We start from the raw sequence: 56484 nt of genomic DNA on the forward strand, positions 1-56484 counted from the left end.
TCGGTGCCAAAGACGCGTGGGATGGCCCAGGTCCAGGCCGGAACAGGCATAGGAAGAGAGGCCGGGCCAGTCAGGAACTCATCGACTGTTGATTAGCCGAGGCAGGTGGACCCGTGCACGGCCGGAAAATGTGATCAAGGGCGCGATTTTCGCGGTGACCCGCGAGGGTGGCAATTGCTCTCGACGTGCGTCGCAGCCTTCATCGCGAGAATGCGGTGTTGCATTCAATGCGATTCATCCTGATTCCGGGCTCACAATCCGAGCTTGGTCACCGCGTTGTCTTCCAGGGGGTTGGCGGTGCGGATGTAGCCGTGAACGGTGCGCGGGTTGGTCCAGCGTCCCTGACGCATGATCTCGCGGTCGCTGGCGCCGCCGAGCGCGGCCTGTGTGGCGAAGCCGGCGCGCAGCGAATGTCCGGAGAACAGGTCGGGGTCCAGCCCGGCCCTGGCGGCATAACGCTTGACAAGTTCGGCGACCGCCCGCCCGGACATGGCGCGGTCGCCGATCGCGCCGTGCCGGTTGACGGTGGGGAAGAGAGGTAGATCCGCGTCGGTGAGCGTGGTGCCGGTGAAGCCGTGGCAACGGTGGATGTCGGCCGATCTCGCGGGAAGGTCGGCGAGCCAGGACCGGACACCGATAGTCCCCGCAGCGGCGTGTGTTTCGCGTAGGCGTAGCCAGTCGGCGAGGGCGCAGACCGGGCAGGTCGCGGGACGGCGGCCACGGGGGAGCGCCACGCGCTGTTCGGCCGCGCCGGTAGGGTCGGTCTTCGTCGCGGGCAGCCGGATCAACAGAATCGGTTCGCCGGTCGTGTGGTCGAGACCGACTTCGACGTCCCCGATGCGCAGACCGGCCAGTTCACTGCGGCGAAGGGCGCCGGCGAAACCGACGAGCAGCACGAGCGAATCCCGGCGCCGGGCGGGTTCGGCGGGCCAGCCCGGTTCGGGTAGTCCGCCCAGCAGTTGATCGAGAGTATGCAGCAGGACAGGGCGTTTGCGGCGGGGTTGCGCCCGCCGGGTGCGGCGGATGCCGCGCAGCGTCAGGCGCACCACATCGGATCGAGTCGGTGACGGCAGGCCGTTGGCCGCGTGCACCGCGGCGATCGCGGCAGACTTGCGTTCCAAAGTCGCGGGACTGAACGCCCATTCGCCGCCGGCGCGGCGGGCGTCGGCCGCCGCCGCGAGATAGACGGCCACGTCGAGCGCGTCGGCAGGCAATGCCTGACGCCCCTCGGTGGCACACCACGCCGACCACGCCACCCAGTCGGCTCGATAAGCGCGCAGCGTGTTCGCCGACTGCGACGCTTCGAGATACCGCCGCAGCGATCCGGCTTGATCGTCATCGAAACGGTCACGCACCAGCCGCAGTGCCGCCGCATCGACCAGCACGCTGCGCACCCCACGGCGCAACTCGGTGCGCACCGACTCCGGAACCGCGACCACACTGGATCGATCGTCCATGGTTCGGGCTCCCGCGTTCCTAACGATGACGGACTTGTTCGCGCCACGACTTTCGGCGCAGGAACGCCAGCCTACGGCACCGAAGCGGCGGCACTTGCGGAGTCTGTCGAGTGACAATTCGCCTGTGTTAGTGCCGTCCGATGCGCGTTGGCGCACGGAAACACCATGCGTCACAGTGACGTTATAGGTCCGTTCGATCAGGTGTTGTCACCGGCCGCGCCGACGCGGCCCAGCGATCCGGTCATGCCGTGAAGAGTCAGGGCGTGCGAACTTTCGGCTGCGGAATCGGCCGGGCTTGCGATCCGCGATCGGTATGCAGGATGCCGCCGGGCACCGGCTCGGTTCCCTCGTCGACGTCGGCCTGGCGCATCCATTTCGGCAGCGTCACCGGGTGGATCCCGAAATCGGCGGCGATCTGCTCCAGGGTCATCTCGGCGTTGCGAGCGACACGGCCGACGTCCTCACGAAGCTCGCGGGGGATACGGCTTTGGGCAGAGGGCATCCTTCGGCCCGTCCCGACAGGCAAGCCACTTCGGTTATCACCTATCCCGGCAGATCAGATGAGAACTGACATTTGAAGTCAGCAGAGGGGGTACCCAGTTTTTCGCTCTTTTCGTGGCGGTTTAGTTACGTCACTCCTAACGCTACGAAACGTAATTATCGCAACGGTAGCCGGACATGAAGCGTCGTCCTGACCACCGATAAGGTTCACTTATCGGAGGTCAGAACTGGAGGGCTGATTTCGGAGACGACTGGACCTGGAGTGGTCCCGTCTCGATGAAACTGGCCAAGTATCAGTGAATCTGACGACCGTAAATGTGTATCTGGCCAATGTCTCGAAATTCTCGGCCACTGTGGCATGATCACCCGCGATCTGGCGTCGACGAACGGCATGGACGGGGTGGTGGGCGTGACTGGCGGGGGTTCTGATGTGCGCGTCGAAGGTTGGGGGAGTTTCGAACCAGAGATCCGAACGACTGCGGGGGTTGTGCGCGGCAGGTGGGAGAACGCAGTCGCGATCTTCCGGGGCATCCCCTTCGCCGAGTCACCATTCGGCGCGCGTCGGTTCGCGGCTCCCGTTGCAGTACAGCGGTGGGATGGTGTCCGCGACGCGCTGGAGTTCGGTCCACCGGTTCCCCAAGCGAGCCATCGAGGTTCGGTGATGTCGTCGGTGTCCGGCAGCGCCGATGATGATTCCGCGGACTGTTTGACGCTCAACGTCTGGTCACCCGAGCTCGGTACCGCCCGGCTGCCGGTGATGGTGTGGATCCATGGGGGCCGATACCTCGAGGGCGCCGCCAGCAACCCGCACCAGGACGGTGCGACTGTCGCCGCGTGCGGTGTGGTGATGGTCAGCATGAACTATCGAGTGGGCGTGGAAGGTTTCGCCCACATCGCCGGAGCCCCGGACAACCGCGGCATTCTCGACCAGATCGCAGCCTTGCGGTGGGTACAGGACAATATCGCCGCGTTCGGCGGCGATCCCGACAACGTCACTGTGTTCGGCCAGTCCGCAGGAGCTGGTTCGGTCGCGGCGCTGCTCGCTATGCCCATGGCAGCGGGGCTGTTTCGTCGTGCGATATCGCAGAGCCTGCCGGGCACGTACTTCTCCCCACGGCTCGCCGGCGCGATCTCCGCGACGATCGCCGCGGAACTCGGTGTGCGCGCCACCGTCGATGAGCTCGCCGGCATCCCGCCGCGTGCGCTGATCGAGGCGACCGACGCGGTGATTCGGAAGATGCCCGAATTCGTCGAATCATGGGGACCCACGGCGCTGACGCCTACGCCGTTCTCACCGGTTGTCGATGGCGTCGTACTGCCTGCTGCGCCATGGCATGCGCTCGCCAACGGTGCCGCGCGGGGTATCGATCTGCTCATTGGACACACCCGTGACGAGTACTCGCTGTTCAACGCCCGGCGCGGCACAGAGATGACCGATGAGCAGGCGACCGCCGCACTCGAACGTCTCGCGCCCGTCTCGGACAGCAGCGGCGGATACCGCGCCGCCTACCCGGAGGCCGCCCCTGAACAGCTGTATGAGCTCGTCAACTCCGACTGGCTGCTTCGGATGCCGAGCCTGCATCTCGCCGACGCCCAACACGCCGGGCATGGACCCGTGTGGCTCTATGAACTGTGCTGGAGCTTCCGCCGGGATCAGGGTGCCTCGCACAGCCTGGACATGCTGCTTGTGTTCGGCACGCTCAGCGCCGATGAGGTGCGTGGCCACCCCTTGGCCCACCCGAACGCCGCGAATGAGGTCCTGGAGGTCTCCTATCAAATGCGCAGCGACTGGGTGCGTTTCGCGACCACCGGAAACCCTGGCTGGGCGTCCTACGATCCGGGAAGCCGATCCACTCGTGTCTACAGCGCCCAGCCGACTACCGAGCCTTATCCCGAGGAACGCTCACGCCTTATCTGGCATACACACCGGTTCGACTCCCTGGACCTATGCCAAAGCGTCGGAGCGGGAGGTGGTCGGTGACCAGTCAGGGGCATGGTCTGCACCTGGTGCCAAGCGGGGTAGCGGCGGAGCCAGTTCGAGGGTTCGAAGTCGGCTTCGTCGATCCAGAGGTTGGAGAGGTCCGTCGCTTCTGCCGGACGCCACGGCGGTGGCGTCCGAGCGGGTGGCGCCGATCCGGTCGATCCCGTCGTTTCAGGGGCAGCGCAACCGTCCAGCAGAGCTGCATCGAACCGCAGCCGTGGGTCACCCCGACGCTGTCATGCGTGAAGCCCTGTATCCAGCGGTGGACTACACCTGCTTGTCACGGGCCGAGGAACAATCGTTCGTACGGCAGGCGGGGCAGCGGTAGATGTCCGCCCGGCTCGGCGGCGCGTGGGCCATCCACTTCGGGTCGGACGCCGGTGCGGAGGTGTCACAGCAGGGCGGCGACCTTCTTCGCCGTCTCCTTGGCTGATCCGGGGTTCTGGCCGGTCACGAGGTTGCCGTCGACCACGGCGTAGGACAGGAACGGCAGCTTGCCTTTCTCGTAGCGGGCGCCGCGCTTTTTCATCTCGTCCTCGGCGTTGTAGGGCACGAGCTTGTCTACGCGGATGAGGACTTCCTCCTGCCAGGCAAACCCGGTCACCCTGCGACCGGCGACAAGGTGGGACCCGTCGGAGAGCTTGGTGTTGAGCAGGCCGCAGTAGCCGTGGCAGACCGAGGAGACGATGCCGCCGCGCTCGTAGATCTCCCGGGTGATGCGCTGCAGGCCCTCGCTGTCGGGGAAGTCGTACATCACCGCATGCCCGCCGGTGAAATAGATGGCGTCGTAGTCGGCCGAGTCGATCTGGTCGGGGCTGACGGTGTTCTCCAGCAGCGCCATCCGTGCCGGATCGGCACGCCAGGCTTTCGCGGTCTTGTCGTAGTTGGGGAACTTCAGTGACCGCGGTTCCAGGGGAGCGGGGCCGCCCGCCGGGCTGATGATGGTCTGCTCGAATCCGTGCTCTTCGAAGACCTGCCAGGCGTGGGTGAGCTCGGACAACCACAAACCGGTCGGGTGGGACGGGTCGTCGTAGTGGCCGACGTTGGTGACGACGTTCAAGATGCGTTTGCTCATGGTTGGTCATCCTCCTGAATGTTTACATTGCGTACATTAGCGAGGCTAGGGCGGGATGTGAGCACTGTCAACACCCGTGTCGGTGTGAGTGGGCACACTCTGGGCGGCGCCGGCCTACTGTGTGCGCGCGGAAAGGATCGCGGCGAACGCGGCGCGCACTCGATCGGCCACTTCGTGGCTCGACTCCGCCGGGAGCTTGCCGTCCAGGTGTAGGTATGCCATGCCATGGGCCAGCGCCCACCATGCCGAGGCCAGCGCCTGGGGGTCGCCGTCCGGGAAGACCTGCTTCATCGCGAGTTGTACGAGATCGTGGATTTCCGCTGCCGCCTGGACCCGCTCCTCGTTGCCCTCGTCGCAGGCGTTGCCGAACATCAGGCGAAACAACGCCGGTCGGCGCAGGGCGAACTCGACATAGGCGACCGCCAGCTCGCCGAGCCCCGCCGCCGATGTCGGGAGCTCGCGTCCGTCGCTCAGGTCCGCCTTCAGGTCACGTAAGCCCTGCACGGCCAGGGCGGACTCCAGGGCGTCGCGGTCGGCGAAGTGTCGATAGGGCGCGGTCGGCGACACGCCTGCCTCGCGAGCGATGGCACGCAGCGAGAACGGTTCGCCGACTTCGAGTAGGTGCATCGCCGCCGTCAGTAGCGACGCCCTGAGGTTGCCGTGATGGTAGCCACTCCTTTTCGCCGAAGTTGACATCGCTTACATCCCTTTCTAGGCTCATGTTAGCAATGTAAACTTACCGCATTCAGGAGCGGCGATGCCATCAACAGCCCCCATCCCTGCGAGGTCAGGCGGCGCGGAGCGGACTTCACCGGTCTTCGCGCCGTTCACCCTCCCGAACGGCTCCGTGGTCGCCAACCGGCTGGCCAAGGCCGCTATGGAGGAGAACATGGCCGCATCCGGTCAACTCCCCGACGAGTCCCTGTTCCGGCTCTATCGACGTTGGAGTCGAGGCGGGGTCGGACTGATCATCACCGGCAATGTCATGGTCCACGCCGAGGCGCTCACCGGGCCGGGCGGAGTCGTCCTGGACGCGGAGTCGCCGCTGGAACCGTTCCGTCGGTGGGCCGTCGCCGCGAAGAGCGGCGGCGCGCGGGTGTGGATGCAGATCAACCATCCCGGCCGGCAGGTGCGCGCGGACATGCCCGGCGTCGCCTGGGCGCCGTCGGCGATCCGTGTCGATGTCGGCAAGAACAGCAAGCGATTCGCCGACCCGGTCGAGATGACCCCGCGGCAGATCGAGGAAACCGTGCAGCGCTTCGCCGAGACGGCGCGTCGGGCCGAGGCGGCCGGGTTCGACGGTGTGGAAATCCATGCCGCCCACGGCTATCTGCTGTCGCAGTTTCTCTCGCCGCTGACCAACCGGCGCGCGGACCAGTGGGGCGGCAGCCTGGAGAATCGGGCCCGGCTGCTGCTCGATATCGTGCGTGCGGTGCGGGCCGCGGTCGCTTCCGGCTTCGCCGTCGCGGTCAAACTCAACTCCGCCGACTTCCAGCGCGGCGGCTTCGATGCTGACGACGCCGCGACCGTGCTCGCGATGCTGGCCCCGCTCGGCGTCGACCTCGTCGAGCTCTCCGGGGGCAGCTACGAGGCCCCTGCCATGACCGGCCAAGCCAGTGACCAGCGGACCCGAGCCCGCGAGGCCTACTTCCTCTCTCTCGCCGAAGAACTCGCGGCAACCAGCCCGCTGCCACTGATGCTGACCGGAGGTGTCCTCCGGCGACCGGTGGCCGAGGAGGTCCTGGCCGGCGGCATCGATCTCGTCGGCATGGGCAGCGCGCTGGCCGTCGACCCTGACCTGCCGAACCGGTGGCGCCGGGACGCTGACGCCAAGGTCGAACTCGCACCCGTCGAGATCAAGGACAAGGCTGTCGCGTCCGCCGCGAGCATGGCCCGAGTGCGACAACAGCTTCGCCGCCTCGGCGCCGGACGGCGCGCGCGTCCCGGGATCAACCCCAAGGTCGCTCTCCTCCACGAGACCGTGCTCCAGCGTCGCGCACTGCGCCGCTACCGCACCTGGCTGAACAACCGTGCCGCGTAAGGCCACCGGCCCCTTTCCCGGCAAATCGATCGCATCCCCATGCCTCCGGCAATATCCTGTTCCACGCGCCGATCCGCCCCGTGTTGATCTTGCGCCTCAGCTCGAACAGATCCACCAACGCGTCAGTGGCCACTGACGAACGTGAAATCGAGTGTCGGACAGCCGCTTACCACGATTCGATCAGCGGGGCGGCATGCTCCTGCCGCTGCCATTCTTCGGTGAGGCGACCGAGTCGGTCCGGCGCGGCGATGGCGCGAACGCCTGCGATCTTGTCGTCACGCATCTCCAGGATCACGACACCCACGACGCGGTCGTCGAGCCTGGCGAGCATGGCCGGGCAGCCGTTGACCACGGCGGCATGGATCGAGGGCGAGCCGCCGGCGAGTCTCCGCTTGGCCGGAGACGGTTTGAAGCCGGCCCGCACCACGCCGGCGATCCGCTGCGGGGTCGAGTACCGGATCAGCTTCTCGGCCAGCCCCAGCCCGGCGCCGTCGGAGATGCCGGTCGCGTCGTCGGTCAGCAGCGCCAGCAGCCGTTCGGTCCGGCCCGAGGAGGCGGCGTCGACGAACGCCTCGACGATTCGGCGCGCCGCGGCTCGGTCGACGTCGGTGCCGTTGCCCGCGGCGGCGATTCGGCGCCGGGCTCGGTGGGTGTGTTGCTGACTGCCGGCCTCGGTGATGCCGAGAATCTCGGCGATCTCGGCGTGGCTGTAGGCGAAGGCCTCGCGTAGCACGTAGACGGCCCGTTCGATCGGCGACAGACGCTCCATGAGCGTCAGCACCGCCAGGGTCACCGATTCGCGCTGCTCGACGGTGTCGGCCGGACCCAGCATCGGGTCACCGTCGAGGAGCGGTTCGGGCATCCAGGCGCCGACCGCGCGTTCGCGGCGCACCTTCGCCGAACGGAGCCGGTCGAGCGCCAGATTGGTGACGATCTTGGTCAGCCATGCCTCGGGCACATCGACGTACTCCTGGTCGGCGGCCTGCCACCGCAGGAACGCGTCCTGCACCGTGTCCTCGGCATCGGCGGCCGAGCCGAGCAGACGGTAGGCGAGGGAGGCCAGCCGACTGCGGCTGGCCTCGAAACGCGCCACGGTGGCAGTGTCCATGAGCACGACCCTATGCGGCGACCACGTGGGGCGAGTGCTCTGCGGTGGTGGCCGAGCGATAGTGGCGACTCGGCTTTCCGAAGGTCGGGTGGCTCACGCTCCAGGCGGCAGTCCGAAGGATCGCCGACTTGACGCGCGCGGCCGTCCCGCCGCACAGGGCCCACGACTTCGCACGTGCGTCACCGTCGACCAGCTGGAAGATCCCATCCTTGCGGCCGAGACTGATGTGGTTGCCGACATACGCCAGCGAGGTCGTCGAGACCTTGCGCCCGGTCCGGTCCCCGATGATCGCGGCGGTCGCCTGCATGCTGGTGAATCCCGCGGAAGCGCAGGACATCGGCAACGGCCGACCGTTGTCACCGATGACGAAGACGCTGTCACCGGCGACGTAGACGTCCGGGTGGGAGACCGACCGCATCTGACGGTCGACCGTGATCTGGCCGTTGGCCACCACCTCGAGGCCGCTGGCGGCGGCGATCGGGTGGACGGCGAAGCCTGCGGCCCACACGGTCGCGTCGGAGGCGAAAGCGGTGCCGTCGGCGGCGACCGCTGCCGCCTCCTCGACGCGCTCGATGGTGGTGTGCTGGTGGACCGTGATATCGAACCTGTCGAAGGCGCGCAGCAGGTGACGGCGAGCCTTCGTGCCCAGCCAGCCGCCCAGTTCGCCGCTGGTGGCCAGGCCGACCCGAAGGCCTGGGCGTGATTCGGCGATCTCGGTGGCGGTTTCGATCGCGGTCAGATTGCCGCCGATTACCAGCACCTTCCCGTCTCCGCCCAGCTCGTCCAGGCGTGCACGCAGGCGCAGCGCGGACGGCCGCGCGGCCACGGGGAAGGCGTGCTCGTGGACGCCCGGAACGCCGTGGTCGGCGGCAGCGCTGCCGAGCGCGTAGAGGAGGGTGTCGTATCCGAGCCGCTCGACGCCCTCGGCGTCGGCGACTGTGACACTCCGGTGCTCGACGTCGACGTCGGTTACCCGCGCCAGTCGCAGCTGGATGCCGGTACCCGCGAACATCTCCGCCAGCGGCCGGTGGCGGAGATCCTGCCCGGCGGCGAGCTGATGCAGGCGCAGCCGCTCGACGAAATCGGGTTCGGCGTTGACGACGGTGATCTCGAAGTCGTCGGAATGGAGTTGGCGCGCCAGGTATCCGGCGGAGAAGGCTCCGGCGTATCCGGCCCCGAGGACGACGATGCGGTGCTTCATGGTTCGCTCCTGTCTGGTTCGCGTGCTCCCTGAACGAGACAGCTCCCCAATCCCTGACAGCATCGACCAGTGACGTGAGTCACTCCCGAAACTCGCATGACCTCACGGCTGTCGGGCGGAGAAGGCGATCCGTTCGCCGAAGGAAGCTGCTGGTGCTGTCCGCGTCCCCGGCGGCCCCACCGGGGGCGGGCTGCGCCTGTCCGGCACTCCAGCCTCACCGATCACGGTTCCAGTCCGGCGGCAGTCAGGGTGAGGTGCCGGGCCAATGCGTCGGCTGCGGCGTCGGCGTCACGGGCCAGTGCCGCCTCTTCCAGACGGCGGTGTTCTTCGAGGCCGTCGCGGTCGGGGTTGCGGCGGGTCGACCAGCGGCGGGTCAGCTCGCTGGCGGTCCACAGCCGGTCGAAGGTCTCCAGTAGGACTGGGTTACCGCAGCCCTCGACCAGGGCGCGATGAAAGAGCCGGTGTGATTCGGACCATGCCTCGCTGTAGTGTTCGCCGTCTCCCAGTAGGTACACCGGAGTGCCGGCCAAGCGGTGGTGGGCGGCTCGCACGCGAGCCTCCCAGTCCAGGTCGCCGCGCTCGATGGACATACGCAAGAGGACTGGCTCGATAGTCCGGCGGGCCTCCGCGATCTCCTGCCATCGGCGGTCGGAGAAGGCGGGAACGGCGAAGCCGCGGTTGGGTAGCCGGTCGGCGAGGCCCTCGCCGACCACCCGCACCAGCGCCTCGCGGACGACGGCAAGGCTCACGTCCATCTTCTTCGCCAGATCCTGCGGCTTGAGGGCCTGACCGGGAGCGTATTCTCCGCGCATGATCGCGCCCCGTAGGTGCGCGTAGACCTGCTCGGAGAGCATCTTCTTTCTGGGTGAGTCCGGAGTGCGCGATGTCCGATGCATACTCAGATAATAGATCATCTAGAGAATAATCGATTATTTTTGTACTGTGGATGTCGGTAGATGAACGGAAAGAAGACACCGATGAGCGCCAACGACCCCTTCGCCCGCCTCCCCGAGGCGGCCTCCTTCACCGTCACCAGCACCACGGTCACCAACGGCGGCGCTTGGCCGCCCGCGCAGTTCTCCTCCGGCGTTCCCGGCGGGAAGGACGTCTCCCCGCAGCTGTCCTGGAGCGGCGCGCCGGAAGGCACGGCGAGCTACGCCGTCACCGTCTACGACCCCGACGCTCCGACCGGGTCGGGATTCTGGCACTGGGCGGTCGCCGACATCCCGGCCACCGTGACCGAGTTGCCCGAGGGCGCCGGCGACGACACGGGGGCGGCTCTGCCGACCGGCTCCTTCCAACTGCCCAACGACGCCCGCGCGGCCAGGTTCAGCGGCGTGGCCCCTCCGCCGGGGCACGGACCACACCGATATTTGGTCGTGGTGCATGCCCTCGACGTCGAATCCATCGGCGTGCCGGTCGATTCCACCCCGGCCCTGCTCGGCTTCGCCATGACCTCGCACATCCTCGGCAGGGCGGTTCTCATCGCCACTGCGGAAACGCCGCCTGCCGAAGGGAAACCGGCAGACGCCGAACGGGTCGAGGTCTCCCGGCTCATCCCCGCATCCCCCGATGCCGTCTTCGCGGTGCTGACCGACCCGAAAGGGCACGTGGACATCGACGCATCGGGAATGCTGATCGACGCCGAAGGGAAGCCGGTCGAGCGTCCCGGCGACCGATTCCTGGTCCACATGGATCGCGAGGCCCTCGGGGACGTCCCCCTGGGCAGGTACGAGGTCGAGGTCGTCATCACCAGGCTCGTTCCGGACGAGGAGATCGCCTGGACAGTCGAAACCGGTGGCCGCCGATTCGGCCACATCTACGGCTACCGGCTGGCACCGGCCGAGGGCGGCACCCTCGTCACGTCGTATTGCGACTGGTCACAGATCGATGAGAAGTGGAAGCAGCGGCTCAGCTTCCCGGTGGTTCCCCGGTCCTCCCTCAAAGCCACCCTCGGGATCCTCGAGCGCACCGTCCGCCGCCGAGCCGGCCTCTGACCACCGGGACCGCCAGACCCGGCCGGTGTGGGGCACCGTCCTCGACCGCGGCAGGGCAAACATCCGGCGCAGAACTGGAAGTCGTTGTCCGCGAAGGCATGCTCTCCGGCGTGCTCGATTTCGGCGCGCTGGGCGCTGGCGATCCGGCGACGGATCTGGCTGCTGCATGGCTGATTCTGCCGGTGGGCAAGTCCACGCCGTTCTTCGATGCCTACTCCGCTACTGCGGCCAGCCGGTGCCGAAACGTGACGTGAGCGCGTGAGCGCCTCCAATCCTTTCGGCCGCGCGGCGGATAGGGTCGCTGGTCAGCTCACGCTGGTCGTTGACCTCGTATTTACTGAGCCAGGACGGCCGCCGCACTGCCTGAAGTGCGTGATACGTCCTCGGTGGGGAAGCGAGGTTGCGCAGAATCGAACGCTACGATCTGGCCGTGTCGAAGGTGTGCAACTATCCGGGCTGTACGCGCCCGATTCCGAGCGGAGCAGGACCCGGTCGTCCCTCGGAGTACTGCGACCGGCCCGACCACACGCGCTGGCGTGCGTGGCGCGAGCGGCAACGGCAACAGCAGGAGGCCGAGACTGCGGCCACTGCTGTCACTGTGACGCAGCCGGGGCCGGTGACCGTTGCGCGATTGCGGGCCGATGAACTGCTCACCCAATTCCGGGGACTCGCCGAGCAGTTGAACACCACGCTGAACGCCGCGGTCGCGGAGTTGTCCACGCTGGCCGACCCGGCGGTCGCGGAAGCCCAGGTGCAGGCGGTTCAGGTGGACGCGGCGCGGCGGATCGCCGAGGCGGAAGGCGCGGCGGTAGTGGCCGAGCAGGCGCGGCGGGAGGCGCAGGAGGCGAGGGAGCTCGCCGAATCCGCCGCCGACGACGCGGCCGGCGCCGCCGAACACGCCGAAGGGCTGGTCGCCGAGGCGAATTCGGCCCGCGACGACGCGCTGCGTGAGGTCGAACGCGTCACCAAGCAGGCGGCCGATGACGTGTTCGCCGCACGCAGCGCAGCGGAAGCCGAAGTCCGCACCGTGCGCCGCGAGTCCGCCGAACAGATCGAACGCATCGAAAAGCAAGCCGCCGAACAAGTCGAGCGCGGCGAGCGTCGCGCGGAGACCGACATCGCACACGCCCGGCGTGAGGCGGAAGCCCTGGTCGCGGCCGCCCATTCCGAGCGCGATCTCGCCGTGCAGCGCGCGGCGGACGCCGAACGAGCGGCCGAACGAGCCGAGCGCGCCGCCGCGGAGCGCGCCGAAGCCGCCGACGAAGCGCGAGCCGAATGGCGCCGAGTACGCGCCGAACTCGACACCACCCGCGCCGAACTCGCCGAAACCCGTCGCGCCGCGGCCGCCGAACTGGCCGCCGTCCGCGCAGAGGCCGCCGCGACTGTCGACAAGGCGCGCGCGGAAGCCGCTCAGCGGCTCGAAGCGCTGGACGAAGCTCGCGTGCAGACCCTCGCGCGCGCCGAACGCGCAGAAGCCCAGCTCGACGAACTCCTCGCCGAAGCTCGCCGCAAATCACCCGCTACCGAGCCCGACCGGCGCGACGACGCCTGAGCGGGCGCAGGGCTTCCGTACTAGGCTCTCGGTGCATCTCGGTGCATCTCGGTGCATCTCGGTGCATCTCGGTGCATCTCGGTGTGCGACGTGTGCGACGTGGAGGAGGAGTCGAGCATGGCCGTCATCCATCGGACCACCATGGTTCCCACGAAGATGGAACTGCTGACCTCGTGGCTGCCCGGCCGCGCGTGGTACCGCGGTGAAAAACCAGCGGATCTGCACAAAGCCGGTGGTTTCCGGCTCGATGACCCGGACGGGGAAGTCGGGATCGAATTCGTGGTGATCACCGATCACTCCGGCGCGCAGCCGCACACCTATCACGTGCCGCTGACCTACCGGGGCGCACCGCTGCCGGACGCCGCCGAGGCGCTTGTGGGCATTTCCGAACACGGTGTCCTCGGCACCCGGTGGGTGTACGACGCCACCCGTGACCCGGTCGCGGTGGCCCAGATCGTCTCCGCGCTCATCGGGAACGCGCGGCCTCAGGCCCAAAGCGAGAGCGACACGCCGGACCCCTCGGTCACGGTACACGTCGCGGATACGCTCTCTCTCGCAGGAGGTTTCGGTCCAGCTCGGGATGGATTGTTCTACACCGACATCCCGGTGGGCGATCGGATCCTTCGTATCCATCGCCTTCTGCAAGTGCCGGTCTCGCCTGTGGAGTCGGCGGTTGCCGGTCGGGTCGACGCGTGGTGGCGGCTCGACGACACCATTGCCACCGGCGTATTCATCAGCCTGACTGCGTAATTCGAACGGAGCGGTGTGCCCGCGCGCACGACGAGGATCGGGATAGGGCAAACGAGCCGCTAACCGCGGCTCTGGTCATATCATGTAGCTATGCCCGAAAACGGAGTCGAAGGGCGTACGGAACCACTGGCCGGGGCAGCCCGGCAGACGGTACTGGTGGCCGGTGCCTGCTCGATGATCATGGGTGTGGCCCTAGCGGTGTGGCCGCACAAATCGCTGCCGACAGCGGAACTGCTGTCCGGCGGCTACCTATTGCTCAACAGCGCCCTACAACTGGTCGTGGCGCTCGGTGCCCGCTTCGTGACCCCGCTGCGGATGCTGGTGCTGGTCAGTGGGGCGCTGTCGGCCCTACTCGCGGTGCTCTGCTTCGCGGGCGGGAATTCGGCTCCGCTGCTGTCGTTCTGGATCGGATTGGCGTGGGCGATCCGCGGGATCTGTCACGCCACCGTGGCGGTCTGGGTCGATGATCTGCCCGGGCGCGGACGGCAGGAGTTGTTCGGGCTGATCACGCTGGCACTCGGTCTACTGGTCGGTTCGGTGTCGTTCGAGTCACCGGACACGCTCGGCTGGGTGGCCGGATCGTGCATGATCGCGATCGGGACGCTGGAGGCCTTGTTCTCCGTGGGCTCCCGCCGCGACACGGTCGCGCTGCCGGGGATGGTGCCGACCTTGCGCTTGGATGGCTGATCTCGAGGTGGCGAGCAGGATGCTATCCAGGTTGACTGGGCGCCATGGCATCCCAGCAATCCGAGCTCCGGTCGCCCGCGGAACTCATCGTGGTCACCCATGGCGCCGGTACCGCGATCACGCCGATCGCTCTGAGCGACAGTCACAGCGCGCAAGCTCGTCTGACGGAACTACTTCCGGCCGGGAGCGAACTGGTGCGCATCTTCGGACCGGCGAACCGCTTGGAGCGCAGGCTCGCCGGCACCTCACGCCTGGAGACCGGAGCGGAGTATCTCAACTACTTCTACGTCCGCGGTGTCACCGGCCGACTCGACGAACTGGCCGAGCGGTTGCGGACCGCGGACGACATCGCGGCGGCATATGTGAAACCGCCCGCCGAGCCGCCGATAGCGCCGGAAGGCGCGCGAGCGATCACCGGCCGTTCCGCCGCCGAGGCCCCGCCGGTCACGCCGGATTTCGCGGTGCGGCAAGGATATCTGGATGCCGCCCCGCAGGGGATCGACGCTCGGTGGGCGTGGACGGTGCCGGGGGGCCGCGGGACCGGTGTGCGAGTGGTGGATGTCGAGGGCGCGTGGCGGTTCACCCATGAGGACTTGCAGGTCAACCAGGGTGGGGTGATCGGAGGCACCCCGTCACCGGAGCAGGGTTGGCGCGACCACGGCACGGCGGTCGCCGGAGTGATCAGCGGTGACGTGAATGCCTACGGCATCACCGGGATCGTGCCCGAAGCGTACATCCGCGCGGTGTCGATCTTCGGGTCCGGATCGGCGTCCGCGATCCGCTCGGCGGCGGACGTGCTCAACCCCGGCGATGTGATGCTGCTCGAACTACATCGGCCTGGCCCGCGTTTCGCCTACGCCAACCGGCCGGATCAGCGCGGCTATATCGCGATCGAATGGTGGCCCGACGACTTCGCGGCGATCAACTACGCGGTCGGTAAAGGCGTTGTCGTGGTGGAGGCGGGAGGCAATGGCGGCGAAGACCTCGACGCCGCGATCTACGACTCCCGCCCCGCGGAGTTCCCGAGCACGTGGCGCAATCCCTTTCGCGGCGGCGAAGCCGACTCCGGTGCGATCATCGTCGGAGCCGGCGCACCGCCACCCGGCTTCCATGGCCGCGACAACGGCACGGCCCGCTCCCGCTTGCCGTTCTCCAACTACGGAAAGCGGGTCGACGTGCAGGGCTGGGGCCTGGAAGTCACCACGACCGGGTACGGTGACCTGCAAGGCGGTCCGGACGAGGACCTCTGGTACACGGACGTGTTCAGCGGAACCTCGAGCGCGTCCCCGATCGTGGTCGGCGCGGTCACCAGCTATCAGGGCATGAGTGCGGCGGCGGCCGGACGCAAGACCCCTGCGGAAGTGCGCGCCCGGCTGCGGGAAACCGGATCACCGCAAACCGATGCCGCTGATCGGCCCGCATCCCAGCGCATCGGCAACCTGCCGGATCTGAAATCGATGATCCTGCCCCGGTAGGCCGCCGGGGTCGGGATACTCGACTCGATGCGTGCAGCCGACCGATTCCATAGGCCGCAATCCACTCATAAGATAGTTGATGGAAATGGAATCCGGACCGAGTCGAGCGGCGACTCATCGCCTGCTGGTCTCCGCCGCCGAATCGGCAGGTCCGCGAGGAAGGTTCGAACCGCCGCGTTGACCGAACTGGCCGACGGGCGTGGCCGCCTCCGCCGTCACGCGGGTGACGTCCATCAGCACCAGCGGAAAGCCGAGCGGCGGCGAGGTGGACAGCCCGTCTTACCCGCTGCCGGTTCTCCGCGCATAGCCGCAATCGGTCGGTCGCACCGCACTGATCAGTCCACGCGCGCGGCGAGCAGCAAGTCGAGCAGCAGATCGGCGAATTCGGCAGGTGCGTCGGTGAATCCGCTGTGCCCGCCCGGGAATTCGGTGAGCGGAATGTTCAGCTGCTCGGCGAGCGCTTCCGCGGGACGGTGGGGGAGCTTGCCCTTGCTCTCTCGTCCTGCCCCGAGCACAAGGCGGTCGCTGACCGGCGCCAAGGCCGCGACGTCGGGGAGATGGGAGGTGATCGTGCGCAACTCGTGCGCCATGTTGCGCGGCGCGTTGGCGTGCAGGCGTTCGATCATCGCCGCGGCGCGCGGGGAGAGTTCGGCGGGATCGGGCATCCGCACACCTCCGCCGATGCCTTCGAGGAAGCGGGCGCCCGCGGCGGCGAGACCGTCGGTGACGAACAGTTCGTACACCTCGTCGACGAACGCTTTGTGCTCGGCGGCATCGGGCAGCACCCCGAAGGAGGGCGGCTCGTGCGCGATAACCAGACGCAACCGCTCGGGATGCCGGGCGAGCAGGTCGAGCGCGACCACCGCCCCGCCGCTGCCGCCGAACACGTAAGCGTCCTCGTCCTCGGGGGTGAGGTGCTCGAGGAGCAAGTGGGCGTCCTCGCTCTGCACCTCGACCTCGATGTCGGCCGGTGGGCCGGGGTCGAGCACACTGCGCGAGTAGCCGCGCGGGTCGATGGTGACCACGGTGAAGTGTTGTGCGAGTGGCTCGAGGATGGGATCGAACACCGCCGCGTCGCCTCCGCTGCCCGGCAGCAACAGCAGCACCGGCCCGGCGCCGCTGACCTCGTAGTACAGAGTGGCTCCCGGGACTCGCAGGGTGCCGGATCTCATGATTTCTCCTTGTCGGTCGGCCACTGCTCCAGGGCGACGTGCAGGGCGTCGATGATGCGTTCCCAGGACTCGGCGGTCGAGCGCGTGTGCCCGAAGCCGCCGGTCGCCTCCAGAACGCTGTATCCGTGGAAGGTGCTGCGCAGCAAGCGGACCGCGTCGGTCCGGTCGGGTTCGGCCAGACCGTAGGCGCGCAGCATGCCGTAGGTCAGCTCGATGGCGTGCAGCGCGCCGGTCGCGGTGGGCGTCATTTCGGGATCGAACGGAAGCTGGGTCGCGGCGTAGCGGCCGGGGTGACGCAGGGCGTAGTCCCGCCAGGCGTGGGCGTAGGCGGCGAGCGCATCACGTCCGGCGCGACCGGCCACGGCGGACGCGATCAGTTCGGTCTTCTCCGTAGCCGCCAGAACGGACACCCGCGCGCGGAGGTCTCGCAGATTCTTCACGTGCGAGTACAGGCTGGCGTCCTGGACGCCGAACTTCTTGGCCACCGCCGACATGGTGACGTTCTCCAAGCCGATTTCGTCGGCGAGATCGGCCGCGGCCCGCGTGATCCGATCCGCGGTCAGTCCCGCTCGGGCCATCATGTGCACACCTCCTCGCTCTTGGATTCCTAGTTTCTATCCTAGAACCCTTAGGTTTTGCAATCGGCGTCGCGGGCTCGGCCCTTCTCGTTCGCGGCGGGCCACCTGGGTCACCTGTGAGTGGTTAATTGCTTAGCGCAAGTAAGCACGCTATAGTTGCGTAGCACAAGCAACTAATTCTCGCGCTGGGAGTGGGCATGGCGGTATCACCCGATGCGGCTCGGAGCCTGATAACTGAGCTCTATTTCATGGGCCGTGCGATGCGCGCTGTTCTGTCGCACCCGGAAGAAGGGCACCTGCTTCCGGGTGGCGTCGGCGTGCTGGGGTCCCTCGAGGCCAGGGGGCGATGCCGGCAAGTGGATCTGGCCGTGGACTTGTGCATCAGCCCATCGACACTGAGCAGGCATGTCGCCGAGTTGGTGAGTTCCGGCGACATCGCCCGCCATGCCGATCCCAGCGATGGCCGGGCCACCCTCATCGAAATCACGGACCAAGGACGCGATCTGCTGCGACGCATCCGAGTGTCGCGGGCGCGGGGATTGCAGGCCGCTCTCGCCGATTGGAGTGAGGACGAGGCCGAGCAGGCCGTCGTGGTTGTTCAGAAGCTCAGGAATTCACTGGCCGCAGTCGCGCATCACACCGCGGTGGGCGGGAGCGAGCCGGTTTCGACAGAGAGTCAGGAAGTAGATGTCTAGTTCAGTCGAGTCGGTGACGCGACGCGACCCCTCCGCGATGACCCACCGCGAGGTCCTGGAAGCGATGACCGGGCTGCTGGCGGCGTTGTTCACGGCGCTGCTCAGCACGACGATCGTCTCGACCGCGCTGCCGACGATCATCGGCGAGCTGGAGGGATCGCAGACCGCCTACGCCTGGGTCATCACCACGGCGCTGCTGGCGAACGCCGCCTCCACCCCGATCTGGGGGAAATTCGCCGACCTCTTCAACAAGAAACTGCTGGTCCAATCGGCCATCGTGATCTTCGTCATCGGCTCGATCATCGCCGGACTCGCCCACACCGTGCCGATACTGCTGGCCGCGCGCGTCGTCCAAGGCATCGGCATGGGCGGGCTGACCGCGCTCGTCGTCGCGATCATCGGCTCCATCGTCGCCCCACGCGAACGCGGACGCTACTCCGGCTACATGGGCGCGGTGATGGCGGTCTCGATGTCCGGCGGCCCCATCCTCGGCGGCGTCATCGTCGACAGCCCACTCGGCTGGCGCTGGTGCTTCTTCGTATGCGTGCCACTGGCCGTGATCGCACTGGCGCTGCTGCAGCGCACCCTGCGGCTGCCCACCGAACGCAAGGACGGCGTGTCGATCGACTGGCTCGGCGCCGCGCTGCTGACCGCCGGTGTCTCGGTGCTGCTGATCTGGGTGTCCTTCGCCGGGAAGGCGAACTACTACGCGTGGATCTCCTCCGAGTCGGCGCTCTACGTCGGCGCCGGTGTGCTGCTGCTGCTGGCGACCGTGTGGGTCGAGTCCCGCGCCAAGTCGCCTATCATCCCGCTGCCGATCGTCACCGAACCCACCACAGGCCTGGCGATCATCGCCTCCATCGCCGTCGGCGTCGGCATGTTCGGCGCGACCACCTTCCTGGGCCAATACTTCCAAACCGCACGCGGCTACTCCCCGACCATCGCCGGTGTTCTGACCATCCCGCTGGTCGCGGGCATGCTGATCGCCTCGGTCGGCTCCGGCCAGCTCATCACCCGACGCGGCAAATGGAAAAGCTTCGTCGTCGCCGGCGCCGCGCTGCTGGTAACCGGATTCGCGCTGCTGTCCACCATCGACCACGCCACCAACCTGTGGCAGGTCGGCGCCTACATCACCATCGTCGGCCTCGGCGTCGGCATGATGATGCAGAACCTGGTCCTGGCCGTACAGAACACCGTGAGCGTGCACAACATCGGCGCCGCCTCCAGCAGCGTCGCCTTCTTCCGCACCTTCGGCGGCGCCATCGGCGTCTCGGTGCTCGGTTCGGTGCTGGCCAGCCGGGTCAGCGAACTGTCCGCGGAGGGATTCGCCAGGCTCGGCGTGCGGACCGGCACCACGGGCGGTGGCAATCTGAATCTCAATGCCTTGCCCGCGCCTATCGCGACCATCGTGCGCGCCTCCTACGGTGACGCGACCGGGCGGATCTTCCTCATCGCCGCCGCCGCGACGGTCGTCGCGCTCATCGCGGCGGCGTTGCTGCCGAACCGTCCGCTGCGCCGCACGATCGACATCGATCCCGCACTCGACCCGACCACGAAAAACTCTGCGGTGCAGGATGATCCGACTGCCACGGACGACATGGCCGCACTGGATGCCGAACTGGACGCATTCGCGGAGTCGAGCTGGGAGGAAAACCAACTCCGGGAAGGCGCCGAGCGGGTGTTGCCCGAGCCGGTCCCAGCCGCGTCGATCGGGCGGCATGCGGTGGTAGAGCAGAACGGTCGTGTGTACCGGATGGCCGCGTCGTCACAGAACGGTCAATCGACTGGCGGCTTGTCGGGGTCGGACTTCGATGGTGGGGCGTTGGGTGGTCGTGTCCATCGTGAAGACGGTCGTCCGGTGCCGGGTGCGGTGTTGACGTTGGTTGATCACGGTGGCCGTCAGGTCGCGCGGGCGAACAGCGCTGCTGATGGTGGTTATGCGATCACCGCGCCGGAGACGGGTGACTATGTGTTGATCGTGTCGGCGATGGGGCACCAGCCGACCGCGGTGAACGTGCCGGTCGGCCAGCGGCCCCATCGCCTGGATCTGACCTTGGTGGGCTCCGGCGAGTTGTCGGGTGTCGTTCGTACCGCCGGCCCCGGTGTGCCGCTGCCGGGTGCGACCGTCACGTTGACCGATTCGCGTGGCGAGGTGGTCGGGTCGGCTGTCACAGGCGGCGACGGCACCTACGTATGTCGCGGTGTGGTCTCAGGTGTCTATACCCTGGTCGCGGTCGCTGAACATATGCGTCCCAGTGCCACCACATTGACGGTGCCGGACAGCGGTGTCTTGCGTCATGACATCGAGTTGGCCACGATGGCGGTGCTTGCCGGCTCCGCGTGGGCCGAGGGCAGCCGAGCGGTGCCGGATGTCCTGGTCAGTGTGCTCGACGCCGCGGGGCAGGTGACCGCCACGGCACGCACCGACGAGAACGGCCGGTATGTCGTGACCGATCTGCCCGAAGGGCAGTACACCGTCGTTGCGCGCGGTTATCCGCCGGTGACCGGGCAGGTCACCGTGTCCGGTGGCGAGGTCGCCCACGATGTGCGGCTCGGTTACGAGATCGAGGATCGTCGATGAGCGGATTGACCGGTCGTGTTCGCACCGCACAAGGGTGGCCGGTGCCGAACGCGGTGTTGACAGTGACGGATATGACGGGGCGCCAGATCGCCCGTGCGGTCGTCGACGAGACCGGGGCGGTGGGCACTGAGCTGTTGCCCGCGGGTGTTCATACCGCGGTGCTCACCGCTGTCGGGTTCGAGCCCGTAGCCCGGACCGTGCGGATCTCTCCAGCAGGGACGGGTGTGCTCGGGGAGATGGTGTTGGCGCCGATCGCCGGGACGGTGGCGGCACCGCCACCGGGGCCGTGGACGATCGATCCGGTGCATTCGACGGTGATCGCAACGGTGCGTCATCTGGGTATAGCGAGTATCAAGGCCCGATTCGCCGAGGTGAGCGGGCGGCTCGATATCGGTGAGCCGTTCGAGCGGTCCACCGGACACGCGGAGATCAAAGCGGCGAGTATCGATACCGGTATCTCCGCGCGTGACAATCACCTCCGTTCGCCGGAGTTCTTGGATGTCGACACCTATCCGCTGATCGCATTCACCGGCAGCGGGTTGCGTCGTACCGGTGGTGACACCTGGGTGATGCCGGGTGAGCTCACCCTGCACGGGCAGCGCCGTCCGGTCGATCTCGAGGTCACCTACGGTGGCTTCGGAGCGGATCCATGGGGCGGCGTGCGTGCTGCTTTCCACGCCGAAACAGTGTTGCATCGCAACGATTTCGCGATCGATTACAACGCGGTCGTGCGCGCGGGAGTGGCCGCCGTCGGCACCACCGTCAAAATCGACCTCGACATCGAAGTCGTACAAGGCGAGCAGCTACCCGCGATCTAGCCGGCTGCGGAGAAATCATCTGCGCTGGGTCGATGAATTTCGTTCGTGCACATCGTCTGCATTCCGAAGAGGGAACCGACTGCACGAGGAGAACCCATGACCCATCTGCCGTCCGCGGTCACCGCGCGGACCCTCGACGTCCCGGGTGCGCACCTGTACTACGAACTGCGTGGCGCGGGCCCGCTGGTCGTACTGGCGGGCGCGCCGATGGACGCCGCCGCGTTCGCGCCGTTGGCCGACCTGCTGGCCGTGGACCACACCGTGCTCACCACCGACCCGCGTGGGCACCAAGGTTCCACGCTGAAGGACGCCGAAGCGGACTCGACGCCGGAACTGCGCGCCGACGACCTCGTCCGGCTGATCGCGCATGTCGACGCCGGGCCCGCCGTGGTCTTCGGTTCCAGTGGCGGTGCGGTGACCGCGCTCGCACTCGCCCGGTCTCGTCCTGATCTCGTCACTACGGCGATCGCGCACGAACCACCGATCAACGCGCTGATCGCCGACCGGGACGCGCATCGAGCCGCGACCGACGACCTCGTCGCCACCTATGCCCGAGGCGACGTGCTCGGCGCTTGGCGGAAGTTCTTCGCGGCCGCGAACATTGCGATGCCCGAGCCGGTGCTCGAGCAGATGTTCGGCCCGGAGCGCGACCCGCGGCAGCTGGCCAGTGAACGTTACTGGTTCGCCCACGAGATCCGCGGCACCACCACCTGGGAACCCGATATCCGCGCCCTGCGCCACGCGTCCACTCGTCTCGTCATCGGTATCGGCGCGGAATCCGCCGGGCAATTCTGTGATCGCACCTCGCGCGCGCTCGCCGCGGCGCTCGACCTGACGCCAACGCTGTTCCCCGGTGGACACACCGGATTCGTCGACGATCCCGGCGCCTTCGCCGACCGGCTGCGCGAAATCCTCGACAAGTCCTGAATCGGCTGGAGTCGCCTGCGAAGTCTCGGGATCCGGCTCACAACGTGAATCTGCGGCCCTTCGCGGCCCACTCGCCGCGGCCGCGCGGCGTGATGGCCCAGCGGCCGCGGTGCTGGCAGTCCATGATCAAACCGCGCGACTGCAGGCGCAGCAATGCGCTGCGCACCGACCAGGCGGTCAGCCGCGCCTGCTGCGCCAGCTGCTCCACAGTGAGCAACCCGCCCGGCGCCAGCACACCCAGCACCGCGAAATCGGCGGCAGTCCTGGGGCGTCTCATCATGTCGCGGCCCTTTCCCTCGAGGAGAAGGCAGCCCGGGACCGACATCGGCGCGGTGGCCCGGGTTGCCGAATCGACGGTAGAAGCCACACCGATACCGCCGCCCACATTTTGCGCGACTTTGCGAAGTGCGTTGACCGGCATCGGGTCCGGTGGGGACGATTGCACGACATCGTCCGCCAGCTCTCGCAAAGGATCAGCTATGAACCTGCGACTTCTCGGATCCGGATCCGACCATGGAGCTTGCCCCGCCGTGTATGCGACCGACACCGGCGTGCTCGTGGTGCAGGGCGATGCCACCGACCGCACGGGCACGGTGCGTGTACCGCACCAATTGCTGGACTGGCTGGAACCAGGCATGTGGCTACGGGTGGAGCCGAGTGGAACCTGCGGATCGGTGCTGGTGGCCGGCGAACCGGTCACCGACCCCGAACTGCTCGCCCAGTTGACCCTCGACTGTCACGAAACCGCCGTGGTGGTGCGCTGATGCTGCACGTCGCCGGTGACCGCTGTTTCGAGCCGCTCTTTCGGGCGGCTCGATTCCGCGCTTTCCACTTGGAGGTGAGAGATCAGTACCTGATGGAGGACGAGCAGGAAGCGTTGCGCCGCTTCGATGCCGGAGTAGCGTACGAGCGAGAGGAACAGCCCGAGTCGTGGAAAGCCTGGGATGCTCTGATGGTCGAGTCGGCCACCCGCGGAGTCACGCTGGAGCGACTACGTGTCGTGACGGTCCCGCATACCGGCTACACCCGGTGGTTGTTGTCGGCGACCGACGACAACATCGCCACCGGCGAGGCGGTGCGCTGGCTACCGCGGCATCTGGTCGACGCGGCGGATCTGCCGCACGACGACTACTGGCTGTTCGACTCGGACACGGTGGCCTTCAACACCTTCGCCGAGAACGGGGCGTTCACCGGGCTGTCGATCAGTACTGATCCGGCGCTGGTCGCCCGGTACCTGCGGGTGCGGGAACGGCTGTGGCCCATGGGCATCGATCATCAACGATATTGCGAGAGTGAGCACGTACCCGAGTGAACGGTGTGTCGGACGCACGCGAGGTGCTGGGCGCGCGCCTGCGTGAACTTCGTCGCGCTGCCCACCTCACCGGCCTGGAGCTGGCCGCGAGGTGCGGCTGGCATTCGAGCAAGGTCTCCCGGATCGAGGGCGGCAAGCAGACGCCGTCGGAAGCGGACCTCGCCGCGTGGTGTGAAGCGTGCGGTAACACCGCCGTGCTGGACGATCTGGTCGCCAATGCGCGCAATCTGCAGTCGATGTACCTGGAATGGCAGCGCACCGTCGCCTCCGGGCACGCGCGCAGGCAACGGCAATCGATCCATTTGGAATCGCAGACCTCGCAGATCCGCTGGTACGCGCCGGACACGTTGCCGGGGCTGCTGCAAACCGAGGGCTACGCGCGCGCGATCCTGACCGCCTGCATCGCGGTGACCGGTGGGCGCGACGACCTGGAAGAAGCGGTGGCCGCGCGCATGACCCGTAAGCAGGTGCTCTTCCGGGCGAAACACCGGTTCCACTTCGTGGTCAACCAGGCCGCGCTCTGGCGCACGGTCGGCGACGCGATCGTCATGGCCGAGCAACTCGCCCACCTGCTCGCGGTGATGGCCAACCCGACTGTGCGGTTGGGCATCATCCCGATCTGCGCCGAGTACCGCGCCCCCGCGACGAACTTCGTCATCTACGACCGCTCACAGGTGCTGACCGAGACGGTCTCGGCGGAGCTGACCATCACGCGCCCGTCCGAGATCGCGCTGCACGAGAAGACCTTCGCGATCCTTGCCGACCAAGCCGAGTACGGCGATCGAGCCCGGGCGCTGATCGCGAAAGCGCTGCAAGGCCGGCGCGGCGCCTGAGTGCGTCGAGCCGTGAGACGACGATGCCGCCGCGGTCGTGCGGCGGCATCGGGGCGAGCGGGCCGGTCAGCGAACGAACGTCGCCGCCTGATCGGCGAGATCGAGCAACGGCTGCGGAAAGACACCGAGCGCGAACGTGATCGCCGCGGTGACCGCCACGATCGTCGTCGTCAGCGGCGGGCTGACCAGCAGCGGCGCGTCGGCGGGCGGGTCGGTGAAGAACATGAGCACGATGACCCGCAGGTAGAAGAACGCCGCGACGGCGCTGCAGATCACGCCGATGACGACCAGTGGCGCCGCGCCGCCCGAAGCGGCGGCTTCGAAGACGGTGAACTTGCTGACGAAGCCGCTGGTGAGCGGCAACCCCGCGAAGGAAAGCAGGAACAGCGCGAATACCGTTGCCAGCCAGGGTGATCTGCGGCCCAGACCCGCCCACCGTGGCAGGCCGGTGGCCTCGTCACCGTCCGGCTCGCGGACCGAGCTGACCACCGCGAACGCGCCGAGTGTGCCGATTCCGTAAGCCAGCAGATAGAACAGCACGGCCGCGACACCGCGGTCGTTGGCCGCCACCGGGCCGGTGAGCAGGAACCCGGCATGCGCCACCGAGGAATACGCAAGCATTCGTTTGACGTCGGTCTGCGTGATCGCCATGACCGCGCCGACGGCCATGGTGGCGATCGCGACGGCCGCGAGGATGGGCCGCCAGTCGTCGCGCAGACCGGGCACCGCGACCTGCAGCACACGCACCAACGCGCCGACCGCCGCGATTTTGGTGGCGGCGGCCATGAACCCGGTGATCGCGGTGGGAGCGCCCTGGTAGACGTCGGGCACCCAGGACTGGAACGGCACCGCGCCGATCTTGAACAGCAGGCCGACCGCGAGCATCGCGATCCCGAGGACCGCCAGCGTCGCGTTGTCCGGATGCTGGGCGATCGCGTCGGCGATGCCGCCGAGTCGCACCGTAGCCGCCTGGCCGTACAGCAGCGCGACGCCGTAGAGGAAGAACGCCGAGGAGAACGCGCCGAGCAGGAAGTACTTCAGCGCCGCCTCTTGGGAGAGCAACCGCTTGCGCCGGGCCAGACCGCACAGCAGATACAGCGGCAGCGACAGCACTTCGAGGGCGACGAACATGGTCAGCAGGTCATTGGACGCCGGGAACAGCAGCAATCCGCCGACGGCCAACAGCGTCAGGGGGAACACCTCGGTGGTCGCGACACCCGCGCGCAGCGCCGCGGCTTCGGTCGCGCTGCCGGGCACCGCCGAGGCCTGGGGCGTGAACGCGTCCACACCGCGTTCGAGGGTGGCGGCGGCTCGGCTCCAGGTTCCGGGGCCCGACCGCGCCCGCAGACGCGGCTCGGCTCCGCGCTCGGCGATGAACAGGATCCCGAGCAGCGACACCACCAGGATCGTGCCCTGCAGGAACAGCGTCACGCCGTCGATCGCGACCGCACCGGCGACAGCGGTGGATTCGGTGCCCGCCAGCAGCACCACCGCGATCAGCGCGGCGACCAAGCCGACCAGGCTCAGTACCAGATGGGTGGCATAGCGGTAGTGCCGGGCGACGAACGCTTCGGCCAGTACACCGAGTACGGCGGCGCCGAACACGATGAGCATGGGGGACAGGGCGCCGTATTCGATGCTCGGCGCGGGAACGCTCGCGGCGAGCGTCGCGGTGGAGGCGAGGTCGGTCATTTGTGGACACCTCCGGGATGGTGGGTCGATCCCGCTTCCGCCGGTGGTGTCGACGGTGCGGGGTCGGTCCGGCCGATGGTGGTGAGGGTCTGGCTCACCGCGGGATTGATGAAGTCGGTCAAGACTTTCGGGTAGATGCCGAGGAACAGCAGCGCGGCGATCAGCGGTACCACGACGGCGAGTTCGCGCGGGGCGAGATCCCAGATCCGCTCGTTGCCTTTCTTCACCGGTCCGGTCATCATCCGCTGGTAGAGCCACAGGACGTAGAGGGCAGCGAGCACCAGCGCGCTCGCGGCGATCACGGCGGCGAACTGGTAGCGGGTGAAGGTACCGATCAGCACCAGGAATTCGCTGACGAAGGGTGCGAGCCCGGGTAGCGAGAGCGTCGCGAGACCGGCGATGAAGAACGTGCCCGCCAGCACCGGGGCCACCTTCTGCACGCCGCCGTACTCGGCGATGAGCCGGGTTCCGCGCCGGGACACCAGGAACCCGGCCACCAGGAACAGTGCGGCGGTGGAGATGCCGTGATTGACCATGTACAGCGTCGCGCCGGTCTGCCCCTGGCTGGTCATGGCGAAGACGCCGAGGATGATGAAACCGAAGTGGGAGATCGAGGTGTAGGCGATCAGGCGCATCACGTCGGTCTGCCCGATGGCCAGCAGCGCGCCGTAGACGATGCCGATCACCGCGAGCGTGATCACCAGCGGCGCATAGGTGCTCGACGCGTCGGGGAACAGGGGCAGGCAGTAGCGCAGCATGCCGAAGGTGCCCACTTTGTCGACCACCGCCATCATCAGCACCGCGCTGGAAGGCGTGGCGGCGACGGCGGCGTCGGGCAGCCAGGTGTGCAGCGGCCACAAGGGCGCCTTCACCGCGAAAGCGAACATGAACCCGAGGAACAGGGCATTGAGCACCGCGGGACCCGCGCCGAGCTGCCCGGCGTTGGCGGCGGCGACCACGGTGCGGAAATCGAACGTGCCCGAGGACCCTTCGCCCAAACCTTCGCGGGCGGTGAGTACGTACAACCCGATGACCGCGGCCAGCATGATCAGCCCGCCGAACAGGTTGTACAGCAAGAACTTCACCGCCGCGCGCGAGCGCTGCCTGCGCACCAGCGCGTCGCCGGTGCGCGGCCCGAACCCGCCGATGAGGAAGTACATCGGGATGAGCATCGCCTCGAAGAAGACGTAGAACAGCAGGATGTCCAAGGCGACGAAGGAGACCAGCACCATCGCCTCGACGAGCATGATGAGCGCGACGTAGGTGTGGGCCACCCGCTTGCCGCTGCCGACTTCGCGTTCGTCGTGCCAGCCCGCCAGGATCAGCAGGGGCACCAGTGCCGCGGTCAGCAGCACCAGCACCAGTGCGATGCCGTCCAGTCCGAGGGTGTAGCCGGCGCCGAACGCCGGAATCCACTGATGGGATTCGACGAACTGGTATTGCGCGCCGCCGGGATCGAAGCGCACCGCCAGCGCGATGCCGATACCGAGCGTGAGCACCGAGATGGCCAGTGCCACCGCGCGCGCGAGCGTGCGTCGCGCGGCGGGCAGCACGAGCACGATCGCCGCACCGACTACCGGCGCCAGCCACAGCGTCGTCAACCAGGGGAACTCGCTCACCACAACCTCACCGCCAGCAGGGCTGCGGCCACCAGGGCCGCGCCGGTGAACATGGACAGGGCATAGGAGCGCACGAAGCCGGACTGCACACGCCGGGCTCGTGCGGACAACCCGCCGATCAGCGCCGCGGTGCCGTTCACGACGCCGTCGATGCCGCGATTGTCTAGGAAGACCAGCGCCCGGGTGAGGTACTGTCCCGGCCGCATGAACGCCGTTTCGTTGACCGTGTCGCCGTAGAGGTCGCGGCGCGCCGCGACGGTGAGCGCGGAGACGGCTTCGGGTGCGGTCTCGGGGATGTCGCGCTGCGCGTATTGCGAGTAGGCCACCCAGACTCCGACGGCGACCACGCCCAGCGCCAGGATGGTGACCAGCGCCGCGGGAACGGCTTCGGTGCCGTGGTGGGCGCCCACGACCGGTTCGAGCCAGTTCTGCAGCGAGGAGCCGAAGACGAACACCGCGCCCGCCCCGATCGAGCCGAGGGCGAGCAGGATCATCGGCCCGGTCATCACCGCGGGGGCTTCGTGCGGGTGGGTGTCCGGTTTCCAGCGCCGTTCGCCGAAGAACGTCATCAGCATGACCCGCGTCATGTAGAACGCGGTCAGTCCCGCGCCCAGCAGCGTGACCAGTCCCAAGGCGACTCCACCGAGACCGCCTTGGTTGAACGCCGCCTCGATGATCCGGTCTTTGGAGAAGAATCCGGCGAACGGCGGAACACCGATGATGGCGAGGTAGCCGAGGCCGAAGGTGACGTAGGTGATCGGCAGCAGGGTGCGCAGTCCGCCGTAGCGGCGCATGTCGGTTTCGTCGTTCATCGCGTGCATCACCGAACCGGCGCCGAGGAACAGCCCGGCCTTGAAGAACCCGTGGGTGAGCAGATGCATGATGGCGAAGGCGTATCCGGCGGGGCCGAGTCCGGCGGCCAGCACCATGTAGCCGATCTGGCTCATGGTGGAGGCGGCGAGCGCCTTCTTGATGTCGTCCTTCGCGCAGCCGATGATCGCGCCGAACAGCAGGGTGACCGCGCCGACCAGCACCACGCCGAGGCGCGCGTTCGGTGCGAGGTCGAAGATCGCGTTGGAGCGCGCGATCAGGTACACGCCCGCGGTGACCATGGTTGCCGCGTGGATGAGCGCCGACACCGGGGTGGGGCCTTCCATCGCGTCACCGAGCCAGGATTGCAGCGGCACCTGCGCGGACTTGCCGCACGCGGCCAGCAGCAGCAACAGGCCGATCGCGGTGAGTGTGCCCTCGCCCGCGGCGGACGCGGCGCCGAACACGACGTCGAAGTCGATCGACCCGAACGTCGCGAACATGACCATCATCGCGATCGCCAAGCCCATGTCGCCGACCCGGTTGACGACGAAGGCCTTCTTGGCCGCCGTTGCCGCCGAGGGCTTTTCGTGCCAGAACCCGATCAGCAGGTAGGAGGCCAGGCCGACGCCCTCCCAGCCGAGGTAGAGCACGAGGTAGTTGTTCGCCAGGACCAGCAGCAGCATGGCCGCGAGGAAGAGGTTCAGGTAGGCGAAGAACCGCCGCCGAGCCGGATCGTGGCTCATGTAGCCGATCGAGTAGATGTGGATCAACGAGCCGACGCCGGTGATCAGCAGCGCGAAACAGATCGACAGCTGATCGAGTCGCAGCGAGAAGTCGACCTGGAGACCGGCTACCGGAACCCAGCTGAACAAATCCTCGCGCACCGCGCGGTCGGCGGTGTCGCGCCCGAGCATGTCGGCGAACGCGAGCGCGGCGACCACGAACGAGGCCAGGGCCAGCGCGGTGCCGAGCAGATGGCCCCACTTGTCGGCGTAACGTCCGGTCAGCAGCAGGACGATCGCGCCCGCCAGGGGGAGGGCGGGCAGCAGCCACAGCGTTGCGGTGTCCACGTCAGAACTTCAGCAGGTTGGCGTCGTCGACCGAGGTCGAGCGGCGGGTGCGGAAGATGGTCATGATGATGGCCAGGCCGACGACCACCTCGGCCGCGGCGACCACCATCGTGAAGAACGCGAACACCTGTCCGTCGAGGTTGGCGTGCATCCGGGCGAAGGTGACGAACGCGAGGTTCACCGCGTTGAGCATCAACTCGATGCACATGAACACGACGATGGCGTTGCGCCGCAGCAGCACTCCGGCCGCGCCGATCGTGAACAGCAGGGCGGACAGGAACAGGTAGTTCTCGGGATTCACCGGTTGCCTTCCTCGTCGCTGGGTGTGTCGGCCGCGTCCGCCGCGGGCGTGGTGCCGACCGAGATGACGGCCGCTTCGGTGAGCGCCCTGGTGCGGCGGTGCCGCAGGATGGTGCTGACCGACAGTTCCTCGAACGACCCGTCGGGCAGCCGCGCGGGGATGTCCACCGCGTTGTGCCTGGCGTAGACGCCGGGGGTGGGCAGTGGTGTGGCGCGGTGGCCCTTCTCACGGAAGCGGCGGCGCGACAGTTCACGCTGATCGGTGCGGGGGCCGAAGTGCTCGCGGTGCGCGAGCACCATGGCGCCGATGGTTGCGGTGATCAGCAGGGCGCCGGTGAGTTCGAAGGCCCACACGTAGCGCAGGAAGATCAGTTCGGCCAATTCGGCGATCACGTTGCGGCCGGGGAAACCGTTGGCGGGGAAGGTGGTTCCGGATTCGCGTACGCCGTGGGCGATGCCGCCGCTGAGCAGCAGCCCGAAGCCGATGCCTACCGCGGCGGCGGCGAGTCGCTGGCCGCGGATGGTCTCTTTGAGCGATTCGGCGGAGTCGACGCCGACGAGCATCAGCACGAACAGGAAAAGCATCATGACCGCGCCGGTGTAGACCACGATCTGCACGATGCCGAGGAACAGTGCGTCCTGGGCGATGTAGAACGCGGCCAGCGCGATCATCGTGGCGGCCAGGCACAGTGCGGAGTGCACGGCCTTGGGGGCGAACACCATGCCGAGCGCGCCGAGCACGGCGATAGGGGCCAGGATCCAGAATTGGACGGTCTCGCCGGTGGATGCGCGGGTCAGTGGCTCCGCGGCCAGGATCAGTTCGGTCATCGTGTCACTCCTTCCGCGCCGGCGGCGGCGGGTTTGCGGAGCGCGTCGGTCGCCGTGGCACCGCTGGTGGCAGGCGCGCCGGGCACCCGGCCGAGGTAGTAGTCGGCCTCGTCGGCGCCGGGGTGCATGGCGTGCGGCGGTGGGGTCATCCCGGGCTGCAACGGGGCGAGCAATCGGTCCTTCTCGTAGATCAGGTCGGCCCGGTTGTCATCGGTCATCTCGTAGTCGTTGGTCATCGTCAGCGCCCGGGTGGGGCAGGCTTCGATGCACAGGCCGCAGCCGATGCAGCGCAGGTAGTTGATCTGATAGACCCGGCCGTATCGTTCACCGGGCGAGAACCGTTCGGTCTCGGTGTTGTCGGCGCCCTCGACGTAGATCGCGTCGGCGGGGCAGGCCCATGCGCACAGCTCACAGCCGATGCACTTCTCCAAGCCGTCGGGATGCCGGTTGAGCTGGTGTCTGCCGTGGTAACGCGGCGCGGTCGGCGTCTTCTGCTCGGGATAGAACTCGGTGTTCGGCTTCTTGAACATGGTGCCCGCGGTGACCGCGAACCCGCCCAGTGGATCGAACAGCCCGGCTTTGGTGCGGGTGGCGTCGCGTGTGTGCGCGTCGGCGGGCAGCGGCGGAACCGGGAAGCCGAGGAAGACCGTCGACTCGGGGGAATCCGCGGTCACGGGTTGCTCGACCGGTGGCGGCGCCGCCTGCGCCCGGCCCGCCCGCAGGAATTGCAGCACCAGCAGACCGGTGACCACCAAGCCGCCGATCACCAGGATGGGGGTTTGCACCCGATAGCCCTCGGCCTGCAACACCCGTGCGGTGGCCACCACCATGACCCAAGCCAGCGAGGTCGGGATCAGCAGTTTCCAACCGAGGTTCATGAACTGGTCGTAGCGCAGCCGGGGCAGTGTGCCGCGCAGCCAGATGAACACGAACAGGAACGTCCAGACCTTCGCGGTGAACCACAGCACCGGCCACCAACCGGAATTGGCGCCGTCCCACATGTTCAGCGGCCACGGGGCGTGCCAGCCACCCAGGAACAAGGTGGTGGCCAGCGCGGACACCGTTCCCATGTTGACGTACTCGGCCAGCATGAACATGGCGAACTTGAGCGAGGAGTACTCGGTGTGGAAGCCGCCGACCAGCTCGCCCTCGGCCTCCGGCAGGTCGAACGGCGCCCGGTTGGTCTCGCCGACCATCGAGACGCAGTAGATCAGGAACGACGGCAGCAGCAGGAAGACATACCAGGTGCCTTCCTGCGCGGACACGATGCCGGAGGTGGCCATCGTGCCCGCGAGCAGGAACACCGTCGCGAAGCACAGCGCCATCGCGATCTCGTAGGAGATGACCTGCGCGGTCGAGCGCAACCCGCCCAGCAGCGGATAGGTCGAGCCCGACGACCATCCGGCCAGCACGATGCCGTAGACGCCGATGGAGGTGATCGCGAGGATGTACAGCACCGCCACCGGCAGATCGGTGAGCTGCAACGGCGTGATGACACCGAAGAACGACACCTCGGGCCCGAAGGGGATCACCGCGAACGCCATGAAGGCGGGCACCACCGAGATGACCGGCGCCAGGATGTAGATCGGCTTGTCCACGATCGCCGGGACGATGTCCTCCTTGAGGGCCATCTTCACGCCGTCGGCGATGCTCTGCAACGAGCCGAACGGCCCGGTCCGGTTGGGGCCGATCCGCATTTGCATGCGTGCCACGATCTTTCGTTCCGCGAGCACGGCGATCAGCGGAATCAGCATCAGGTAGACGAAGACGGCCAGCGCCTTGACGATCACCAGCCACAAAGGGTCGTGCCCGAAGCCGGCGGGCGCGTAGGGATCGGAGGCGGCGCGGGTAACCGTGGAGGTCAAGGCGAGCGCGGCGAGATCACTCATGACGGTGCTCCTTCATCCTCTCGTCGGCGTGCCGCAGATGCACGATCGCGCCGGGCTGCACGGCGAGTTGCTCGGCGATGGAGCAGCCGGGCGAGTGCTGCGGCAGCCAGACCACCCGGTCGGGCAGGTCGCTGATCATCAGCGGGAGCGTGACCGTGCCGCGGCTGGTGGCGACCGTGACCGGGTCGTCGGGTTGTACGCCGATCTCGGCGGCGGTGGCGGCCGACAGGCGCACCACCGGGGGCCGGGCGATGCCGGCCAGATTCGGTTCGCCGTCCTGCATCCGGCCTTCGTCCAGCAGCATGCGCCAACTGGCGAGCACCGCCGTTCCCGGCTCGAGCCGCGGCAACGGGTTCGGCCCGTGCGTGGGGGCGGTGACGGGTGCGCCGTCCCACGCGCCGAGTTCGGCGAGTTCGGCGCGGGCGGATTCGATGTCGGGCAGGCCGAGGCGCACCGACATCTCTTCGGCGATGGCGTGCAGCACGCGCTGATCCGACAGCGGCGCGGTCTGGCGGCGCACCATGTCGTCACCGAGCGCGGCGGCGAACGGGCGCGGCCTGCCCTCCCAGGTGCGGAAGGTGCCGGATTTCTCCATGGCCGCGGCTACCGGGAAGACCACGTCGGCGCGTTCGGTGACCGGGCTGCGGCGCAGTTCCAGACTTACCACGAACCTGGCCGCGTCGATCGCGGCCAGCGCTGCGGCCGGATCGGGCAGGTCGGCGACATCGACTCCGCCGATGACCAGCGCGCCGAGGCCGGAGGCGGCCTCCAGGATCGCCGTGGTGTCCCGGCCCGCGCCGACGGGCAGCTCCGGCACGTTCCAGACAGCGCGGACCTGTTGGCGGGCACGGGGATCGGCGACGGGCCTGCCGCCGGGAAGCAGGCCGGGCATGGCGCCCGCTTCGACCGCGCCACGTTCGCCTGCCCGGCGCGGCACCCAGGCGAGGGCGGCCGAGGTTTCGTCGGCGAGGCGCACCGCGGCCGACAGCGCGCCCGCGACGCCCGCCATCCGCTCGCCGACCATGATCACCGCACCGGGTTCGCGCAGCAGCCGGGCCAGATCGGCCAGCTGGGCGGGATCCGCGCCGGGCGTGGTGATCTCGCCGGTGCGGATGGCGTCGAGCAGATGCGGTTCGGCGCCCGGCACGGCGCGCATCAGCCGTCCGGACATGCGCTCGAGCCCGCGCGAGGAGTACGGCGCGAGCGAGTAGATCGGCAGGCCGCGCTTGCGGGCCGCCTTGCGCAGGCGCAGGTAGACGATCGGCGATTCTTCCTCGGGTTCGAATCCGACGAGCAGGACGACCGGTGCGGCTTCCATGCTGTCGTAGGTGACCGCGCCGTCCTGGCCCGCGACGCGGGCGGCGAGGAAATCGGCCTCCTCGGCAGAATGCGCGCGGGAGCGGAAGTCGACATCGTTGGTGCCGAGGGCGACTCGCGCGAACTTCGCGTAGGCGTAGGCGTCCTCCTCGGTGACCCGGCCGCCGACCAGCACGCCGGCGTTGCCGAAGGACGCGGCCAGCCCCTCCGCGGCCGCGGCCAGCGCTTGCGACCACGAGGCGGGGGCGAGTTCGCCGTCCCAGCCGCGCACCAGGGGGGTGGTGAGCCGGTCGGGTCCGGTGGCGTAGGCGAAAGCCCACCGGCCCTTGTCGCAGTTCCACTCCTCGTTGACCTGCGGGTCGTCTCCGGCCAGCCTGCGCAACACCTTGCCGCGCCGGTGGTCGGTGCGCTGGGCGCAGCCGGAGGCACAGTGCTCGCAGACGTTCGGGCTGGACACCAGGTCGAACGGGCGCGCGCGGAATCGGTAGGCGGTGCCGGTGAGCGCGCCGACGGGGCAGATCTGCACGGTGTTGCCGGAGAAATAAGAATCCAGCGGTTCGGCCTGCGCGGTGCCGACCTGTTGCAGCGCGCCGCGATCCATCAGTTCGATGAACGGGTCGCCCGCGATCTGCTGGGAGAAACGGGTGCAGCGGGCGCAGAGTACACAGCGTTCCCGGTCCAGCAGCACGGCCGTGGACAGCGGAATCGGTTTGGGATAGGTGCGTTTGCGGCCGTCGAACCGGCTTTCGGCGCGGCCGGTGGACATCGCCTGGTTCTGCAACGGGCACTCGCCGCCCTTGTCGCACACCGGACAGTCCAGCGGATGGTTGATCAGCAGCAGCTCCATCACGCCCTCCTGCGCCTTGTCGGCGGCGGGGGAGGTGAGCTGGGTGCGCACCACCATGCCGTCGGCGACGGCCATGGTGCAGGAGGCGACCGGCTTGCGCTGCCCTTCGACTTCGACCAGGCATTGACGGCATGCGCCGACCGGGTCGAGCAGTGGATGGTCGCAGAAGCGGGGGATCTGGATGCCGATGAGCTCGGCGGCCCGGATCAGCAGTGTGCCGGGCGGCACGCTGACGGCGGTGTCGTCGATGGTCACGGTCACCAGGTCGGCGGGCGTGGGCCCGCCGTTGTTGTCACGCACGGCGGCAGGCCCGTTCGCCGCCCGGCCGCCACCCCTGATCGAATCGCTCCGCGATACCGGTTTCATCGGACCTCTTCTCCTGACTCGGCCCATGCCGTGCTGCGCGCCGGGTCGAACGGGCAGCGGCCCAGCCGCAGGTGTTCGACGTACTCCTCGCGGAAGTACTTCAGCGAGGAGATGATCGGGCTGGCCGCGCCGTCGCCGAGGGCGCAGAACGACTTGCCGTTGATGGTGTCGCTGATGTCGAGCAGCTTGTCCAGGTCGGATGCGACGCCGGTGCCCGCCTCGATACGGTGCAGCAGCTGCACCAGCCAGTAGGTGCCCTCCCGGCATGGGGTGCACTTGCCGCAGGACTCGTGGGCGTAGAACTCCGTCCAGCGCAGCACGGCGCGCACCACGCAGGTGGTGTCGTCGAAGATCTGCAAGGCTTTGGTGCCGAGCATGGATCCCGCACCCGCGACGCCTTCGTAGTCGAGCGGCACGTCGAGGTGTTCCTCGGTGAACAGCGGCGTGGACGAGCCGCCCGGAGTCCAGAACTTCACCCGATGCCCGGCGCGCACGCCACCGGCGTAGCCGAGTAGTTCGCGCAGCGTCACGCCCAGCGGGGCCTCGTACTGCCCGGGCCGGGTGACGTGACCCGACAGCGAATAGAGCGTGAAGCCGGGCGAGCGCTCGCTGCCCATGGAGCGGAACCACGCGATGCCGTTGCGGATGATGGGCGGCACGCTGGCGATGGACTCGACGTTGTTCACCACGGTCGGGCAGGCGTACAGACCCGCGACGGCGGGGAACGGCGGGCGCAGCCGAGGCTGGCCGCGGCGCCCTTCCAGCGAGTCCAGCAGTGCGGTCTCCTCACCGCAGATGTAGGCGCCCGCGCCCGCGTGCACGATCAGCTCGAGGTCGTAGCCGGAGCCGAGGATGTCATGACCGAGGAAGCCCGCCTGGTAGGCCTGGGCCACCGCGGCCTGTAGCCGCCGCAGCACCGGAACCACCTCGCCGCGCACGTAGATGAACGCGTGCGCCGCGCGGATGGCGTAGGCGGCGATGACGACGCCTTCGATCAGCGCGTGCGGGGCGGCCAGCATGAGCGGAATGTCTTTGCAGGTGCCTGGTTCCGATTCGTCGGCGTTCACCACCAAGTAGTGCGGTTTGGTGACGCCGTCGGGACCCGGCCCCTGCGGGATGAAACTCCATTTCATGCCGGTGGGGAAGCCCGCGCCGCCGCGCCCGCGCAGGCCCGCGTCCTTGACGGTCTGGATGATCTGATCCGGGTCCGTCCGCAGGGCGGTGCGCAGCGCCTGGTAGCCGTCGTGGCGCAGGTAGGTGTCCATCGTCCAGGACTGCGGATCGTCCCAGTAGGTGCTCAGCACCGGGGTGAGCGTCATCGCCTGCCCTCCGCGTCCTCTTCCGGCGCGGGGGCGCGCATGCCCTGTTCGCGGGCCACCCGCAGGCCGGCGAGTGTCGCGTCACCGGCCGCGCCGTCGAGCACACCGGGGCGCTCGTCGGGGAAACCGGCGAGGATGCGGGCGGTCTGCTTGAACGTGCACAGCGGCGCGCCCCTGGTCGGGGTGACCTGCTGTCCGGCTCGCAGCGCGTCCACCAGCGCCCGCGCGGACTCGGGGGTCTGGTTGTCGAAGAACTCCCAGTTGACCATGACGACCGGCGCGAAGTCGCAGGCCGCGTTGCACTCGACGTGCTCCAGCGTGATCGATCCGTCCGCGGTGGTCTCGCCGTGCCCGATGCCGAGGTGGCGCTCGAGTGCGGCGAGGATGGCGTCGCCGCCCATGACCGCGCAGAGCGTATTGGTGCAGACGCCGACGTGGTAGTCGCCGGTCGGTGTGCGCCGGAACATCGAGTAGAAGGTGGCGACCGCGGTGACTTCGGCGCCGGTCAAGCCCAATTGCTCGGCGCAGAACTCGATTCCGGTGCCGGTGACGCAACCCTCCTCGGACTGCACCAGGTGCAGCAGGGGCAGTAGCGCCGAGCGCGGATGCGGATAGCGCGCGATGATCTCCTTGGCGTCGGTTTCGAGCCGTTCGCGCACGAAGGGCTGGTACGGCTCGGGCCGGGCGCTGAGCTTCAGCAGGACCCGTGTGCCACCGGTCCCGTAGCCACCGTTCGGGGTATCGCCGTCTGTTGCCGGGTTCATCGGTCCACTCCGCCCATGACGGGGTCGATGCTGGCGACCGAGGCGATGACGTCGGCGACCATGCCGCCCTCGCACATCGCCGCGACCGCTTGCAGATTGGTGAACGAGGGGTCGCGGTAGTGCACGCGGTAGGGCCGGGTGCCGCCGTCGCTGACCATGTGCACGCCGAGCTCGCCGCGCGGTGACTCGACGGCCGCGTACACCTGGCCGGCCGGAACGCGGATGCCTTCGGTGACCAGCTTGAAATGGTGGATCAGGCCCTCCATGGACCTGCCCATGATCTTGCCGATGTGCTCGGGAGAGTTGCCGAGTCCGTCGGCGCCGAGTTGCAGGTCGGCGGGCCAGGCGATCTTCTTGTCGTCGATCATGACCGGGCCGGGCCGCAACCGGTCCAGGCACTGCTCGACGATCTTCAACGATTCCTTCATCTCTTCCACCCGGATGACGTAGCGGCCGTAGCAGTCGCATCCGGTGGTGATGGGAACGTCGAATTCGTAATTCTCGTAGCCGCAGTAAGGCTGGGCTTTGCGCAGGTCGTGCGGCAGGCCGGTGGCGCGCAGCACCGGGCCGGTGATGCCGAGGGCCATGCAGCCCTGCAGGTCGAGATAGCCGATGTTCTGGGTGCGGGCCTTCCAGATCGGGTTGGCGGTGAGCAGGCGCTCCATATCGCGCAGCCGTTCGGGCAGCAGCGCGAGCAGTTCGCGCACCTTGGTGACGCCGTTGTCGGGGAGGTCCTGAGCCAGGCCGCCGGGGCGGATGAACGCGTGATTCATCCGCAGGCCGGTGATCGTCTCGAACACGTCGAGGATCAGCTCGCGTTCGCGGAAGCCGAACAGCATCGGCGTCAACGCCCCGAGCTCCATGCCGCCGGTGGCCAGGGCGACCAGGTGCGAGGAGATGCGGTTGAGTTCCATCAGCAGCACGCGGACGATGGTGGCGCGCTCGGGGATCTGCTCGGTGATGTCGAGCAGTTTCTCCACGCCAAGGCAGTACGCCGTCTCGTTGAAGAACGGCGACAGGTAGTCCATCCGGGTGACGAACGTGACGCCCTGGGTCCAGTTGCGGAATTCGAGATTCTTCTCGATCCCGGTGTGCAGGTAGCCGATTCCGCAGCGGGCCTCGGTGACCGTCTCGCCTTCGATCTCGAGGATCAGGCGCAGCACACCATGGGTGGACGGATGCTGCGGACCCATGTTGACGACGATGCGTTCTTCGCCCGCGCCGGACAGCGTCTCGGCCACCTGGTCCCAGTCCTGGCCTGCGACGGTGACCGTGGCGGGCTCGGGCGCGGTGACCTCGGGTTCGGTGTCGGTGTCGCTCATCAGCTGTATGCCCTCCGCTCGTCGGGCGGCGGGATGCGCGCGCCCTTGTATTCGACCGGGATCCCGCCGAGCGGGTAGTCCTTGCGCTGGGGGTGACCGCGCCAGTCGTCCGGCATGGTGATCCGGGTCAGCGAGGGGTGCCCGTCGAACCGGATGCCGAAGAAGTCGTAGGTCTCGCGCTCATGCCAATCGGTGGTCGGATACACCTCGTAGAGCGAGGGGATGTACGGGTCCGCGTCCGGTGCGGAGACCTCCACGCGTAGACGGCGGTTATGCGTGATCGACATGAGGTGGTAGACGGCGTGCAGTTCACGGCCGGAGTCCTCCGGGTAGTGCACGCCGTCGACGCCGAGGCAGAGCTCGAATCGCAGTGCGGGATCGTCGCGCAACGCGCGGGCCACCGTGGGTAGATGCTCCCGGCGCACGTGCAGAGTGAGTTCGCCACGGAAGACGATCACCTTCTCGAGCGCGGCGTCCGAGCGGACGCCCGTGGCGGCGAGCGCGGCGTGGAGCGCGGCGACCAGCTCGTCGAAGTACCCGCCGTAGGGGGCGGGCGTGCCGCCGGGCAGGGTGACGGGGCGGACCAGGCGGCCGTAGCCAGAAGTGTCGCCGGTGCCGGTGACGCCGAACATGCCGCGGCGCACGCCGATCACGTCGGCCTCCGCCGGCCTGGAATCCTCCTCGGGCAGTGTGCCTTCGGGGCCCGCGGTGGCGGCGGCATCGATCGCGTCGTGCGCGGGCGGTGTTTCGGTGTCGTCGGGGGTGTCGAAGGTCATCGCAGCAGACCCTCCATCCGGATTGTCGGCGTCGAGGCGAGCGCGGCCTGTTCGGCGGCGCGAATGGCTTCCTCGCGGTTGACGCCGAGCGGCATCTGTTGAATCTTGGCGTGCAATGCCAGGATCGCGTTCAGCAGCATCTCCGGCCGGGGCGGGCAGCCGGGCAGATAGATGTCCACCGGCACCACGTGATCGACGCCCTGCACGATGGCGTAGTTGTTGAACATCCCGCCGGAGGAGGCGCAGACGCCCATCGCCAGCACCCATTTGGGTTCGGTCATCTGGTCGTAGACCTGGCGCAGCACCGGAGCCATCTTCTGACTCACCCGGCCCGCGACGATCATCAGATCGGCCTGCCGCGGCGAGGCGCGGAAGGCCTCCATGCCGAAGCGGGCGATGTCGAAACGGCCCCCGCCGGTGGCCATCATCTCGATGGCGCAGCAGGCGAGCCCGAAGGTGGCCGGCCACAGGGAGCCCTTGCGCAGGTATCCGGCGAAATCCTCGACGGTGCTCAGCAGGAAGCCGCTGGGCAGTTTTTCCTCGAGACCCATGTTCTACTGACTCGCTTCCACTCGTCGGCTACGAATTCGGCTGCGCGGTGGTCAGTCCCAGCTGAGCCCACCCCGTCGCCATTCGTAGGCGTAGGCCACCGAGACGTTGACGATGAACAACGCCATCGCGGCCAGACCGAAGAGACCGAGCGCATCGAAGTGGACTGCCCACGGGTAGAGGAACACGATCTCGATGTCGAAGATGATGAACAACATGGCGGTGAGGTAGTACTTCACCGGAAAGCGTTGCCCGGTAACGTTTCCCGGTCCGCCCGCCACGGCATGCGGCGTGGGTTCGATACCGCATTCGTAGGGTTCCAGCTTTGCCCGGTTTCGTCGTTTCGGGCCGACCAGGGCGGACAGGACGATGGAGAACAGCGCGAACGCCGCCGCGATCGCGCCGAGTACGAGTGTCGGCACCTCGATGTTCACGACTGCACTTCCCCTCCTTGCGAGCGGCAGCTGACAACAGCGTCCGAGGCGGGCTGACGTCGTTGTCCGCCTCGGCCAGACTCGCCCCTCGGCTCCACCCGGGGACGGTCATGACCGGATCCGTCTCCGTGTGAGGTAGGGCACAGCCTACAACTGAACCGGCGGCCCGCACCGCGTTTGGCGACGTCGTTTGATCGAATTCAGTACAAGCATTTATGACCGAAACGGTGGTAATCCGCGCGAGGGGTCCGCACCGTTGGGTGAACGGTCAGTTGGAAACGTTGAGGTGTCGGGTACGGCGACGTCAAATGTGGTCCCGAGCGGGTTCGCAGTCGGAAAAAGGCGGCAAACTGCGCGGCGAACAACGGCGCCGAGGGCGGCGCGGTCGAGGGTCGCTTACCGGCGGTCCGGGCGCGGCGGCGCGCCCGGGTGAATTAATTCATGATCGCTATGAATCGCTGGCGGGTTCAGGCCGCGGAGCGGCTGCGCAGCAGATCCACGACGGCCTCGGTGAGCCGGAGCGGATCGATGGGATGCGCCACCGCTGCCTCCGCGCGCGACCAGCTGGCAAGCCATGCGTCGTCGGCCCTGCCGGTGAGCACCAGCAGCGGCGGGCACGGATCGACTTCGTCCTTCAACTGCTTCGCGATGCCGAGCCCGCCGACGGGGGCGGCCTCGCCGTCGAGCACGGCCAAGTCGATGCCGCCGGCGTCCAGCTGCGCGATCACCACGGGAGCGGTGGCGACCTCCAGGTACTCGAACTCCGGTAGCTCTGCGCTCGGACGCTTGCCCAAGGCCTGGATCACCTGGCGCCTGGTGTCGGCGTCGTTGCTGTACACGAGGACCCGCAGTGGGGTGGAACGAGTGGAATCGGCCACGAACGGCATGGTACGTCCGCGAGGGCATACCGCGTGGCAGGTTCGGCGCAGATGGTTCACACGCGTCGTGCGCGGCGCGTCACCAGTGCGGTCGTCCGGCGAAAGCCGATGGCAAGCAGTTGATAAGGATCTGCCGGTAAAGTCCGGCCAATGCGGGGAGATATCACGCAGGCCCTCGTCGACACCGACGTATGGACCGATGAAATGCTCGGCAGCGCCGGGATTCCGGTGTTCGACGTACCGTTCGTGACCATCGGCAGCGGGATCGGATCGTTCGTCACCTACGACACGCTCCGGATCTTCGGCGTGCCCGCCGAAGCGATGGCGGTGCTCGGTCCGCAGGAGCACCCGTGGACCTCCTACGAGTACCTCACCAGGGTGTCGCAGATCCCCCGTGGCGAACGCCTGCGCAGCGACTCGGCCTCCACGCCGGACAACATCTGGGGCTTTCCGTCCTACGCGGTGCGGGAGGCGATCGCGGACAAGTCGATCAAGCCGCTGTGGAACGTCTTCGTCGAGCCGATCTTCGCCAACTACTACACCCCGCGTGCGGGCCAGGCGTTCGCCTCCATGGAGCGGGAATTCCACCGCATCGGCTATGCCCGCTCGCTGCACCGCGGGCACGTGCGCATGGTCCGCAAGCGCAACGGCGGCGGATACTTCACCATCCTCACCCCGCCCGCGGGTTCGGCACCGACCAAGCGGGTCGCTTTCCGCAGCACGTATGTCCATGTCGCCGTCGGCTATCCGGGGCTGAAGCTGCTGCCGGATCTGCAGGAGTATCGCGAGACCCATCGTGATCCGACCCGTGTGGTCAATGCCTACGAGCCGCACGAGCACGTCTACCAGGCGCTCCAGCGGCGGCCCGGCACGGTGCTGATCCGTGGCAGCGGGATCGTGGCCAGCCGCGTCCTGCAACGGCTCATCGACGACCGGGACAAATACCGGCTCGACACCCGGATCCTGCACCTGTTCCGCACGTATATCGCGGGCTCGCACGGCAAGAACATCTTCAGCAGGCGCAAGGGCGGCGACGGATGGGCCTACCAGGGTTTCAACTATCCGAAGTCGGTGTGGGGCGGTCAGCTCAAGCAGAAGGTGCGACGACTGCAAGGCGAGGAACGGGCGCGCGCGTACAAGGAGATCTCCGGCACCAACACCCCCATCCGCGACAACTGGCAGGAACAGTTGCGCCGTGGCCGCCGGGAGGGGTGGTACCAGGTGATGGCCGGCACGATGCGCGCTCCGCGTCCTGCCGCTGGACGGCAAGGCGTGGTCGCCACGATTCTTCCGGATTCCAGCGCGCCCTTGCCTTTTCCGCCGCCGACGCAACCGTTCGACACGACCGTCGACTACATCATCGACTGCACGGGGTTGGAAGCCGACGTCCGGGAGCACCGGCTGTTGGCAGACCTGCTCGACCACACCGGCGCGGGCCGTAATCCGCTCGGTCGGCTGGACGTGGACACGACTTTCGAGCTGATCGGCACCCGCAGCGGCACAGGACGGATATACGCCTCCGGCAGCGCGACGCTCGGCGGGCCGTTCGCCGGGGTGGACACCTTCCTCGGCTTGCAGATCGCCGCGCAGGAGATCGCCGACGACCTGGCCGCGGTCGGGTTCTGCCGCAGGATGGGGCCGCTGCGCTCGACGCGGCAATGGTGGCTGTGGGTTACGAACGAGAAGATCTGAGCGATGCTTCCTACCTTGAACGGGCGAATCCAGACCCGTCTGCTCGCGCTGAGCGTGATCGGCTTCGTCGTCGCGCTGCTCATCACCCCGTTCCTGCCGACCGGGTCCTCGAGCATCGGTCAGGCGTACCGGGTGACGTTGTCGGTGCTGCTGGCGACCGTTCTGGTCGGTGTGCTCTGGGAACTGCTCTACCACCTGCTCCAACAGTTCCGCTGGGAGAAGGACTGGCCGACCTTGTTCGGTCTGGTCACCATCCTCAACGAGGGAGCGCTGATCTGGGTGCTCGTGCGCTACACCACGGTGGTGCTGTCCGAGCATCTGCGTCCGCCGCTCGCTGCCTTCCTCATCCAGTTCGTCGTCACATGGATCGCCTTCTGGCTCATCGTGAACGGGCCGATGCGGGTGGTCTTCCATCGGTGGCGCTTCCAAGGCGGCCGGTTCCTGTGAGCGCGCAGATCGAGGTGTTGCCCGGCACCCACCTGGTGGCGAGCGCGAATGGCGCGGTCGTGGTCGTCGCGCACCGGGGCGACGGGCTCCTCACGGCGGACACGGTCGCTGCCCGCACGATGACGGCGCTGCTGGACATCGTTCGCGAAGCCGTCGCGCGCGACCGGCGCCGCAGCGGGCGCGCGGTGGCGCGACTGGCCACGACCTGGCTGATGGGCCTGTCCAACGGCGAGGAGGAGGAAGTCGAATTCGGGGTGATCACGCCGGTGGACCAAGGTCTCGCGGTGTTTCTGCACGGTGGGGTCACCGCGGTGCTCGCCGGTCCGGGCCACACGGAGGTGCTGCGCGGCCGGGACGCCGGATTCACCGTCGACCGCATGGTGACGCCCGCACCCGGCAGCGGCGCCGGGTTGTTCGTGGACGAGGCGGGTTGGACCGCGGAATCGCTACCGGGGCGGGGGATTCTGTCGCTGGATGCGGGCGCCGCGCCAGGGTCCGGCGCGGTGCTGTGGTCGGGCGCGATCGGTGATGAGCCGGACCGCCACGGTGACGCCGAGTCCCCGCGGCGACCGCACGCCGGATCCGCGCCGCCATCTCCCGCCGAGCCCCGGCCGGAGCCGCCGCACGTCGCGCCACGACCGGCGGCCGAACCGCATCGCCTCGAGGATCGGCCGCCGATGCCGGATCAGATGCCGCAACCGATTCGCACCGCCGGACCGCAGGCGATGCCGCAACCACACCGGCCGGGCGGGCAGGCGGGTTCCGAGGCGTCCGAAGCGCAACCACGACGGGCGCCGAGCCTGCGGAAGGGCGAGGAGTCCGGCGATGCTGCGACGGAAGTCGATCTCCAAGCGCCGGCGCGGCGGGCCACGCCACGCGAAGGCGTGACGCCCCCGGCGGCGCAGCCCGTACCACCGGCGCCGGACCAGAGCCCAGCGCGGCCCGCGCACCGCACCGATCGGGATCACGCGATCGCCAACGACGCGAATCTCGCCGAGACGATGGTTCCCTCGACCGGCGTCGTCGCCGACGCGCTCGGGTCGACCGGCTCGAACGCGCTGGGACATCGCGTGATCGTGCCGGGTTTCCAATGCGCCCGGCATCATCACAACGATCCTCGGGTGTCGTTCTGCGCGGTCTGCGGGATCCGGATGGATCAGCTCACCTGCGTGCTCAGCGAAGGGGTGCGCCCACCGCTCGGTGTGTTGCTACTGGACGACGGCACGTCGTTCGTCCTGGACAGCGACTGCGTTCTCGGCCGCGAACCGGAGCATTCGGACGCGGTCGCGCGTGGCGCGCGCCCGGTGCGGCTGGAGGACAGCTCGGGCGGAATGTCGCGGGCGCATGCGGAGATCCGCCTCGTCGACTGGGATGTCACGGTCGTGGACGGCGGTTCCACCAACGGCACCCACATTCGTCATCCCGGACGCCAGGACTGGGTCCGAGCGGTCCCCGGCCAGCCGATCGTCCTCGCACCCGGAGCCCAGATCCAACTGGGCGGCCGCGTGCTCACCTTCGACTCTCAGCACGGCCAGCTGTAGCCGAGGACGGCGTCGCTCAGGTGTGGCGGAAACGGATGATGCCCGACCAGGGGGTGCGCATGGGTTTGCGGGGGTCGGGCTGGGGGAGATAGGTGAAGGGACGTAGGTACCAAGGTGCGCGGTGGAACTTGCGGGCGTGCAGCAGCAGGCTTTCCAGTTCGATCGGCTGCCAGCCGAGGTCTTCGAAGAAGCGGACGCCGTTGGGGGGTTCGAACTGCATCGGCGCGTTGGCGAAGGTGTCGCCGGAGCGCATCTTGCGCATGCCCAGACTCAGGTCCAGCAGCCACCAGGCGATCTCAGGGCGGGCCAGTGCGGTCGCGAGATCGGTGACCGTCGGCGGGTCGAGGTACATCAGCAGCCCCTCGGTGAGCACCAGGGCCTTGGACGCGCCGGTGGCGCTCGGGCCGATCGCGCCGAGCGCCTCGTCGAGGAACTTCATCCGCGCGTCCGGGTCGGCGAGATCGACCGCGCGGCGGATGAGCACGCAGTGCGGCGTCTCGCCGGCGAGGGCGCTGTCCTTCTCGGCGACGATCTCGGGGAGGTCGGCCTCGATCCAGAGCAACTCGTCGGGCAGATCGAGCCGGTAGGGGCGAGCGTCCAGACCGGCGGCGAGGTTGAGGACGCGGTCGCAGCCCTCGCCGATCGCGGTGGCTATGAGGTCATCGATCAGTTTGGTCCGCGTGACGATTGGCCACCCGTCGCGCATCACCGCAGGCGCGTTGTCGGCGATGGCGTGGCCGCGTTCGCCGGCCAGCCGGTCGGCGAGCGGATCGCGGAACAGCGCGTCCGGGCGGATCGTCTCGCGTGCCCGGTAGGCCGCGACCCAGCGCGCGGTGTCCGAGACGTTGGACGGAACATCCCCTCGGGTCATGCGAGTCAGTCTGTCATATCCGTCCAGTCGGTTTCCGTGGCGGCTGTGGTGCCGGTTCGCGCAGGTCGCGGGCCTCAATGCGGGTGGAAGGCGTCGGAACCGACCTCCGCGGGGTCGAGCAGATGGGCGAGGAACAGGCGGGTGGTCGGCGTCGGTGTGCGGGTGGTGATGGCATGCCAGGGACGATCCAGCGGGGTGCCCTCGACCGGGAGCACGCGCAGCGCGCCGTTCTCCAGGTCCTGGGAGATGGCGTCGCTGTGGATCAACGTCACGCCGAGTCCTTCTCGCGCGGCGGCGAGGACGGCGCCGTGGGAGCCGAGAGTGAGCACGGGCGGTTCGATCCGGAGTTGGTCGAGCAAGGCGAGGGTGGCCTCGCGGGTGCCGGAGCCGCGCCCGCGCAGCAGCCAGGTGGTGTGCAGCGGGTCGAGTTCCGGTAGGCCGACCACGACCAGACGGCTGGGCCGCCGGGCGCGCACCACCAGCCCGGTGTCGCGTGGCGGGCGGCCTGCGATGACGAGATCCGTTTCATGGTGTTGCAATTCGAGGAACAGCGCGTCGCGCGGATGCACCGACAGGCTCAGTTCGATGTCGGGGAACCGGCGGCGGAACGAGGCGAGCGGCCGCAGCAGGACGTACTCGCCCGCGGTGGCGACCACGCCGATCCGCAGCCGCCCGGTCTCGGCGCGGCGCACGGCCGCCTGCGCCTCCTTCATCAACCCGAGGATGCCGCGGCAGTACTCGGCGTAGACGCGCCCGGCCTCCGTGAGCGCGATGCCGCGCCCGGACTTCGCGATGAGCTTTGCCCCCAGCAGTTTCTCGATGTGCGCGACGGCCGCGGAGACGGCGGCCTCGGTGATGTGCAACTGCGCCGCGGCGCGGCGGATGCTGCCGTGGCGGGCGACGGCCAGGAAGGTTTCCATCCGAGCCGCGCTCACCATACCCACCCGAGAACGGTAACAAACTCAACGAATATGTTGAGTGTCGCGAGAAACAATCAAATTGTTTGTCGGTATCCGGCCCGTCATCCTGGAAATCCCAAGGCACGCCCGTTCGCCCGGGTGCGGGTGTCCCGCAGTGGCACAGCAGGAGGAACGATGGCCGAAGAAACCGAACGCGACCGCTGGGATCCGGGTGTCCAATCCTATGCGTCGATGGGGTATTACGCGCCCGACTACCAGCCGTCGGATACCGACGTGCTCGCCGTGTTCCGGGTGACTCCGCAGCGCGGTGTCGATCCGATCGAGGCGGCGGCCGCGGTGGCGGGTGAATCCTCCACGGCGACCTGGACGGTGGTGTGGACCGACCGGCTCACCGCCCACTCGCGCTACCAGGCGAAGTGTTACCGCATCGACGAGGTCCCCGGGCGGCCGGGGGAGTACTTCGCCTATATCGCTTACGATCTCGACTTGTTCGAGGAGGGATCGATCACCAACCTGACCTCCTCGATCATCGGCAACGTGTTCGGGTTCAAGCCGCTGCTGGCGCTGCGGCTGGAGGACATGCGCATTCCGGTGGCGTACGTGAAGACGTTCCAAGGGCCGCCGCACGGCACGGTGATGGAACGCGAATATCTCAACAAATACGGCAGGCCGCTGCTCGGCGCGACGGTGAAACCGAAACTCGGGCTATCCGCCCGCAATTATGGACGCGTCATCTACGAGGCATGCAAAGGCGGCCTGGATTTCACCAAGGACGACGAGAACATCAACTCGCAGCCGTTCATGCGCTGGCGCGACCGGTACCTGTTCGCGATGGAGGGCGTCAACCGTGCGATGGCGGAGACCGGCGAAATCAAAGGCCATTACCTGAATGTGACCGCGGCGTCGATGGAGCAGATGTACGAGCGCGCGGAGTTCGCCAAGGAACTCGGCAGCGTCGTCATCATGATGGACCTCACCGTCGGCTTCACCGCGATGCAGTCGATGTCGCATTGGGCGCGCCGCAACGGGGTGCTGCTGCATCTGCATCGCGCGGGGCATTCCACCTACACGCGGCAGAAGACGCACGGCGTCAGCTTCCGGGTGCTGGCCAAGTGGTGCAGGCTGATCGGCGTCGACCATCTGCACGCGGGCACCGTGGTCGGGAAACTGGAGGGCGACCCGGCGACGACCAAGGGGTTCTACGACACGTTGCGGGAGAACCACATCCGGACCGAGCCGGCCAACGGGATCTTCTTCGACCAGTACTGGGCGAGCCTGCCCGGTGTGATGCCGGTGGCTTCCGGCGGCATCCATGCCGGGCAGATGCATCAGTTGCTCGACCTGTTCGGTGACGACGTGGTGCTGCAGTTCGGCGGCGGCACGATCGGGCATCCGCTCGGCATCGCCGCGGGCGCGGAGGCGAACCGGGTCGCGCTGGAGGCGGTCGTGCAGGCCCGCAACGAAGGCCGCGACCTGTTGAAGGAAGGCCCCGATGTGCTCAGGAAGGCGGCCGAGATCTGCCGTCCGCTCGATGTCGCGCTGGCGACCTGGGGCGATGTCACCTTCGACTACACCTCCACCGACGCGCCGGACGCCGTGCCGACGGCCAGCCGCTGACCATCCAGGAAGGACGAGCCGATGTATCTGAGGCACGGAACATTCTGCTACCTGCCGCCGCTGACCGACGAGCAGATCGCCGCCCAAGTGCGCTACGCATTGCTCAACAGCTGGCCGGTGTCCATCGAGTACACCGACGATCCGCACCCGCGTAATGCCTATTGGGAGATGTGGGGGCTGCCGCTGTTCGACTTGGACGAGCCCGACGGTGTGCTGGCCGAGATCAACGCGTGCCGGGCGACTTTCCCCCGGCACTACGTGCGGGTGCTCGCCTACGACGCCCGCTACACCAGGCAGACGACGGCGCTGAGTTTCCTGGTGCAACGACCGCCCGACGAGCCGGGTTTCGTGCTCACCCGCACCGAGGGTCCCGACCGGATGCAGACATACGGCCTGCATTCGTATGCCACGACCGTCCGGCCGGGAGAGCGGTATGGCGGCTGAGCGCAACGGCTCCGGATTCCGTCTGCACCGGCCGGGGGCTGATGTCCCCGGCGCGGTGCGGACGGCGTCGCCCGATCCGGAAGAGCCGGAAATCCTGGCCGAGGACGCGGTGCTGGACTTGTCGAGCGACATCGCGGGTCACGACGTCGAGGAAACGTTGCGCAGGCTGGACGCGGAGTTGATCGGGCTGGCTCCGGTGAAGCGGCGGGTCCGCGAGATCGCGGCGCTGCTGTTGATCGACCGTGCCCGGCAACGTTTCGGACTGACCTCCTCGCGGCCGACCATGCACATGAGCTTCACCGGCGGTCCCGGCACGGGCAAGACCACGGTGGCATTGCGGATGGCGCAGATGCTGCACGCCCTGGGCTACATCCGCAAACCCAAGGTGCACACGGTCACCCGCGACGATCTCGTGGGTCAGTTCATCGGGCACACCGCACCGAAAACCAAAGAGGCGCTGGCCAAGGCGGCGGGCGGGGTGCTGTTCATCGACGAGGCCTACTACCTGTTCCGGCCGGAGAACGAACGCGACTACGGGCAGGAGGTGATCGAGATCCTGTTGCAGGAGATGGAGAACGAACGCGCCAGCCTGGTGGTGATCTTCGCGGGCTACCCCGACCGGATGGACCGCTTCTTCTCCGCCAATCCGGGCCTGTCCTCACGGGTGGCCCACCACCTGGAGTTCGCCGACTACACTCACGCGGAGCTGCTGGGAATCGCCGAGCTCATGGTGGCGGCGGAGAACTTCCACTTCGACGACGCGGCGCGGACCGCTTTCGGGGAGTACCTGGAACACCGGATGGCCCGCCCGCGCTTCTCCAACGCGCGCAGCGTCCGCAACGCGCTCGACCGTTGCCGGTTGCGGCAGGCCAAGCGTCTCGTGGAACTGCGCAGACCGCTGACCAAGACCGATTTGATCACGCTGACCGACCGGGATGTCTACGGCAGCAGCGTGTTCACCGACCCCGAGCCCGCCGGCGAGCCGACCGTGTGACCCCGGTGACGAGATCGAGGCGTTATGCCAGAAGGACTGAAGACCCTCACCCGCTTCACCATCGAACAGGAGCATCGGCATCCCGGATCGTCCGGTGAGTTCTCCGCCCTGGTGAACGTGATCGCGACCGCGACGAAGATCGTCGCCAATCAGGTCACCAGGGGCGCGATCGTCGGCTCGATCGGTGCGTCCGAGCCGGACAATCTGCCGCCGACGGTGCATCGCAAACTGGACGCGATCACAAACGACATCATCGTCGCCGAAACTCAATGGACCGGGCACCTTTCGGCGTTGCTGTCCGAACAGATCAGCGAGATCCATCCGGTGCCCGCCACCCATCGGCGCGGGAAGTACCTGCTGGCCTTCGATCCGCTGGACGGTTCGTCGAACATCGACGTAAATCTGCCGGTGGGCACCATCTTCAGCGTCTTGCGTGCGCCCGCGCAGGGCCCGGGCCCCGCGGCGGCCGACTTCCTGCAGGCCGGCGTCGAGCAGGTGTGCGCGGGGTTCACCCTGTACGGGCCCGCGACCATGCTGGTGCTGACGACCGGCAGCGGGGTCGACGGGTTCACCCTGGACCGGGAGATCGGCGCGTTCGTGCTGACCCACCCGCGGATGCGCATCCCCGAGGACACCTCTGGATTCGCGATCAACGCGGCGAATGAGCGGTTCTGGGAACGACCGGTGCGCCGTTACGTGCACGAGTGCCTCGACGGCGTCGACGGCCCCCGCGAGCGGGATTTCAATATGCGCTGGGTGGCCTCGCTGGTCGCCGACACCTTTCACATCCTGACCCGAGGCGGGGTGTACCTGTACCCCCGCGACACCCGCCCGCCCACGCGTCCGGGAAGGGTGGCATTGCTCTACGGCGCCAATCCGATCGCGTTCATCGTCGAACAGGCCGGGGGCTCCGCGACCACCGGCAGCGAGCGAGTGCTGGAAGTGACGCCCGGCGACGTCCATCAGCGGGTGCCGCTGATCTTCGGCTCCCGCAACGAAGTCGAGCGCATCGAGCGGTATCACCGCGAACCGGACGAGGGCCCCAGCTTCGACAGCTCGCTGTTCGGCAGGCGGTCGCTGTTTCGTCCGGCCCAGCGCTGAAGAGGAGAACCATGTCGGTCAAGCACCCGGTCGTCGCCATCACCGGGTCCTCCGGGGCGGGGACCTCCAGCGTGACGCGGACCTTCCAGGAGATCTTCCGCCGCGAAGAGATCAACGCGGCCATCGTCGAGGGCGACGCGTTCCACCGTTACGACCGCAACGAGATGAAACTGGCCATGGCCGAGGCGGAGCAGAGCCGCAATCTGCGGTTCTCGCATTTCGGGGAGGAGGCCAACCTGCTGAAGGAACTGGAGACGCTGTTTCGCGACTACGGCGAGACCGGGGTCGGAACGGTGCGCCGGTACCTGCACGACGAGGCCGAGGCGAAGCCCTACGGCCAGCCGCCGGGCACCTTCACGCCGTGGGAGGAGCTGACGCCGGGCAGCGACCTGCTGTTCTACGAGGGCCTGCACGGCGCGGCGGTCACCTCCACCGTGGATGTGGCGCGATACACCGATCTGCTGGTCGGCGTCGTGCCGATCATCAATCTGGAGTGGATTCAGAAGGTGATCCGGGACAAGACCGAGCGCGGGTACTCCAGCGAGGCCGTGATCGATACGATCCTGCGGCGGATGCCGGACTACGTCACCTACATCTGCCCGCAGTTCTCCCGCACCTACGTCAACTTCCAGCGGGTGCCGACCGTGGACACGTCCAATCCGTTCATCGCGCGCACCATTCCGACGGCGGACGAGAGTTTCGTGGTGATCCGGTTCGCCGACCCGAAGGTGATCGACTTCCCCTATCTGCTGTCGATGCTGCACGACTCGTTCATGTCGCGGACGAATTGCATCGTGGTGCCCGGCGGGAAGATGGAGCTGGCCATGCAGCTGATCTTCACGCCGCTGATCCTGCGGTTGATGGACAAGCGGCCGAAACGCTCGTACTGAGGCGCGGCTAGTCGGGGAGAAGAGGAACCGAGAGGCCCTCGCCGCGGTTGAGGAGGGCGGCGCGGGTGACGGCGGCGGAGCCGAAGCGCTTGCGCAAGTCGTCGAGGGTGGCGTCGAGGCTGTTGGTGGCACGGGCTTCGAAGGGCAGGGCGAGCTGGACGGAGTCGGCGTCGTCGAGGTTGGTCAGCGCGAGACCGATCAGGGTGAGGCCGCGTTCCTGGATGACCGGCATCGCCCCGGCGAGCAGGGTGCGGGCCGCGCTCAGGATCGTCTCGGTGTGGTCGGTGGCCCCGGCGAGAGTATGCGAGCGGGTGGCCCGGGTGAAATCGTCGAAACGCAGGCGTAGCACCACGGTTCGGCACACCCGGTCGGCGGCGCGTAGGCGACGGCCGAGCCGATCGGTGAGCCCGTGCAGGTAGGCCTCGATCTCGTCCGGCAGCCGGTGCTTGCGGCCGAGGGCACGCTGGGCGCCGATCGAGCGCCGCCGCCGGCCGGTCTCGACCCGGCGCGGGTCACGCGCCCAGGACAAGGCGTAGAGGTGGCGTGCCGCGGCGGGACCGAGGATCGCCCGCAGCGGGCGCTCGCCGAGTTCGGCCAGTTGGCCCACCCGCGTGATGCCGTGCTCGTGCAACGTGCGCGCGGTGACATCGCCTACACCCCAGAGCCTTTCGACCGGCAGCGGATGCAGGAAGTCCAGTTCGCCGTCCGGCGGCACCAGCCGTAATCCGTCGGGTTTGGCGACGGCGCTGGCCACCTTGGCGAGGAACTTGGTGCGAGCGATGCCCACCGAGATGGGCAGGCCGACCCGGTCGCGGACTTCCGCACGCAGCCGCGTCGCGATGGCGACGGGCTCGCCCGCGATCCGGCGCAGTCCGCCGACGTCGAGAAAGGCCTCGTCGATCGAGACGCCCTCGACCACGGGTGTGGTGTCGCGGAAGATCTCGAAGACGGCTCTGCTCGCCTCGGCGTAGGCGGACATGCGCGGCGGCACCACGATCGCGTGCGGGCACAACCGGCGCGCCTGTCCGCCGTTCATCGGGGTGCGCACTCCGAACGCCTTCGCTTCGTAGCTGGCAGCCAGGACGACGCCGCCGCCGACGATCACCGGTTTGCCGCGCAGCCACGGGTCGTCCCGCTGCTCGACCGAGGCATAGAAGGAGTCGAGGTCGGCATGCAGGATCGATGCCTCCGGCCGCGCGAGAATCCGGGGCCTGCCGGATCGGGAGACGGGCGCGTCGGACACGAACATATGTTCGCATATGGCCCCGACAGGGTGCGGTCGGAGCGGACGGATCTACTGGTTGCCTCCGTAGTAACCCACCCAAACCGGTAACCTGTTCCCACGACGGGGCACAGCTCGGATGAGGGAGTCGGTACGGTGCGTGGATTCGGGGATCTGGAGGCGGTGATCATGGACCGCATCTGGGATCAGGACGCAGAGGACACAACGGTGCGTGAGATCTTCGACGAACTGTCGGCTCAGCGCGACATCGCGTATACGACGGTGATGTCGACCATGGACAACCTGCATCGCAAGGGGTGGCTGGCGCGCGAACGCGCGGGCAAGGCCTATCGATACTGGCCGACGCTCACCAGGGAAGAACACAGCGCCCGGCTCATGCTGGAGGCACTGGGTTCCGGCGGACGCTCGGATCTGGTGCTCAGCCATTTCGTCGATCGGATCAGCGCCGAGGAGTCGGCGGGGCTGCGTGCCGCGCTACGCAGACTCGCGGCGCGTAAGTCACCAGAAGTGCCGTGAGCCTGGCCCTGGCTCTGACGTTGTACGGCGGCGTCGTGGCGGCCTTCGGTCCGCCCGTGCTGCGCAGACTGACCTATCGCGGGATCGCGCCGCGGCTGGGTGTGATCGCCTGGGTTGTCGCGATCATCGGTGCGCTGAGCGCATGGGGGGTCGCGGCGGCGGTGCTGACCGTCGAGTTCGCCACCTACTGGGGACATCCGAAGGACGCGTTGCACGCGTGCGCCTCGTTCCTGTGGGCTCCGGTGGATGCGCACGGCGCCGCGGCCGGCCGTGCGGCCACGTTCGCGGTGGCGGCGCTGGTGTCCACCGGAACCGTCGCGCTGGTGGCGCGCGCCGTGGGAGTCGTGCTGGACATGCGCAGGCGCACCAGCGTCCACGCGCGGGCGGTCCGTCTGGTCGGCAGGCCGGTGCCGGGAATCGGGGCGGTCGTGCTCGACTCACCGGAGCGGCAGGTGTATTGCGTGCCGGGACGACCCGACACCATCGTGGTCACCACCGCCGCGCTGGCGGCGCTGGACGAGGATCAACTCGCCGCGGTACTCGCGCACGAACGCGCGCACCTGTCCGGCAGGCACGCGGCGTTGACCGCGGTGCTGCGCGCGGTGGCCACCACACTGCCCGGCCTGCGGTTGTTCACCGGTGGCGCGGCCGAGATCGCCCGCCTGCTGGAGATGTGCGCCGACGACAAGGCCGCCGACGAGCACGGTTCGCTGCCGCTGCTCGGCGGGCTGCTGGCGATCGTCGGCATCGTCGAGCCCGCGCCGCCGGGTGCGCTGGCCGCGGCGGGCACGGCGGTACTGGCCCGCGCCGAACGGCTGGCCGACCCGGTCGGCGCGATTCGGCGCGCCACCACCCGCACCGCGTTGCTCGGCGTGATCGCGATGACGGTCGCCGGGTCGGCGCTGGCCGCCGCGCTGGTCGCCTGCGCGGGCACGATGCTGAACTGAGCAGGAGAAGGAGCGCGAATGCGGGCCACCTGGGATCAGGTTTTCGCCTGGCGGCTGGACCGGCACTATGTCTTGTCCCGGACCGACGAAGGTGCGGTAGCGGTGGCCGGGCGTCTGTGCGGTGTGCAGGCTCAGGTCACCTCAGCGGCCGAACTGGCGGTCGCACTGCGCAGCACGAAGCCCGAATCCGGCGCGCTGGTGCGCGCGCTCGACGAGGGCGCGCTGATGAAGACCTGGGCGATGCGCGGCACGCTGCACGCGCTGCCTTCGGAACTGGCCGCCGCCGTTCTCGCGCTCATCGGTTCCGCGCGCACCTGGGAGAAACCCTCCTGGCAGAAGAACTTCGGCGCTTCGCCCACGGAGGTTGCGGCACTGACCGAGGCGGTCGCGCAGGTACTCGACGCCGCGGTGCTCACCCGGGAGGAGTTGGTCGAAGCCCTGGTGTCCGCACCGGAATTCCATCGGCTGGGGGAGGAACTGCGATCCGGTTGGGGTGCGCTGCTCAAACCGCTGGCCTGGCAGGGCGTGCTGTGTCACGGCCCGGGACGAGGCACCAAAGTGACGTTCACCAGTCCCGCGCACCTGGTGCGCGACTGGCCCGGCCTGCCCGCTCTCGACGCCGCGGCGCGGGTGGCGATCCTCGGCTATCTCGGCGCCTACGGCCCGGCGACGCCGGAGACCTTCGACGCCTGGCTCAGCCGCAACAGCCTGCGCAAGACCACCGTGCGCCGCTGGTTCGCCGAGTTGGGCGACCTGATCACCGAAATCGACGTGGAGGGCCGCCGCGCCTTCCTGCCGACCGACCAGGTCGACGCACTGGCCGCCGCCGCGCCGAGTGCGACGGTGCACCTGCTCGGCGCCTTCGACCAATACGTGCTGGGACCGGGCACCGGTGACACCGTGCTGCTGCCTGCCGCCCACCGTGCGAAGGTGAGCCGCACCGCGGGCTGGATCTCACCGATCGTCGTGGTGGGTGGGCGCATCGCGGGTGTCTGGGAGCTCGCCGAGGACGCCGTCGAGATCACCATGTTCGACGGTGCGCCGTTGCCTGCGCGGGGCCTGGAAGCGGCCGTCGCCCACGTGGCGCTGGCGGCCGGGCGCGAGAGCCTCACGGTGCGAGTCGCGTAGCGTTGCCATGCTGTGCCGACCGAAACGGGCTACTGGTGCCGATCCTGCCGCTCGTGGTCCGGCGATTTCAGCGCCCAGCCGCTGAACCGCCCGTCGCGTGGGACCCTGGTCGGCGTCCGGTGCTGTTCGGACGTCGACCAGGGATCGACCAAGTGTGCGGTCACGAATCGGCCGATGACAACCACTACGGACAGCGCCGCGATGGATCCGGAAAGTGCGGCCGCGGATCGCCGAGCAATGGCGGCGCGACCCGCGCTGTCGAATCGGCGCTGTCGAGCGGAGTGTCACGCACGGGCCATGGGCTTGGACCCGGATCAGGCGACGGCCGACTCGATAGCCGATTCTGGTTGTGCGACAGTGGGTTTCGTAATACGCGCGGTCACGCCGACCAAGCCCGCGAGGACCGCGACCACGGCCGTCGCGTACCACCCGTGCCGGAACGCGTCGAGTGTCGCCTCCGGGCTTGTAGGTGAGCCGAGCACCGCGACCAGGCCCGCGACGCCGACGGCGAGACCGAGCTGGCGCGCCATGCTCAGCACGGCCGATCCGGTGGCGAACCGCTGCGGCGGCAGTCCGCCGGTGCCCGCGGCGAAGGCGGTCGGCAGGGTG

At 68.2% G+C, this 56484-nt stretch carries 53 protein-coding genes and 1 pseudogene (1 of these 54 only partly in view); 26 read left to right on the forward strand and 28 right to left on the reverse strand.

All coding sequences use genetic code 11. From position 1 onward, the window contains the following. Window positions 1-251: 251 nt before the first annotated feature. Together ACWESM_RS34170 and ACWESM_RS34175 are read right to left on the reverse strand one after the other, a co-directional pair. Complete coding sequence (locus ACWESM_RS34170) at window positions 252-1457, reverse strand: site-specific integrase (RefSeq protein ID WP_355074040.1); 1206 nt, start codon at window positions 1455-1457, stop codon at window positions 252-254. A gap of 256 nt (window positions 1458-1713) precedes the next feature. Continuing rightward, a complete protein-coding gene (locus ACWESM_RS34175; protein ID WP_452495291.1) occupies window positions 1714-1959 on the reverse strand; it encodes a hypothetical protein in 246 nt (81 codons plus the stop codon). Window positions 1960-2316: 357 nt separating this feature from the next. Between ACWESM_RS34175 and ACWESM_RS34180 the strand changes: the two genes are divergently transcribed. Beyond that, window positions 2317-3939, forward strand: coding sequence for a carboxylesterase/lipase family protein (locus tag ACWESM_RS34180; protein ID WP_452495293.1), 1623 nt, complete (start codon window positions 2317-2319; stop codon window positions 3937-3939). A gap of 391 nt (window positions 3940-4330) precedes the next feature. Here ACWESM_RS34180 and ACWESM_RS34185 read toward each other — a convergent pair whose 3' ends face one another. Together ACWESM_RS34185 and ACWESM_RS34190 are read right to left on the reverse strand one after the other, a co-directional pair. Further along, window positions 4331-5014 carry a type 1 glutamine amidotransferase domain-containing protein gene (locus tag ACWESM_RS34185; protein WP_355074036.1) on the reverse strand — a complete coding sequence of 228 codons (684 nt, stop codon included), beginning with the start codon at window positions 5012-5014 and terminating at the stop codon, window positions 4331-4333. Between the two features lie 114 nt (window positions 5015-5128). Further along, window positions 5129-5710 carry a TetR/AcrR family transcriptional regulator gene (locus ACWESM_RS34190; RefSeq protein ID WP_355074034.1) on the reverse strand — a complete coding sequence of 194 codons (582 nt, stop codon included), beginning with the start codon at window positions 5708-5710 and terminating at the stop codon, window positions 5129-5131. A 61-nt stretch (window positions 5711-5771) separates the two neighbouring features. Here ACWESM_RS34190 and ACWESM_RS34195 point away from each other — a divergent pair, with 61 nt between their 5' ends. Beyond that, window positions 5772-7055, forward strand: coding sequence for an NADH:flavin oxidoreductase/NADH oxidase family protein (locus ACWESM_RS34195; RefSeq protein WP_397277939.1), 1284 nt, complete (start codon window positions 5772-5774; stop codon window positions 7053-7055). Window positions 7056-7221: 166 nt separating this feature from the next. On the opposite strand, the gene ACWESM_RS34200 is transcribed toward ACWESM_RS34195, so the two are convergent. The 3 genes from ACWESM_RS34200 to ACWESM_RS34210 all read right to left on the reverse strand — a co-directional run bounded on the left by ACWESM_RS34200 (window position 7222) and on the right by ACWESM_RS34210 (window position 10260). Continuing rightward, window positions 7222-8163, reverse strand: coding sequence for a sigma-70 family RNA polymerase sigma factor (locus ACWESM_RS34200; RefSeq protein ID WP_452495296.1), 942 nt, complete (start codon window positions 8161-8163; stop codon window positions 7222-7224). 10 nt (window positions 8164-8173) lie between these two features. Then, window positions 8174-9364 carry an NAD(P)/FAD-dependent oxidoreductase gene (locus ACWESM_RS34205; RefSeq protein ID WP_452495298.1) on the reverse strand — a complete coding sequence of 397 codons (1191 nt, stop codon included), beginning with the start codon at window positions 9362-9364 and terminating at the stop codon, window positions 8174-8176. 221 nt (window positions 9365-9585) lie between these two features. Further along, window positions 9586-10260, reverse strand: coding sequence for a GntR family transcriptional regulator (locus ACWESM_RS34210; RefSeq protein ID WP_452495300.1), 675 nt, complete (start codon window positions 10258-10260; stop codon window positions 9586-9588). Window positions 10261-10341: 81 nt separating this feature from the next. Here ACWESM_RS34210 and ACWESM_RS34215 point away from each other — a divergent pair. The 6 genes and pseudogenes from ACWESM_RS34215 to ACWESM_RS34240 form a co-directional block, all read left to right on the forward strand. After that, window positions 10342-10869, forward strand: a pseudogene (locus tag ACWESM_RS34215) (YbhB/YbcL family Raf kinase inhibitor-like protein); the annotation flags it as partial. Window positions 10870-11261: 392 nt separating this feature from the next. After that, window positions 11262-11615, forward strand: coding sequence for a phosphotransferase (locus ACWESM_RS34220; protein ID WP_397277931.1), 354 nt, complete (start codon window positions 11262-11264; stop codon window positions 11613-11615). A gap of 362 nt (window positions 11616-11977) precedes the next feature. After that, window positions 11978-12913 carry a coiled-coil domain-containing protein gene (locus ACWESM_RS34225; protein ID WP_364426463.1) on the forward strand — a complete coding sequence of 312 codons (936 nt, stop codon included), beginning with the start codon at window positions 11978-11980 and terminating at the stop codon, window positions 12911-12913. Between the two features lie 117 nt (window positions 12914-13030). Continuing rightward, complete coding sequence (locus tag ACWESM_RS34230) at window positions 13031-13663, forward strand: maltokinase N-terminal cap-like domain-containing protein (RefSeq protein ID WP_397277927.1); 633 nt, start codon at window positions 13031-13033, stop codon at window positions 13661-13663. 90 nt (window positions 13664-13753) lie between these two features. After that, on the forward strand, window positions 13754-14350 hold the full coding sequence (locus ACWESM_RS34235) for a DUF308 domain-containing protein (protein ID WP_355074023.1): 597 nt from the start codon (window positions 13754-13756) through the stop codon (window positions 14348-14350). Window positions 14351-14394: 44 nt separating this feature from the next. Next, complete coding sequence (locus ACWESM_RS34240; protein ID WP_364426456.1) at window positions 14395-15825, forward strand: S8 family peptidase; 1431 nt, start codon at window positions 14395-14397, stop codon at window positions 15823-15825. A 335-nt stretch (window positions 15826-16160) separates the two neighbouring features. Here the strand turns inward: ACWESM_RS34240 and ACWESM_RS34245 are convergent, their stop codons facing one another. Both ACWESM_RS34245 and ACWESM_RS34250 read right to left on the reverse strand, forming a co-directional pair. Next, window positions 16161-16997: an alpha/beta fold hydrolase gene (locus ACWESM_RS34245; protein ID WP_397277921.1), complete on the reverse strand. Its 837-nt coding sequence runs from the start codon at window positions 16995-16997 to the stop codon at window positions 16161-16163. After that, on the reverse strand, window positions 16994-17578 hold the full coding sequence (locus ACWESM_RS34250; protein WP_364426450.1) for a TetR/AcrR family transcriptional regulator: 585 nt from the start codon (window positions 17576-17578) through the stop codon (window positions 16994-16996). Before ACWESM_RS34250 ends, ACWESM_RS34245 begins: the two co-directional genes overlap by 4 nt. Window positions 17579-17835: 257 nt before the next feature. Here ACWESM_RS34250 and ACWESM_RS34255 point away from each other — a divergent pair, with 257 nt between their 5' ends. The 4 genes from ACWESM_RS34255 (at window position 17836) to ACWESM_RS34270 (ending at window position 22596) form a co-directional block, all read left to right on the forward strand. Then, complete coding sequence (locus ACWESM_RS34255) at window positions 17836-18270, forward strand: MarR family winged helix-turn-helix transcriptional regulator (RefSeq protein ID WP_397277919.1); 435 nt, start codon at window positions 17836-17838, stop codon at window positions 18268-18270. Then, entirely contained in the window at window positions 18263-20851 is a 2589-nt protein-coding gene (locus ACWESM_RS34260; protein ID WP_452495305.1) for an MFS transporter, read from the forward strand. Before ACWESM_RS34255 ends, ACWESM_RS34260 begins: the two co-directional genes overlap by 8 nt. Next, window positions 20848-21669, forward strand: coding sequence for a YceI family protein (locus ACWESM_RS34265; RefSeq protein ID WP_397277915.1), 822 nt, complete (start codon window positions 20848-20850; stop codon window positions 21667-21669). Before ACWESM_RS34260 ends, ACWESM_RS34265 begins: the two co-directional genes overlap by 4 nt. A 96-nt stretch (window positions 21670-21765) precedes the next feature. Then, window positions 21766-22596 carry an alpha/beta fold hydrolase gene (locus ACWESM_RS34270; protein WP_397277913.1) on the forward strand — a complete coding sequence of 277 codons (831 nt, stop codon included), beginning with the start codon at window positions 21766-21768 and terminating at the stop codon, window positions 22594-22596. A gap of 37 nt (window positions 22597-22633) precedes the next feature. Here the strand turns inward: ACWESM_RS34270 and ACWESM_RS34275 are convergent, their stop codons facing one another. After that, window positions 22634-22876, reverse strand: a complete 243-nt coding sequence (locus ACWESM_RS34275; protein ID WP_159929549.1) for a MarR family transcriptional regulator — start codon at window positions 22874-22876, stop codon at window positions 22634-22636. A gap of 250 nt (window positions 22877-23126) precedes the next feature. Here ACWESM_RS34275 and ACWESM_RS34280 point away from each other — a divergent pair, with 250 nt between their 5' ends. Genes ACWESM_RS34280 through ACWESM_RS34290 form a run of 3 tightly spaced genes read left to right on the forward strand, consistent with a single transcriptional unit; the run spans window position 23127 to window position 24741 of the window. Continuing rightward, window positions 23127-23360 (forward strand): hypothetical protein, encoded by a 234-nt coding sequence (locus ACWESM_RS34280; protein ID WP_355074014.1) that lies wholly within the window; start codon window positions 23127-23129, stop codon window positions 23358-23360. Then, on the forward strand, window positions 23360-23908 hold the full coding sequence (locus tag ACWESM_RS34285; RefSeq protein WP_355074012.1) for a DUF6879 family protein: 549 nt from the start codon (window positions 23360-23362) through the stop codon (window positions 23906-23908). Before ACWESM_RS34280 ends, ACWESM_RS34285 begins: the two co-directional genes overlap by 1 nt. Window positions 23909-23913: 5 nt before the next feature. After that, complete coding sequence (locus tag ACWESM_RS34290) at window positions 23914-24741, forward strand: helix-turn-helix domain-containing protein (protein ID WP_364426432.1); 828 nt, start codon at window positions 23914-23916, stop codon at window positions 24739-24741. 66 nt (window positions 24742-24807) lie between these two features. On the opposite strand, the gene nuoN is transcribed toward ACWESM_RS34290, so the two are convergent. The 14 genes from nuoN to ACWESM_RS34360 all read right to left on the reverse strand — a co-directional run bounded on the left by nuoN (window position 24808) and on the right by ACWESM_RS34360 (window position 41533). Beyond that, window positions 24808-26433, reverse strand: a complete 1626-nt coding sequence (gene nuoN / locus ACWESM_RS34295; protein WP_452495308.1) for an NADH-quinone oxidoreductase subunit NuoN — start codon at window positions 26431-26433, stop codon at window positions 24808-24810. Beyond that, complete coding sequence (locus ACWESM_RS34300) at window positions 26430-28052, reverse strand: NADH-quinone oxidoreductase subunit M (protein WP_452495310.1); 1623 nt, start codon at window positions 28050-28052, stop codon at window positions 26430-26432. The genes nuoN and ACWESM_RS34300 overlap by 4 nt, the downstream gene beginning before the upstream one ends. Beyond that, window positions 28049-29935: an NADH-quinone oxidoreductase subunit L gene (gene nuoL / locus ACWESM_RS34305; RefSeq protein ID WP_364426423.1), complete on the reverse strand. Its 1887-nt coding sequence runs from the start codon at window positions 29933-29935 to the stop codon at window positions 28049-28051. The genes ACWESM_RS34300 and nuoL overlap by 4 nt, the downstream gene beginning before the upstream one ends. Window position 29936: 1 nt before the next feature. After that, entirely contained in the window at window positions 29937-30236 is a 300-nt protein-coding gene (gene nuoK, locus ACWESM_RS34310; protein WP_355074002.1) for an NADH-quinone oxidoreductase subunit NuoK, read from the reverse strand. After that, window positions 30233-31063 carry an NADH-quinone oxidoreductase subunit J gene (locus ACWESM_RS34315; protein ID WP_355074000.1) on the reverse strand — a complete coding sequence of 277 codons (831 nt, stop codon included), beginning with the start codon at window positions 31061-31063 and terminating at the stop codon, window positions 30233-30235. Before ACWESM_RS34315 ends, nuoK begins: the two co-directional genes overlap by 4 nt. Beyond that, complete coding sequence (gene nuoH, locus ACWESM_RS34320) at window positions 31060-32952, reverse strand: NADH-quinone oxidoreductase subunit NuoH (RefSeq protein ID WP_397277908.1); 1893 nt, start codon at window positions 32950-32952, stop codon at window positions 31060-31062. The genes ACWESM_RS34315 and nuoH overlap by 4 nt, the downstream gene beginning before the upstream one ends. Continuing rightward, entirely contained in the window at window positions 32945-35482 is a 2538-nt protein-coding gene (locus ACWESM_RS34325) for an NADH-quinone oxidoreductase subunit G (protein ID WP_452495313.1), read from the reverse strand. The genes nuoH and ACWESM_RS34325 overlap by 8 nt, the downstream gene beginning before the upstream one ends. After that, on the reverse strand, window positions 35479-36801 hold the full coding sequence (gene nuoF / locus ACWESM_RS34330) for an NADH-quinone oxidoreductase subunit NuoF (RefSeq protein WP_355073997.1): 1323 nt from the start codon (window positions 36799-36801) through the stop codon (window positions 35479-35481). The genes ACWESM_RS34325 and nuoF overlap by 4 nt, the downstream gene beginning before the upstream one ends. Then, window positions 36798-37565 carry an NADH-quinone oxidoreductase subunit NuoE gene (gene nuoE, locus ACWESM_RS34335; protein WP_452495315.1) on the reverse strand — a complete coding sequence of 256 codons (768 nt, stop codon included), beginning with the start codon at window positions 37563-37565 and terminating at the stop codon, window positions 36798-36800. Before nuoE ends, nuoF begins: the two co-directional genes overlap by 4 nt. Further along, window positions 37562-38887 (reverse strand): NADH dehydrogenase (quinone) subunit D, encoded by a 1326-nt coding sequence (gene nuoD / locus ACWESM_RS34340; protein ID WP_379254450.1) that lies wholly within the window; start codon window positions 38885-38887, stop codon window positions 37562-37564. Before nuoD ends, nuoE begins: the two co-directional genes overlap by 4 nt. After that, entirely contained in the window at window positions 38887-39663 is a 777-nt protein-coding gene (locus ACWESM_RS34345) for an NADH-quinone oxidoreductase subunit C (RefSeq protein ID WP_452495317.1), read from the reverse strand. The genes nuoD and ACWESM_RS34345 overlap by 1 nt, the downstream gene beginning before the upstream one ends. Beyond that, on the reverse strand, window positions 39660-40214 hold the full coding sequence (locus tag ACWESM_RS34350) for a NuoB/complex I 20 kDa subunit family protein (protein ID WP_040866749.1): 555 nt from the start codon (window positions 40212-40214) through the stop codon (window positions 39660-39662). The genes ACWESM_RS34345 and ACWESM_RS34350 overlap by 4 nt, the downstream gene beginning before the upstream one ends. 51 nt (window positions 40215-40265) lie before the next feature. Further along, window positions 40266-40646, reverse strand: a complete 381-nt coding sequence (locus tag ACWESM_RS34355) for an NADH-quinone oxidoreductase subunit A (RefSeq protein WP_067807371.1) — start codon at window positions 40644-40646, stop codon at window positions 40266-40268. 467 nt (window positions 40647-41113) lie between these two features. Beyond that, window positions 41114-41533, reverse strand: a complete 420-nt coding sequence (locus tag ACWESM_RS34360) for an Rv3143 family two-component system response regulator (RefSeq protein WP_452495319.1) — start codon at window positions 41531-41533, stop codon at window positions 41114-41116. Between the two features lie 141 nt (window positions 41534-41674). Here ACWESM_RS34360 and ACWESM_RS34365 point away from each other — a divergent pair, with 141 nt between their 5' ends. From ACWESM_RS34365 to ACWESM_RS34375, 3 genes are read left to right on the forward strand one after another with little or no spacing between them, the layout of a single operon-like run. Further along, complete coding sequence (locus ACWESM_RS34365; protein WP_364426404.1) at window positions 41675-43216, forward strand: hypothetical protein; 1542 nt, start codon at window positions 41675-41677, stop codon at window positions 43214-43216. A gap of 3 nt (window positions 43217-43219) precedes the next feature. Beyond that, a complete protein-coding gene (locus ACWESM_RS34370) occupies window positions 43220-43663 on the forward strand; it encodes a hypothetical protein (protein ID WP_452495321.1) in 444 nt (147 codons plus the stop codon). Further along, window positions 43660-45204: an FHA domain-containing protein gene (locus ACWESM_RS34375; protein ID WP_452495323.1), complete on the forward strand. Its 1545-nt coding sequence runs from the start codon at window positions 43660-43662 to the stop codon at window positions 45202-45204. Before ACWESM_RS34370 ends, ACWESM_RS34375 begins: the two co-directional genes overlap by 4 nt. A gap of 16 nt (window positions 45205-45220) precedes the next feature. Here ACWESM_RS34375 and ACWESM_RS34380 read toward each other — a convergent pair whose 3' ends face one another. Next, window positions 45221-46075, reverse strand: coding sequence for a class I SAM-dependent methyltransferase (locus ACWESM_RS34380; RefSeq protein ID WP_452495325.1), 855 nt, complete (start codon window positions 46073-46075; stop codon window positions 45221-45223). A gap of 74 nt (window positions 46076-46149) precedes the next feature. After that, window positions 46150-46995 (reverse strand): LysR family transcriptional regulator, encoded by an 846-nt coding sequence (locus tag ACWESM_RS34385; RefSeq protein ID WP_452495327.1) that lies wholly within the window; start codon window positions 46993-46995, stop codon window positions 46150-46152. Here ACWESM_RS34385 and ACWESM_RS34390 point away from each other — a divergent pair. From ACWESM_RS34390 to ACWESM_RS34410, 5 genes are read left to right on the forward strand one after another with little or no spacing between them, the layout of a single operon-like run. Next, window positions 46966-48612: a form I ribulose bisphosphate carboxylase large subunit gene (locus ACWESM_RS34390; protein ID WP_452495329.1), complete on the forward strand. Its 1647-nt coding sequence runs from the start codon at window positions 46966-46968 to the stop codon at window positions 48610-48612. The two genes, ACWESM_RS34385 and ACWESM_RS34390, sit on opposite strands and share 30 nt — an antisense overlap. A 21-nt stretch (window positions 48613-48633) precedes the next feature. Then, window positions 48634-49056 (forward strand): ribulose bisphosphate carboxylase small subunit, encoded by a 423-nt coding sequence (locus ACWESM_RS34395; RefSeq protein ID WP_355073980.1) that lies wholly within the window; start codon window positions 48634-48636, stop codon window positions 49054-49056. Continuing rightward, the gene (locus ACWESM_RS34400; RefSeq protein WP_355073978.1) at window positions 49046-50050 is read left to right on the forward strand and encodes an AAA family ATPase; all 1005 of its coding nucleotides are present in this window, start codon (window positions 49046-49048) and stop codon (window positions 50048-50050) included. The genes ACWESM_RS34395 and ACWESM_RS34400 overlap by 11 nt, the downstream gene beginning before the upstream one ends. A 24-nt stretch (window positions 50051-50074) precedes the next feature. Beyond that, window positions 50075-51151, forward strand: a complete 1077-nt coding sequence (locus ACWESM_RS34405) for a class 1 fructose-bisphosphatase (RefSeq protein ID WP_364426390.1) — start codon at window positions 50075-50077, stop codon at window positions 51149-51151. Between the two features lie 11 nt (window positions 51152-51162). After that, complete coding sequence (locus tag ACWESM_RS34410; protein WP_355073975.1) at window positions 51163-52041, forward strand: phosphoribulokinase; 879 nt, start codon at window positions 51163-51165, stop codon at window positions 52039-52041. A gap of 7 nt (window positions 52042-52048) precedes the next feature. Here the strand turns inward: ACWESM_RS34410 and dinB are convergent, their stop codons facing one another. Next, window positions 52049-53290, reverse strand: a complete 1242-nt coding sequence (gene dinB, locus ACWESM_RS34415; protein ID WP_452495332.1) for a DNA polymerase IV — start codon at window positions 53288-53290, stop codon at window positions 52049-52051. 129 nt (window positions 53291-53419) lie between these two features. Between dinB and ACWESM_RS34420 the strand changes: the two genes are divergently transcribed. From ACWESM_RS34420 to ACWESM_RS34430, 3 genes are read left to right on the forward strand one after another with little or no spacing between them, the layout of a single operon-like run. Continuing rightward, window positions 53420-53800 carry a BlaI/MecI/CopY family transcriptional regulator gene (locus ACWESM_RS34420; RefSeq protein WP_043691105.1) on the forward strand — a complete coding sequence of 127 codons (381 nt, stop codon included), beginning with the start codon at window positions 53420-53422 and terminating at the stop codon, window positions 53798-53800. Continuing rightward, window positions 53797-54747 carry a M56 family metallopeptidase gene (locus ACWESM_RS34425; RefSeq protein WP_452495334.1) on the forward strand — a complete coding sequence of 317 codons (951 nt, stop codon included), beginning with the start codon at window positions 53797-53799 and terminating at the stop codon, window positions 54745-54747. The genes ACWESM_RS34420 and ACWESM_RS34425 overlap by 4 nt, the downstream gene beginning before the upstream one ends. An 18-nt stretch (window positions 54748-54765) precedes the next feature. Beyond that, window positions 54766-55875 carry a winged helix DNA-binding domain-containing protein gene (locus ACWESM_RS34430; protein ID WP_452495336.1) on the forward strand — a complete coding sequence of 370 codons (1110 nt, stop codon included), beginning with the start codon at window positions 54766-54768 and terminating at the stop codon, window positions 55873-55875. Window positions 55876-56189: 314 nt separating this feature from the next. Here ACWESM_RS34430 and ACWESM_RS34435 read toward each other — a convergent pair whose 3' ends face one another. Continuing rightward, window positions 56190-56484, reverse strand: partial view of an MFS transporter gene (locus ACWESM_RS34435; RefSeq protein ID WP_452495338.1) — the 3' portion only. 1133 nt of this gene lie beyond the right edge of the window; 295 of the gene's 1428 nt are visible here — the last part of the coding sequence; its start codon lies off the right edge, out of view — the gene reads right to left on this strand; the stop codon is at window positions 56190-56192.

Source organism: Nocardia sp. NPDC003999, from assembly GCF_053604885.1.

Bases quoted from the DNA above. Each gene is read 5' to 3' on its own strand.
- ACWESM_RS34380 (WP_452495325.1), bottom strand. From the start codon at position 46,075: ATGACCCGAGGGGATGTTCCGTCCAACGTCTCGGACACCGCGCGCTGG.
- nuoH (WP_397277908.1), bottom strand. From the start codon at position 32,952: ATGAGTGATCTCGCCGCGCTCGCCTTGACCTCCACGGTTACCCGCGCC.
- ACWESM_RS34250 (WP_364426450.1), bottom strand. From the start codon at position 17,578: ATGATGGCCCGAGCGGGACTGACCGCGGATCGGATCACGCGGGCCGCG.
- ACWESM_RS34265 (WP_397277915.1), top strand. From the start codon at position 20,848: ATGAGCGGATTGACCGGTCGTGTTCGCACCGCACAAGGGTGGCCGGTG.
- ACWESM_RS34180 (WP_452495293.1), top strand. From the start codon at position 2,317: ATGATCACCCGCGATCTGGCGTCGACGAACGGCATGGACGGGGTGGTG.
- ACWESM_RS34200 (WP_452495296.1), bottom strand. From the start codon at position 8,163: ATGGACACTGCCACCGTGGCGCGTTTCGAGGCCAGCCGCAGTCGGCTG.
- ACWESM_RS34400 (WP_355073978.1), top strand. From the start codon at position 49,046: ATGGCGGCTGAGCGCAACGGCTCCGGATTCCGTCTGCACCGGCCGGGG.
- ACWESM_RS34230 (WP_397277927.1), top strand. From the start codon at position 13,031: ATGGCCGTCATCCATCGGACCACCATGGTTCCCACGAAGATGGAACTG.
- ACWESM_RS34235 (WP_355074023.1), top strand. From the start codon at position 13,754: ATGCCCGAAAACGGAGTCGAAGGGCGTACGGAACCACTGGCCGGGGCA.
- ACWESM_RS34410 (WP_355073975.1), top strand. From the start codon at position 51,163: ATGTCGGTCAAGCACCCGGTCGTCGCCATCACCGGGTCCTCCGGGGCG.
- ACWESM_RS34395 (WP_355073980.1), top strand. From the start codon at position 48,634: ATGTATCTGAGGCACGGAACATTCTGCTACCTGCCGCCGCTGACCGAC.
- ACWESM_RS34255 (WP_397277919.1), top strand. From the start codon at position 17,836: ATGCGCGCTGTTCTGTCGCACCCGGAAGAAGGGCACCTGCTTCCGGGT.
- ACWESM_RS34405 (WP_364426390.1), top strand. From the start codon at position 50,075: ATGCCAGAAGGACTGAAGACCCTCACCCGCTTCACCATCGAACAGGAG.
- dinB (WP_452495332.1), bottom strand. From the start codon at position 53,290: ATGTTCGTGTCCGACGCGCCCGTCTCCCGATCCGGCAGGCCCCGGATT.
- ACWESM_RS34240 (WP_364426456.1), top strand. From the start codon at position 14,395: ATGGCATCCCAGCAATCCGAGCTCCGGTCGCCCGCGGAACTCATCGTG.
- ACWESM_RS34190 (WP_355074034.1), bottom strand. From the start codon at position 5,710: ATGTCAACTTCGGCGAAAAGGAGTGGCTACCATCACGGCAACCTCAGG.
- ACWESM_RS34325 (WP_452495313.1), bottom strand. From the start codon at position 35,482: ATGAAACCGGTATCGCGGAGCGATTCGATCAGGGGTGGCGGCCGGGCG.
- ACWESM_RS34345 (WP_452495317.1), bottom strand. From the start codon at position 39,663: ATGACCTTCGACACCCCCGACGACACCGAAACACCGCCCGCGCACGAC.
- ACWESM_RS34430 (WP_452495336.1), top strand. From the start codon at position 54,766: ATGCGGGCCACCTGGGATCAGGTTTTCGCCTGGCGGCTGGACCGGCAC.
- ACWESM_RS34285 (WP_355074012.1), top strand. From the start codon at position 23,360: ATGCTGCACGTCGCCGGTGACCGCTGTTTCGAGCCGCTCTTTCGGGCG.
- ACWESM_RS34175 (WP_452495291.1), bottom strand. From the start codon at position 1,959: ATGCCCTCTGCCCAAAGCCGTATCCCCCGCGAGCTTCGTGAGGACGTC.
- ACWESM_RS34315 (WP_355074000.1), bottom strand. From the start codon at position 31,063: ATGACCGAACTGATCCTGGCCGCGGAGCCACTGACCCGCGCATCCACC.
- ACWESM_RS34385 (WP_452495327.1), bottom strand. From the start codon at position 46,995: ATGGAAACCTTCCTGGCCGTCGCCCGCCACGGCAGCATCCGCCGCGCC.
- ACWESM_RS34170 (WP_355074040.1), bottom strand. From the start codon at position 1,457: ATGGACGATCGATCCAGTGTGGTCGCGGTTCCGGAGTCGGTGCGCACC.
- nuoN (WP_452495308.1), bottom strand. From the start codon at position 26,433: ATGACCGACCTCGCCTCCACCGCGACGCTCGCCGCGAGCGTTCCCGCG.
- ACWESM_RS34210 (WP_452495300.1), bottom strand. From the start codon at position 10,260: ATGCATCGGACATCGCGCACTCCGGACTCACCCAGAAAGAAGATGCTC.
- nuoF (WP_355073997.1), bottom strand. From the start codon at position 36,801: ATGACGCTCACCCCGGTGCTGAGCACCTACTGGGACGATCCGCAGTCC.
- nuoE (WP_452495315.1), bottom strand. From the start codon at position 37,565: ATGAACCCGGCAACAGACGGCGATACCCCGAACGGTGGCTACGGGACC.
- ACWESM_RS34185 (WP_355074036.1), bottom strand. From the start codon at position 5,014: ATGAGCAAACGCATCTTGAACGTCGTCACCAACGTCGGCCACTACGAC.
- ACWESM_RS34260 (WP_452495305.1), top strand. From the start codon at position 18,263: ATGTCTAGTTCAGTCGAGTCGGTGACGCGACGCGACCCCTCCGCGATG.
- ACWESM_RS34360 (WP_452495319.1), bottom strand. From the start codon at position 41,533: ATGCCGTTCGTGGCCGATTCCACTCGTTCCACCCCACTGCGGGTCCTC.
- ACWESM_RS34275 (WP_159929549.1), bottom strand. From the start codon at position 22,876: ATGATGAGACGCCCCAGGACTGCCGCCGATTTCGCGGTGCTGGGTGTG.
- ACWESM_RS34195 (WP_397277939.1), top strand. From the start codon at position 5,772: ATGCCATCAACAGCCCCCATCCCTGCGAGGTCAGGCGGCGCGGAGCGG.
- ACWESM_RS34350 (WP_040866749.1), bottom strand. From the start codon at position 40,214: ATGGGTCTCGAGGAAAAACTGCCCAGCGGCTTCCTGCTGAGCACCGTC.
- ACWESM_RS34365 (WP_364426404.1), top strand. From the start codon at position 41,675: ATGCGGGGAGATATCACGCAGGCCCTCGTCGACACCGACGTATGGACC.
- ACWESM_RS34270 (WP_397277913.1), top strand. From the start codon at position 21,766: ATGACCCATCTGCCGTCCGCGGTCACCGCGCGGACCCTCGACGTCCCG.
- ACWESM_RS34370 (WP_452495321.1), top strand. From the start codon at position 43,220: ATGCTTCCTACCTTGAACGGGCGAATCCAGACCCGTCTGCTCGCGCTG.
- nuoD (WP_379254450.1), bottom strand. From the start codon at position 38,887: ATGAGCGACACCGACACCGAACCCGAGGTCACCGCGCCCGAGCCCGCC.
- ACWESM_RS34205 (WP_452495298.1), bottom strand. From the start codon at position 9,364: ATGAAGCACCGCATCGTCGTCCTCGGGGCCGGATACGCCGGAGCCTTC.
- ACWESM_RS34245 (WP_397277921.1), bottom strand. From the start codon at position 16,997: ATGAGATCCGGCACCCTGCGAGTCCCGGGAGCCACTCTGTACTACGAG.